At 34.4% G+C, this 57,671-nt stretch carries 56 protein-coding genes and 5 tRNA genes (1 of these 61 running past the window's edge); 26 read left to right on the top strand and 35 right to left on the bottom strand.

The annotated features are described in order from the left end of the window. From rpoB to ABY285_RS03515, 21 genes are all read right to left on the bottom strand, one after another. Positions 1 to 2,174: the 5' portion of a DNA-directed RNA polymerase subunit beta gene (gene rpoB / locus ABY285_RS03615; protein ID WP_372767108.1), read on the bottom strand. The gene continues 1,642 nt to the left of window position 1, outside the view; the window shows 2,174 of its 3,816 coding nt (coding positions 1-2,174); its start codon is at positions 2,172 to 2,174; the stop codon falls past the left edge of the window. 122 nt (positions 2,175 to 2,296) lie between these two features. Continuing rightward, positions 2,297 to 2,671, bottom strand: coding sequence for a 50S ribosomal protein L7/L12 (rplL, locus tag ABY285_RS03610; RefSeq protein WP_372767106.1), 375 nt, complete (start codon positions 2,669 to 2,671; stop codon positions 2,297 to 2,299). Positions 2,672 to 2,717: 46 nt separating this feature from the next. Further along, positions 2,718 to 3,233, bottom strand: a complete 516-nt coding sequence (gene rplJ / locus ABY285_RS03605; protein WP_372767104.1) for a 50S ribosomal protein L10 — start codon at positions 3,231 to 3,233, stop codon at positions 2,718 to 2,720. 22 nt (positions 3,234 to 3,255) lie between these two features. Further along, on the bottom strand, positions 3,256 to 3,945 hold the full coding sequence (gene rplA / locus ABY285_RS03600; RefSeq protein WP_372767102.1) for a 50S ribosomal protein L1: 690 nt from the start codon (positions 3,943 to 3,945) through the stop codon (positions 3,256 to 3,258). 13 nt (positions 3,946 to 3,958) lie between these two features. Further along, a complete protein-coding gene (rplK, locus tag ABY285_RS03595; protein ID WP_372767100.1) occupies positions 3,959 to 4,402 on the bottom strand; it encodes a 50S ribosomal protein L11 in 444 nt (147 codons plus the stop codon). Positions 4,403 to 4,476: 74 nt separating this feature from the next. Next, positions 4,477 to 5,028, bottom strand: a complete 552-nt coding sequence (gene nusG, locus ABY285_RS03590) for a transcription termination/antitermination protein NusG (protein ID WP_372767098.1) — start codon at positions 5,026 to 5,028, stop codon at positions 4,477 to 4,479. A 14-nt stretch (positions 5,029 to 5,042) separates the two neighbouring features. Continuing rightward, positions 5,043 to 5,231 carry a preprotein translocase subunit SecE gene (gene secE / locus ABY285_RS03585; protein ID WP_372767096.1) on the bottom strand — a complete coding sequence of 63 codons (189 nt, stop codon included), beginning with the start codon at positions 5,229 to 5,231 and terminating at the stop codon, positions 5,043 to 5,045. A 14-nt stretch (positions 5,232 to 5,245) separates the two neighbouring features. Further along, a tRNA-Trp gene (locus ABY285_RS03580) sits at positions 5,246 to 5,318 on the bottom strand. A 62-nt stretch (positions 5,319 to 5,380) separates the two neighbouring features. Continuing rightward, positions 5,381 to 6,568: an elongation factor Tu gene (gene tuf, locus ABY285_RS03575; protein WP_372767094.1), complete on the bottom strand. Its 1,188-nt coding sequence runs from the start codon at positions 6,566 to 6,568 to the stop codon at positions 5,381 to 5,383. Between the two features lie 64 nt (positions 6,569 to 6,632). Beyond that, positions 6,633 to 6,704: transfer RNA gene (locus ABY285_RS03570), tRNA-Thr, on the bottom strand. 10 nt (positions 6,705 to 6,714) lie between these two features. Further along, a tRNA-Gly gene (locus ABY285_RS03565) sits at positions 6,715 to 6,787 on the bottom strand. A 50-nt stretch (positions 6,788 to 6,837) separates the two neighbouring features. Continuing rightward, positions 6,838 to 6,918: transfer RNA gene (locus ABY285_RS03560), tRNA-Tyr, on the bottom strand. A gap of 128 nt (positions 6,919 to 7,046) precedes the next feature. After that, a tRNA-Thr gene (locus tag ABY285_RS03555) sits at positions 7,047 to 7,120 on the bottom strand. 97 nt (positions 7,121 to 7,217) lie between these two features. Continuing rightward, positions 7,218 to 7,517 (bottom strand): ribosome hibernation-promoting factor, HPF/YfiA family, encoded by a 300-nt coding sequence (gene hpf / locus ABY285_RS03550; protein ID WP_372767092.1) that lies wholly within the window; start codon positions 7,515 to 7,517, stop codon positions 7,218 to 7,220. 6 nt (positions 7,518 to 7,523) lie between these two features. Continuing rightward, a complete protein-coding gene (locus ABY285_RS03545) occupies positions 7,524 to 8,411 on the bottom strand; it encodes a tyrosine-type recombinase/integrase (protein WP_372767090.1) in 888 nt (295 codons plus the stop codon). 74 nt (positions 8,412 to 8,485) lie between these two features. Then, positions 8,486 to 8,683, bottom strand: a complete 198-nt coding sequence (rpsU, locus tag ABY285_RS03540) for a 30S ribosomal protein S21 (protein WP_372767088.1) — start codon at positions 8,681 to 8,683, stop codon at positions 8,486 to 8,488. A gap of 106 nt (positions 8,684 to 8,789) precedes the next feature. Further along, on the bottom strand, positions 8,790 to 9,956 hold the full coding sequence (locus ABY285_RS03535; RefSeq protein ID WP_372767086.1) for an acyl-CoA dehydrogenase family protein: 1,167 nt from the start codon (positions 9,954 to 9,956) through the stop codon (positions 8,790 to 8,792). Positions 9,957 to 9,986: 30 nt separating this feature from the next. After that, on the bottom strand, positions 9,987 to 10,859 hold the full coding sequence (locus ABY285_RS03530) for a ComEA family DNA-binding protein (protein ID WP_372767084.1): 873 nt from the start codon (positions 10,857 to 10,859) through the stop codon (positions 9,987 to 9,989). A gap of 8 nt (positions 10,860 to 10,867) precedes the next feature. After that, a complete protein-coding gene (locus tag ABY285_RS03525; RefSeq protein ID WP_372767082.1) occupies positions 10,868 to 12,946 on the bottom strand; it encodes an amino acid carrier protein in 2,079 nt (692 codons plus the stop codon). A gap of 120 nt (positions 12,947 to 13,066) precedes the next feature. Further along, complete coding sequence (locus tag ABY285_RS03520; protein ID WP_372767080.1) at positions 13,067 to 14,062, bottom strand: TrkA family potassium uptake protein; 996 nt, start codon at positions 14,060 to 14,062, stop codon at positions 13,067 to 13,069. 6 nt (positions 14,063 to 14,068) lie between these two features. Beyond that, entirely contained in the window at positions 14,069 to 14,296 is a 228-nt protein-coding gene (locus tag ABY285_RS03515) for a PspC domain-containing protein (RefSeq protein ID WP_372767078.1), read from the bottom strand. 105 nt (positions 14,297 to 14,401) lie between these two features. Here ABY285_RS03515 and uvrA point away from each other — a divergent pair, with 105 nt between their 5' ends. From uvrA to ABY285_RS03470, 9 genes are all read left to right on the top strand, one after another. Further along, positions 14,402 to 17,227 carry an excinuclease ABC subunit UvrA gene (gene uvrA, locus ABY285_RS03510; RefSeq protein ID WP_372767076.1) on the top strand — a complete coding sequence of 942 codons (2,826 nt, stop codon included), beginning with the start codon at positions 14,402 to 14,404 and terminating at the stop codon, positions 17,225 to 17,227. Positions 17,228 to 17,289: 62 nt separating this feature from the next. Continuing rightward, positions 17,290 to 17,997 carry a TIGR00730 family Rossman fold protein gene (locus ABY285_RS03505; protein ID WP_372767074.1) on the top strand — a complete coding sequence of 236 codons (708 nt, stop codon included), beginning with the start codon at positions 17,290 to 17,292 and terminating at the stop codon, positions 17,995 to 17,997. A 54-nt stretch (positions 17,998 to 18,051) separates the two neighbouring features. Beyond that, complete coding sequence (locus ABY285_RS03500; protein WP_372767072.1) at positions 18,052 to 20,817, top strand: aminopeptidase; 2,766 nt, start codon at positions 18,052 to 18,054, stop codon at positions 20,815 to 20,817. A gap of 157 nt (positions 20,818 to 20,974) precedes the next feature. Further along, positions 20,975 to 23,425, top strand: a complete 2,451-nt coding sequence (locus ABY285_RS03495) for a thiamine pyrophosphate-dependent enzyme (protein ID WP_372767070.1) — start codon at positions 20,975 to 20,977, stop codon at positions 23,423 to 23,425. 189 nt (positions 23,426 to 23,614) lie between these two features. Next, complete coding sequence (locus ABY285_RS03490; protein ID WP_372767068.1) at positions 23,615 to 23,845, top strand: ferredoxin family protein; 231 nt, start codon at positions 23,615 to 23,617, stop codon at positions 23,843 to 23,845. Positions 23,846 to 23,865: 20 nt separating this feature from the next. Further along, complete coding sequence (locus tag ABY285_RS03485; RefSeq protein WP_372767066.1) at positions 23,866 to 24,990, top strand: 3-methyl-2-oxobutanoate dehydrogenase subunit VorB; 1,125 nt, start codon at positions 23,866 to 23,868, stop codon at positions 24,988 to 24,990. Next, on the top strand, positions 24,944 to 25,720 hold the full coding sequence (locus tag ABY285_RS03480) for a thiamine pyrophosphate-dependent enzyme (protein WP_372767064.1): 777 nt from the start codon (positions 24,944 to 24,946) through the stop codon (positions 25,718 to 25,720). Before ABY285_RS03485 ends, ABY285_RS03480 begins: the two co-directional genes overlap by 47 nt. A 3-nt stretch (positions 25,721 to 25,723) precedes the next feature. Further along, entirely contained in the window at positions 25,724 to 26,293 is a 570-nt protein-coding gene (locus ABY285_RS03475; RefSeq protein ID WP_372767062.1) for a 2-oxoacid:acceptor oxidoreductase family protein, read from the top strand. Positions 26,294 to 26,364: 71 nt separating this feature from the next. Continuing rightward, complete coding sequence (locus ABY285_RS03470; RefSeq protein ID WP_372767060.1) at positions 26,365 to 27,264, top strand: TIGR01777 family oxidoreductase; 900 nt, start codon at positions 26,365 to 26,367, stop codon at positions 27,262 to 27,264. Here the strand turns inward: ABY285_RS03470 and ABY285_RS03465 are convergent. Both ABY285_RS03465 and dnaK read right to left on the bottom strand, forming a co-directional pair. Next, the gene (locus ABY285_RS03465; protein WP_372767058.1) at positions 27,257 to 28,207 is read right to left on the bottom strand and encodes an NAD(P)H-dependent flavin oxidoreductase; all 951 of its coding nucleotides are present in this window, start codon (positions 28,205 to 28,207) and stop codon (positions 27,257 to 27,259) included. The two genes, ABY285_RS03470 and ABY285_RS03465, sit on opposite strands and share 8 nt — an antisense overlap. A gap of 109 nt (positions 28,208 to 28,316) precedes the next feature. After that, positions 28,317 to 30,221, bottom strand: coding sequence for a molecular chaperone DnaK (gene dnaK / locus ABY285_RS03460; RefSeq protein ID WP_372767056.1), 1,905 nt, complete (start codon positions 30,219 to 30,221; stop codon positions 28,317 to 28,319). Between the two features lie 219 nt (positions 30,222 to 30,440). On the opposite strand from dnaK, the gene ABY285_RS03455 reads away from it, so the two are divergent. Then, positions 30,441 to 31,865 carry an L-serine ammonia-lyase gene (locus ABY285_RS03455; protein WP_372767053.1) on the top strand — a complete coding sequence of 475 codons (1,425 nt, stop codon included), beginning with the start codon at positions 30,441 to 30,443 and terminating at the stop codon, positions 31,863 to 31,865. A gap of 77 nt (positions 31,866 to 31,942) precedes the next feature. Continuing rightward, entirely contained in the window at positions 31,943 to 32,281 is a 339-nt protein-coding gene (locus ABY285_RS03450) for a DUF2853 family protein (RefSeq protein WP_372767051.1), read from the top strand. 91 nt (positions 32,282 to 32,372) lie between these two features. Here the strand turns inward: ABY285_RS03450 and ABY285_RS03445 are convergent, their stop codons facing one another. The 8 genes from ABY285_RS03445 to ABY285_RS03410 all read right to left on the bottom strand — a co-directional run bounded on the left by ABY285_RS03445 (position 32,373) and on the right by ABY285_RS03410 (position 39,499). Then, positions 32,373 to 32,669: a hypothetical protein gene (locus ABY285_RS03445; protein WP_372767049.1), complete on the bottom strand. Its 297-nt coding sequence runs from the start codon at positions 32,667 to 32,669 to the stop codon at positions 32,373 to 32,375. A 9-nt stretch (positions 32,670 to 32,678) separates the two neighbouring features. Next, positions 32,679 to 33,653: a deoxyhypusine synthase family protein gene (locus tag ABY285_RS03440; protein WP_372767047.1), complete on the bottom strand. Its 975-nt coding sequence runs from the start codon at positions 33,651 to 33,653 to the stop codon at positions 32,679 to 32,681. Further along, entirely contained in the window at positions 33,646 to 34,581 is a 936-nt protein-coding gene (gene speB, locus ABY285_RS03435) for an agmatinase (RefSeq protein ID WP_372767045.1), read from the bottom strand. The genes ABY285_RS03440 and speB overlap by 8 nt, the downstream gene beginning before the upstream one ends. Next, on the bottom strand, positions 34,574 to 35,971 hold the full coding sequence (locus ABY285_RS03430) for an arginine decarboxylase (protein ID WP_372767043.1): 1,398 nt from the start codon (positions 35,969 to 35,971) through the stop codon (positions 34,574 to 34,576). Before ABY285_RS03430 ends, speB begins: the two co-directional genes overlap by 8 nt. A gap of 322 nt (positions 35,972 to 36,293) precedes the next feature. After that, a complete protein-coding gene (gene yaaA / locus ABY285_RS03425; protein WP_372767041.1) occupies positions 36,294 to 37,052 on the bottom strand; it encodes a peroxide stress protein YaaA in 759 nt (252 codons plus the stop codon). Between the two features lie 194 nt (positions 37,053 to 37,246). Then, positions 37,247 to 37,876, bottom strand: coding sequence for a CatA-like O-acetyltransferase (locus ABY285_RS03420; RefSeq protein WP_372767039.1), 630 nt, complete (start codon positions 37,874 to 37,876; stop codon positions 37,247 to 37,249). Between the two features lies 1 nt (position 37,877). Continuing rightward, entirely contained in the window at positions 37,878 to 38,906 is a 1,029-nt protein-coding gene (locus ABY285_RS03415; protein WP_372767037.1) for an RluA family pseudouridine synthase, read from the bottom strand. Further along, entirely contained in the window at positions 38,903 to 39,499 is a 597-nt protein-coding gene (locus ABY285_RS03410) for a PASTA domain-containing protein (protein ID WP_372767035.1), read from the bottom strand. The genes ABY285_RS03415 and ABY285_RS03410 overlap by 4 nt, the downstream gene beginning before the upstream one ends. Before the next feature lie 251 nt (positions 39,500 to 39,750). Between ABY285_RS03410 and ABY285_RS03405 the strand changes: the two genes are divergently transcribed. The 3 genes from ABY285_RS03405 to ABY285_RS03395 all read left to right on the top strand — a co-directional run bounded on the left by ABY285_RS03405 (position 39,751) and on the right by ABY285_RS03395 (position 43,031). Continuing rightward, positions 39,751 to 40,734 (top strand): D-alanine--D-alanine ligase, encoded by a 984-nt coding sequence (locus ABY285_RS03405; RefSeq protein ID WP_372767033.1) that lies wholly within the window; start codon positions 39,751 to 39,753, stop codon positions 40,732 to 40,734. A gap of 84 nt (positions 40,735 to 40,818) precedes the next feature. Next, the gene (gene coaD / locus ABY285_RS03400; protein WP_372767031.1) at positions 40,819 to 41,277 is read left to right on the top strand and encodes a pantetheine-phosphate adenylyltransferase; all 459 of its coding nucleotides are present in this window, start codon (positions 40,819 to 40,821) and stop codon (positions 41,275 to 41,277) included. A gap of 2 nt (positions 41,278 to 41,279) precedes the next feature. Next, positions 41,280 to 43,031, top strand: coding sequence for a M14 family zinc carboxypeptidase (locus ABY285_RS03395; protein WP_372767029.1), 1,752 nt, complete (start codon positions 41,280 to 41,282; stop codon positions 43,029 to 43,031). On the opposite strand, the gene ABY285_RS03390 is transcribed toward ABY285_RS03395, so the two are convergent. Beyond that, positions 43,028 to 43,525 (bottom strand): arsinothricin resistance N-acetyltransferase ArsN1 family B, encoded by a 498-nt coding sequence (locus tag ABY285_RS03390; protein ID WP_372767027.1) that lies wholly within the window; start codon positions 43,523 to 43,525, stop codon positions 43,028 to 43,030. The two genes, ABY285_RS03395 and ABY285_RS03390, sit on opposite strands and share 4 nt — an antisense overlap. A 74-nt stretch (positions 43,526 to 43,599) precedes the next feature. Next, positions 43,600 to 44,079 (bottom strand): hypothetical protein, encoded by a 480-nt coding sequence (locus ABY285_RS03385; RefSeq protein WP_372767025.1) that lies wholly within the window; start codon positions 44,077 to 44,079, stop codon positions 43,600 to 43,602. Between the two features lie 143 nt (positions 44,080 to 44,222). Here ABY285_RS03385 and ABY285_RS03380 point away from each other — a divergent pair, with 143 nt between their 5' ends. From ABY285_RS03380 to ABY285_RS03355, 6 genes are all read left to right on the top strand, one after another. Next, positions 44,223 to 46,526, top strand: a complete 2,304-nt coding sequence (locus ABY285_RS03380; RefSeq protein ID WP_372767023.1) for a DNA topoisomerase 3 — start codon at positions 44,223 to 44,225, stop codon at positions 46,524 to 46,526. Further along, a complete protein-coding gene (locus ABY285_RS03375; protein ID WP_372767021.1) occupies positions 46,513 to 47,109 on the top strand; it encodes a pseudouridine synthase in 597 nt (198 codons plus the stop codon). Before ABY285_RS03380 ends, ABY285_RS03375 begins: the two co-directional genes overlap by 14 nt. 146 nt (positions 47,110 to 47,255) lie before the next feature. Beyond that, positions 47,256 to 47,714, top strand: coding sequence for a (2Fe-2S)-binding protein (locus tag ABY285_RS03370; protein ID WP_372767019.1), 459 nt, complete (start codon positions 47,256 to 47,258; stop codon positions 47,712 to 47,714). 2 nt (positions 47,715 to 47,716) lie between these two features. Continuing rightward, complete coding sequence (locus ABY285_RS03365; RefSeq protein ID WP_372767017.1) at positions 47,717 to 49,906, top strand: molybdopterin cofactor-binding domain-containing protein; 2,190 nt, start codon at positions 47,717 to 47,719, stop codon at positions 49,904 to 49,906. Between the two features lie 136 nt (positions 49,907 to 50,042). Beyond that, positions 50,043 to 50,804 (top strand): xanthine dehydrogenase accessory protein XdhC, encoded by a 762-nt coding sequence (xdhC, locus tag ABY285_RS03360; RefSeq protein ID WP_372767015.1) that lies wholly within the window; start codon positions 50,043 to 50,045, stop codon positions 50,802 to 50,804. Next, positions 50,794 to 51,429 (top strand): NTP transferase domain-containing protein, encoded by a 636-nt coding sequence (locus ABY285_RS03355; RefSeq protein ID WP_372767013.1) that lies wholly within the window; start codon positions 50,794 to 50,796, stop codon positions 51,427 to 51,429. The genes xdhC and ABY285_RS03355 overlap by 11 nt, the downstream gene beginning before the upstream one ends. A 27-nt stretch (positions 51,430 to 51,456) precedes the next feature. Here the strand turns inward: ABY285_RS03355 and ABY285_RS03350 are convergent, their stop codons facing one another. Further along, the gene (locus ABY285_RS03350) at positions 51,457 to 52,038 is read right to left on the bottom strand and encodes an NUDIX hydrolase (protein WP_372767011.1); all 582 of its coding nucleotides are present in this window, start codon (positions 52,036 to 52,038) and stop codon (positions 51,457 to 51,459) included. 7 nt (positions 52,039 to 52,045) lie between these two features. Here ABY285_RS03350 and pyrE point away from each other — a divergent pair, with 7 nt between their 5' ends. Both pyrE and ABY285_RS03340 read left to right on the top strand, forming a co-directional pair. After that, positions 52,046 to 52,687 (top strand): orotate phosphoribosyltransferase, encoded by a 642-nt coding sequence (gene pyrE / locus ABY285_RS03345; RefSeq protein WP_372767009.1) that lies wholly within the window; start codon positions 52,046 to 52,048, stop codon positions 52,685 to 52,687. A 10-nt stretch (positions 52,688 to 52,697) separates the two neighbouring features. Next, positions 52,698 to 53,087 (top strand): SRPBCC family protein, encoded by a 390-nt coding sequence (locus ABY285_RS03340; protein WP_372767007.1) that lies wholly within the window; start codon positions 52,698 to 52,700, stop codon positions 53,085 to 53,087. Between the two features lie 15 nt (positions 53,088 to 53,102). Here ABY285_RS03340 and ABY285_RS03335 read toward each other — a convergent pair whose 3' ends face one another. Further along, positions 53,103 to 53,840, bottom strand: a complete 738-nt coding sequence (locus tag ABY285_RS03335; RefSeq protein WP_372767005.1) for a biotin--[acetyl-CoA-carboxylase] ligase — start codon at positions 53,838 to 53,840, stop codon at positions 53,103 to 53,105. An 86-nt stretch (positions 53,841 to 53,926) separates the two neighbouring features. Between ABY285_RS03335 and rsfS the strand changes: the two genes are divergently transcribed. The 4 genes from rsfS to ABY285_RS03315 all read left to right on the top strand — a co-directional run. Further along, positions 53,927 to 54,289 (top strand): ribosome silencing factor, encoded by a 363-nt coding sequence (gene rsfS / locus ABY285_RS03330; RefSeq protein WP_372767003.1) that lies wholly within the window; start codon positions 53,927 to 53,929, stop codon positions 54,287 to 54,289. A gap of 37 nt (positions 54,290 to 54,326) precedes the next feature. Next, positions 54,327 to 56,330 (top strand): ATP-dependent zinc metalloprotease FtsH, encoded by a 2,004-nt coding sequence (ftsH, locus tag ABY285_RS03325; protein ID WP_372767001.1) that lies wholly within the window; start codon positions 54,327 to 54,329, stop codon positions 56,328 to 56,330. Between the two features lie 43 nt (positions 56,331 to 56,373). Continuing rightward, positions 56,374 to 56,961 (top strand): hypothetical protein, encoded by a 588-nt coding sequence (locus ABY285_RS03320; protein WP_372767000.1) that lies wholly within the window; start codon positions 56,374 to 56,376, stop codon positions 56,959 to 56,961. Positions 56,962 to 56,964: 3 nt separating this feature from the next. Further along, positions 56,965 to 57,671, top strand: a 707-nt coding sequence (locus ABY285_RS03315) for a phosphatidate cytidylyltransferase (protein ID WP_372766998.1), incomplete at its 3' end; no start/stop codon positions are given.

Here is a 57,671-nt window from a genome sequence, read left to right as displayed (position 1 = left end):
GTTTTTCTAAACTTGATTAGATTGTATGTTTTACTGTCGCTTTCGAAGCTAACCATGCGCTCTTCATCAGTTTTATCATATTTAATTTTAATGGTGTTGGCATCAACATATTCAACAGTACCTTCTCCTTCAGCATTGATTAAAATACGTGAATCTTTTGCAACTCTTCTCTCCAAACCTGTACCAACAATTGGTGCTTCAGGTCTGATTAAAGGAACCGCCTGACGCATCATATTCGATCCCATTAAGGCACGGTTTGCATCATCATGCTCCAAAAATGGAATTAAAGAAGCTGAGATTGAGGCAATTTGATTAGGAGCAACATCCATAAAGTTTACCGCTTTCGGCTCAACTACAGGATAATCTGCTTCTTCACGAACAATTATTTTGTCGTTCACAAAATTACCTTCATTATCTAAAGGAAGATTTGATTGAGCAAACTTCATTCCCTCTTCTTCTTCAGCACTTAAATAAGCTGGTTCATCATTAATATTAACCTGACCATTAGTTACCTTTCTGTAAGGAGTCTCAATAAATCCTAGATTATTCACTTTTGCAAAAACCGCCAAAGATGAAATTAACCCAATATTTGGTCCCTCTGGAGTTTCAATTGGACATAAACGGCCATAGTGTGTAAAGTGAACGTCACGAACCTCAAATCCTGCTCTTTCTCTGGATAAACCTCCAGGTCCTAGCGCTGATAATCTTCGTTTATGCGTAATCTCAGCCAATGGATTGGTCTGATCCATAAATTGAGACAATTGGTTTGTCCCAAAAAACGAATTGATTACAGATGACAACGTTTTTGCGTTTATCAAATCAATTGGCGTAAAAACCTCATTATCACGCACATTCATACGTTCGCGAATGGTTCTTGCCATACGAGAAAGGCCAACGCCAAACTGGCTAGCCAATTGCTCGCCAACAGTACGCACACGACGGTTTGATAAATGGTCAATATCATCAACTTCTGCTTTTGAATTGACTAATTTTATCAAGTTTTTGATAATGGTAATAATATCTTCTTTAGTTAAAACTTTTGCATCAATATCAACATTCAAGTTTAACTTTTTATTCATTCTGTAACGTCCAACTTCACCTAAATTGTAGCGTTGTTCTGAGAAGAATAATTTATCAATAATACCTTTTGCAGTTTCGAAATCAGGCGGTTCAGCGTTACGCAACTGTCTGTAAATATGTTCAACAGCTTCTTTTTCAGAGTTTGTTGGATCTTTTTGTAAGGTATTGTGAATAATGGCATAATCAGCCATTTCATTATCTTCTTTATGAAGCAGGATTGTTTTTGATCCTGACTCAATAATTTCTTCTATTTGGTCTTTTTCTAAAATGGTATCTCTGTCCAATACGATTTCATTTCTTTCTATAGAAACAACCTCGCCGGTATCTTCATCAACAAAATCTTCAAACCAGGTTTTTAAAACACGTGCGGCCAGTTTTCTGCCTATATATTTTTTAAGTCCGCTTTTAGAAACTTTAATTTCTTCTGCAAGATCAAAAATTTCCAAAATATCTTTATCTCTTTCATAACCAATAGCTCTGAACAAAGTGGTTACCGGCAATTTTTTCTTTCTATCAATATAAGCATACATTACTTGATTGATATCAGTTGCAAATTCTATCCAAGAACCTTTAAAAGGAATTACCCTTGCTGAATATAATTTTGTTCCATTTGCGTGGAATGACTGCCCAAAGAATACCCCTGGTGAACGATGCAATTGAGAAACCACAACCCTTTCAGCACCATTAATTACAAAGGTACCACTGTGTGTCATGTATGGAATTGTACCAAGATAAACATCTTGTACAATTGTTTCAAAATCTTCGTGCTCAGGATCAGTACAATAGAGTTTTAAACGCGCTTTTAAAGGCACGCAATAGGTTAAACCTCTTTCGATACATTCTTGAATTGAATATCTAGGCGGATCTACAAAGTAGTCCACGAACTCTAACACAAATTGGTTGCGAGTATCACTAATTGGGAAGTTGTCGAGGAAGGTTTTATATAATCCTTCGGTACTTCTTTCGTCAGCTTTGGTTTTTAGTTGAAAAAAATCTTGAAATGATTTTACTTGAATATCTAAAAAATCAGGATATTCCATTACCAATTTAGCTGATGCGAAGTTTATTCTTTCGGTGATTTTTTTTGTTGCCAATGGACAAAAACTTTAAGTTAATAAAAACTATGAAAATATAAGAACGAATATATACACAAAGCGGTTTAGGTCTGAGGCTTTCACCCAGACCTAAACCTTAAATTGTGTTAGCTAATGAAAGCTTATTTAAGCTCAACCTCAGCTCCAGCTTCTTCTAATGCAGCTTTTAAACCTTCTGCTTCATCTTTAGAAATACCTTCTTTAATTGGTGCTGGTGCGCTATCTACAATACCTTTAGCTTCTTTAAGGCCTAAACCGGTTAATTCCTTAACCAATTTAACGACTGCTAATTTAGAGTCTCCAGCTGCTTTTAAAATTACATCGAATTCAGTTTTTACTTCTGCTTCTTCTTCACCTCCACCTGCTGCAGGACCTGCTGCCGCAACTGCTGCTGCCGGTTCAATACCGTATTCATCTTTTAATATTTTAGCCAACTCATTTACTTCTTTAACTGTTAAGTTAACAAGTTTCTCTGCGAAATCTTTTAAATCTGCCATTTCTCTTTGTTTAAATTTTATTATTTAGTTTATTTAGTGCGCGTATTTATTTTTCTGATAATGTTGTAAGAATTCCAGATAATTTATTACCTCCTGATTGCAATGCTGAAATAACATTTTTAGCAGGCGATTGTAATAAAGTAATGATATCTCCAATAACTTGTTCTTTAGATTTTATGTTAACCAAAGACTCTAATTGATTGTCACCAATATAGATTGCTTCTTCAACATAAGCTCCTTTTAACAAAGGAATAAGTGATTTTTTTCTGAAATCTTTAATTAATTTAGCCGGAGCATTACTTGATTCGGATATCATTAAAGAAGTGTTTCCTTTTAATACCGATGGTAAATCTCCGAAATCTTTATCAGATTTGTCCATTGCTTTATTAAGCAATGTGTTTTTAACAACTGCCAGTTTTATATTTGCTTTAAAACAAGCTCTGCGTAAATTTGATGTTTGTAAAGCATTTAACCCTGATATATCTGCAAAATAGATAACCTTTCCGTCAGTTAATTTGGTTGTTAAAGCTTCTATTACTTGTGATTTTTCTTCTCTCGTCATAATTACTAAGTTTTAACTTTAATTAAACTGATTTTGTGTCAATATTAACTCCAGGGCTCATTGTACTTGAAATATAAATACTTTTAATATAAGTTCCTTTAGCCGTTGTAGGCTTAAGTTTTACCAAAGTATTGATGATTTCATGTGCATTGTCAGTAATTTGTTCGGCATCAAATGATGCTTTCCCAATACCTGCGTGTACAATACCAGTTTTATCAACTCTAAAGTCAATTTTACCAGCTTTAACTTCCTTTACTGCTTTTGCAACGTCCATTGTAACTGTACCTGTTTTAGGGTTTGGCATTAAACCTCTTGGCCCTAAAACACGACCTAAGGGACCTAATTTACCCATTACACTTGGCATAGTGATAATAACATCCACATCAGTCCAACCCTCTTTAATTTTTTGAAGGTATTCATCTAATCCAACATAATCAGCGCCAGCTTCTGTAGCTTCTGCTTCTTTATCTGGAGTTACCAATGCCAATACTTTAACATCTTTTCCGGTTCCGTGCGGTAATGTAACTACGCCTCTAACCATTTGATTCGCTTTACGAGGATCTACTCCCAATCTAACAGCTATATCAATAGATGCATCGAAATTTACACTTGTAATTTCTTTTACTAAAGCGGAAGCGTCTTTTAAAGAGTATGCAAGATTTTTATCAATCTTAGCATGTGCTTCTTTTTGCTTTTTAGTTAATTTTGCCATTTTAATAACTGTTTTATTTTTTTATAGGAGCTTCTCCACTTACATTAACACCCATTGAGCGTGCTGTACCAGCCATCATAATCATAGCTGATTCGATTGTAAATGCATTTAAATCTTGCATTTTATCTTCAGCAATAACTCTTAATTGATCCCAGCTTACTGTAGCTACCTTGTTACGGTTAGGTTCAGAAGAACCCTTTTTAACTTTAGCAGCTTCCATAATTTGCATTGCCGCTGGTGGAGTTTTAACAACAAACTCAAAAGACTTGTCTTTATAAACAGTAATTGCTACTGGTAAAATCTTTCCTTGTTTGTCTTGAGTTCTTGCATTAAATTGCTTACAGAACTCCATAATATTAACTCCGGCAGCACCCAAAGCAGGTCCAACTGGTGGTGATGGGTTTGCCGCACCTCCTCTAACCTGTAATTTTACTACTTTACTAATTTCTTTTGCCATCTTTAAATCTTAAATTATATATTATACAAAAATTGGAAGCTAATGCATAATATCTCTCATTATTTCTGTAACAATTATGAAATTTTTTCAACTTGCATGTAACTTAATTCTAATGGCGTTTTTCTGCCAAAAATCTTAACCATTACTTCAAGTTTTCTTTTTTCTTCATTTATTTTTTCAATAGTGCCGTCAAAACCATTAAATGGTCCATCAATTACTTTTACCGTTTCTCCAACAGTAAAAGGAATTGCAACATTATCATTTTGAACTGATAACTCATCAACTTTGCCCAGCATTCGGTTAATTTCAGATTTTCTCATAGGTACAGGATCTCCTCCTTTAACCTCTCCTAAAAATCCGATAACTCCAGGAATTGATTTAATGATATGCGGCAGTTCACCACTTAAGTTTGCTTCAATCATTACATACCCAGGAAAATAAACACGTTCTTTGTTTATTTTTTTTCCATTACGCACTTGAATAACTTTTTCTGAGGGTACAAGAACTCTATCAACATAATCGGTCATGCCTAAACGGGCAATCTCATTTTCGATATAAGTTTTCACCTTATTCTCTTGTCCTCCAATTGCTCTAACAACATACCATTTTTTAACAGAATCTGTCATACTAATTTTACCAATTAAAATAGTTTAAAATATTCAGTTAATACTGATTGAAAAACTTTATCTACAGCAAATACCGCCAATGCAAATAATATTGTAAATATAGCAACAACAACAGTCGATTTTTGAGCTTCTTCCCAAGAAATCCAGGAGACTTTATTGCGTAACTCTTCAAATGAGTCTCTTATGTAATTGATTAAATTCATTTTTTCAAATTTTGCACGGGTGGAGAGACTCGAACTCCCGACACCTGGTTTTGGAGACCAGTGCTCTACCAACTGAGCTACACCCGTAAATACAAGGTGCCCCTCTTATAAGAAGCACCTATAATTTATCTTGTATCAGGTGTATTTTATTAATCTAATAATTCTGTTACTTGACCTGCACCAACTGTTCTACCACCTTCACGGATTGCAAAACGTAAACCAACATTTAATGCGATTTTTTGATGTAATTCTACGTGAATCGTTAAGTTATCACCTGGCATAACCATCTCAACACCTTCAGGAAGCATAATTGTACCTGTTACATCCGTTGTACGAACGTAAAACTGTGGGCGATAGTTATTATGGAATGGTGTATGACGACCACCTTCTTCTTTTTTAAGAACGTAAACCTCAGCTTTAAATTTACCATGTGGTGTAACCGATTTTGGTTTGCAAATTACCATACCTCTTTTGATATCTTCTTTTGCAATACCTCTTAATAAGATACCAACGTTATCACCTGCTTCACCTCTATCTAATATTTTACGGAACATTTCAACTCCAGTAACTGTAGAAGTTAATTTTTCAGCTCCCATACCAATAATCTCAACTGCATCACCTGTATTTGCAACACCTGTTTCTATACGACCAGTTGCAACTGTACCACGACCAGTAATTGAAAATACATCTTCAACCGGCATAAGGAAAGGTTTGTCAATATCACGTGTTGGTAATTCAATCCAAGTATCAACGGCATCCATCAATTCAATAACTTTATCCATCCATTTTGGCTCTTTGTTTAAAGCACCTAAAGCAGATCCTTGAATAACTGGAGTGTTGTCACCATCATAGTCATAGAAAGACAATAAATCTCTGATTTCCATTTCTACAAGTTCCAATAACTCTTCGTCATCAACCATATCCACTTTATTCATGAATACAACCAATCTTGGAATACCAACCTGACGACCTAATAAGATATGCTCTCTAGTCTGAGGCATTGGTCCGTCTGTTGCAGCAACAACGATGATTGCGCCGTCCATTTGTGCAGCACCAGTTACCATGTTTTTAACGTAATCGGCGTGACCTGGACAGTCAACGTGAGCATAGTGACGATTCGCTGTTGAATATTCTACGTGTGCGGTATTGATAGTGATACCTCTTTCTTTCTCCTCTGGAGCATTATCAATTTGATCAAAGTTTTTTATTTCACAAAATCCTTTTTCTGCTAATACTACAGTAATAGCAGCTGTTAAAGTTGTTTTACCGTGATCAACGTGTCCAATTGTCCCGATGTTTAAATGTGGTTTTGAACGATCAAAGGTTGCTTTTGCCATGATTATTAAATTTTAATTTTTAAATCTTAGTTATATAATAGTGTTAATTTCAATTCTAATTTTGAGCCAATGATGGGATTTGAACCCATGACCTCTTCCTTACCAAGGAAACGCTCTACCCCTGAGCTACACCGGCCAAAAAAAAGAGCGAGAGACCGGGCTCGAACCGGCGACAGTCAGCTTGGAAGGCTGAAGCTCTACCAACTGAGCTACTCTCGCAATATTTTTTTTTCATTTCCCTAATGTTTTATATTACTATAAAACATTTGTGGTGAGAGAAGGATTCGAACCTTCGAAGCTTGCGCAGCAGATTTACAGTCTGCCCTCGTTGGCCACTTGAGTATCTCACCATTTTTCAAAGATCTGGCCGATAGAGATACTTCTTCGACTGCGCTCGGAATAAAATTTCCACTTTTACACCATCTAAATCACTTCCATTTGAAGTCATTTTTCATCTGAGCATTATTTCAAATTTTTGAGCCGATAGAGGGACTCGAACCCACGACCTGCTGATTACAAATCAGCTGCTCTAGCCAGCTGAGCTACATCGGCTTTTTACTCCATAAAAGAAGCCCGCTATTTCTAACGGACTGCAAATGTATTAAAGTTTTATTTTTTAAACAAAACTTTTATGATAATTTTTAATATTTTATTTTTCACGTACTTTTTCTTTCTCTTTGGTTAACTTTCTTTTAAGAGAATCTACCGCGACCATAGTGCCTTCCTCAAATGTTTTGCATTGTTTTTTAACTACAATATCATTCCCCGGAATATTAATTTTAATATCAACCAATTTATTCTCCTTTTCACTCGTTTGTTGCACCTTTAAAAACACTTCAGAATCTACAATTTTATCATAATACTTTTCCAAACTGGCTACTTTTTTCTCAACAAAATCAATAAGCTCCCTGTCTGCATTAAAATTCACAGATTGTACAATTACTTTCATAATAAATCAGTTTTTTTGGCTCCTTGGGTGGGCCTGGTTATATACTTCCTTTAATTTCCCCAAACTACTGTGGGTATAAATTTGTGTTGACGCTAAACTAGAATGTCCAAGTAATTCTTTTACTGCGTTTAAATCAGCACCTTCATTAAGCAGGTGTGTTGCAAAAGAATGCCTTATTACATGAGGGCTTTTTTTAACTTTTGATGACACCGCACTAAAATAATTATTTATTACACGATACACAAGTGTATCATATATTTTTTTACCGCTTTTTGTTAAAAATAAATAAGGCTCCTCGTTTTCAATTTCCCCCCTGAACTCATGATATTTTTTTAATGATTCCCGCACTGATTTTAATAACGGAATATAACGTTCCTTATTCCGCTTTCCTAATACTTTAACAGTTTCATTAACATCATCTATATCGGTAATTTTAATATTGATAAGTTCATTTCTCCGCATTCCGGTTGAATAAAACAATTCAACAATTAATTTATTTCGCACTGATTCAAAATCACCTTCTTTATCTACTGCATTTAGAACGCTAAAAATTTCTTTTTCTGAAAAAGGAACCTGAACTTGTTTCAATACTTTTAAAGCCTGATGCTTCACTAAAGGATTTACCTCTATTTGTTTTATTTTCTGAAGAAATTTATAAAATGATTTTAAAGAGGAGACTTTTCTGTTTATGGAACGATTGGAAATCTTTGAATTCACCAAACTAACAATCCAATTTCTGATTTGAGCATAATTAACAGTTGCGATGCTTTCATTGCCAAATTCCTGATCGCAAAATGCTTGAAATGAATTTAAATCGTTTTGATAAGCCGTTATGGTGTGTTTCGAATATTTTTTTTCTAAGGCTAGGTAATTTAAAAATGAGGTTATGGGCATAAAAAAACCGTTAGTACACAAATTTACGAATTGTTATTTGTATTTACTAACGGTTTATGGAAATGGTTAAAAAATTAACCTTGCTCTTCTGTAGTTCTTAAATTTTGAACGTACTTGGCTTTAATGTTTTTAGCACGATTTGTTACTGAAGGTTTTATGAATTGTTTACGTGCACGCAAATTTTTCATCGTTTTTGTACGATCAAATTTTCTTTTATAACGTTTTAACGCCCTATCAATATTTTCTCCGTCTTTTATTGGTATAATTAACATAGTATAGCACCTCCTTTCAAACTGTTCTCTTTTAAATTTTTGGAATGCAAATATACATCTATTTATATTATATACTATAAATATGACAAAATAATTGTAGCTAGAATTATTTCGCTGGTTTATATTCCTTTTTATCAATAATCATTTTTGCAATAATTTCTCTCAAAATCTCTGAAGTCCCTCCTCCGATTGGGCCAAGACGACTGTCTCTTAACAATCTTGCCATGGGATAATCTTCCATATAACCATAACCGCCTAAAAACTGCAGGCATTCATAAATTACATTGTCCGCTATTTTGGTTGAAACCAATTTAGACATGCTCGCTTCTTTTACAATATACTGACCTTCATTCAATCTTTTGGCTACGGAATAATTAAATTCTTTGCACATTTCAACTTCACTGGCCAAATCGGCAATTTTATGTCGCAATGCCTGAAATTGATCTATTGATTTACCGAAAGCATGGCGTTCAGACATATATTGCATCGCGTAATCCAAAGCATATTCTGATCTTGCGTGCGCATTGATTCCCATCACCAAGCGCTCCAAGGCAAAATGATTCATAATATATTGAAAACCTTTTCCTTCGTCACCCATTAAATTTTCAGCAGGAATCACCACGTTATCAAAAGCGATTTCAGCCGTATCTGAGGCTCTCCAGCCTAACTTATCTAATTTTGTTGCCGAAATTCCCGGTGTATTTCTATCCATTATAAAAATACTGATACCTTTGTTTCTGGCTGCCAGATTTGTTTTTGCAGTAACTATTAAATAATCTGAATAAACACCGTTGGTAATAAATGTTTTTGAGCCGTTAATTACATAAGTATCACCTTTTTTAACTGCTGTTGTTCTCATTGCAGCGACATCAGAGCCCCCAATTGGTTCCGAAATGCACAAACAACCTGTTTTTTCGCCTTCAATACTTGCTGTTAAATAGTTCTTTTTTATGGCTTCGCTTCCCTCTTTTTCCAAATGAGTCATCGCTAAATAAGCATGTGCCCACATCGCTGCCGCAAAACCTCCCGAATTCACTTTTTGAAGTTCTTCTAAAAATATAACGGTATAAAAAATATCCAGACCTAAACCACCATTTTCTTCAGAAACATTTAATCCGAAATATCCCATTTCTCCAAACTTCTTCCAAATAAAGCGTTCTACAGTCCCGGTTTTTTCCCATTTATCTATGTGAGGAACTACTTCCTTCTGCAAAAAATCCTGAAAACTTTTTCTGAATGCCTGGTGTTCTTCTGTAAAATACATACTATTCATAGGGGCTGTTAGCTTAAAATATTAGTTTTATTATTTAGCATCCAAATATAACGCTATTCTGTTAAATTTATCTAGAGGAAAACCATCAATTTTTTTCAGTTCTTGTATGGACTGTATTTCAGCAACCTGATTTTTATAATTGAAGATTTTTTTGGTAAGTTCATAATCTAAATAAACAATGGACAACACTTCTTTAAAAGTAGCAGTATTGATGTTGATCTTTTGAATTTTCGGCAGGTTTGTGACTTCAAAATACTGCAAAACTTTACCAGCAATTTCTTTATCCAGCGCCCAAACTTCATATACTTGATCATTTATTGAAAATCCCTGCAATTTTGTTCTATAGTCAATTATTCTTTTTGCCAATTTCTCTCCAATGCCGTTAATCATTTTCAAATCTTCTGCAGAAACTGAGTTGATATCTTTTTTCAGGATTGATTTTTCTATCGTGATTTTTGAATAGGGTTTTTCAATGATATTCTTTGAAGTTGTCCATTCAGGAAATTTAAAATAGGGACTTATTGCAGCCAATAAACTATCGTTTACACCTGTTGTTTCCTGAAATTGTTTTGTTGAATTGATATAATTTCCTTTTGCACGAAACGCGAGCAATTTATCAATTTCATCAAGGCCCATTCCAAGTTGATGCCCCTTAAAGTCTGTTATAAAATTGGGATTGAATGGATAAATTTTCGGAATGCGGTTTTCCAGTTCCACCCTCTTTAACGAATCCATTTCATGTTGAAAAGCAACAATTTCGTTTTGAGACACCGCATTGGTTTCATCCGAAGAAAAATCTACAAAAAAGAAAATACCTTGAAGAAAAACAATAAACAACAGTAAAAAGAAAATCCCATTTCTTTGGCTTGTATTGTACCTGAAATGGGATTTTAGTGTATTCATTTTAATTTTTATCTTATTTTTTTTGTGAGGCTTTGTGCTTTATAAAGTTCTCCCGCTTTCAGTTTGCGCCAATATTCGTTCAAATCTCCTTTTACTTCACCAGACATTAAATACAATCCTATAATGTTTGGAAATGCCATAGCAAGAATCATCATATCAGAAAAGTCTAAAACAGCGCCCAAACTCACTGATGCACCTACAACAACAAATACTAAGAAGAACATTTTATAAATCATTTCAGCTTTTTTGCTTTTTCCGAATAAATAAGTCCAAGCTCGCATTCCATAATAAGACCAAGAAATCATCGTAGAAAAAGCAAACAAAAAGATTGCGACAGTCAATACATAAGGGAACCACGAAATTACGGTACCAAAAGCATCGGAAGTTAATTGAGCTCCGCCCATTCCTGATACTTCATGTTTACCAGTGAAAATTAACACCAAAGCCGTTAAAGTACAAACTACAACTGTGTCAATAAAAGGTTCTAATAAAGATACAAATCCTTCAGAAGGCGGATTGTTCGTTTTTGCCACACTGTGCGCAATTGCTGCAGAACCAACCCCAGCTTCATTAGAAAAAGCGGCTCTTTGAAAACCTACAATCAATACACCTATAATACCACCTTTTAAGGCAGACGGATTAAATGCCCCGTCATATATCGCAGCAAATGCAGGACCTATATTTTCAATATTTATAATAATTACGGCCAAACAGGCAACAACATAAATTGATGCCATAATAGGAACGATTTTTTCAGTAACCTTAGCAATACTTTGAATACCACCAACAATAACAGCAGCAACAAGCAAAGAAATAACGGTTCCAAACCAAAATCCATAACCAACCAATTCTGGAATTTGCCCCGAAACAGCCTCAAATGCCTGATTGGCTTGAAACATATTACCGCCACCAAATGAAGCGCCAACACATAACACCGCAAACACACCGGCCAAAACTTTTCCTAAAACTTTTTTGTTTTGTTTTTCCAACCCATTGCGCAAATAATTCATAGGACCACCAAAAACCCTTCCGTCAGCAGCTATATCCCGATATTTCACACCTAAAGTACACTCCACAAATTTGGAAGACATCCCTAATAATCCGGCAAGAATAATCCAGAAAGTAGCACCTGCGCCACCTAAGGAAATCGCTACCGCGACCCCGGCAATATTTCCTAAACCAACAGTTCCTGAAACCGCAGTGGCAAGTGCCTGGAAATGGGTAACCTGGCCAGGAGCGTTTGGATCATCATATTTTCCACGAGCCAAATCAATGGCATGCCTAAATCCTTTTATATTTATAAATCCCATTCGAATTGTAAAGAACAAGGCGCCAATAGACAACCATATCACAATAAATGGAATATTCTTTTTTTGAATGTCTCCATTTGGATGGAGCAAAGCTATTTTTTCATCATAATAAACAGCTGCATAATTGTGTGCTCCTTCCTCAATAACATCTCCTTTATTGGAAGAATCGTATATAGAGCCGCCTTCTTTTGCCAGGTGTTTTAAAGTCCCGTCCACAAAAGCCATTCCTATGATTTCTGAATCACCTCTAGAAATAATTGCGATGGTGTCTCCCTCCTGAACTTTAGCGCCATCTTCAACCACCCATTTTTTAATCAAAAACGATCCTTTTATCCCCGGACTCCATCCAGGAATAGGAATAGTCTTTTTTTCAACATAGATATTTGGATCATAAATTCCAACTGCGGAAAATGGATCCCAAAATAACACCATAGCAATGGCGTTTACAACTGGGGTAAAAGTACCGTTAAACCGCTCGGAAATATTTTCCATAGGAACGGTATATTCTTTAGTGACCGTTTTTCCTGAAGCATCCGTTATCAGAACACTATAAGGCAAGCCTTCTACCAATCCGAAAGCTTTATTGGAAGCTAAAGGGGCGCTTTGATTGCTCCACTTGTAAGTATATGGAGGTGTACCGCCAAAAACATTAACGTCTATAATTCCGTCGTTAATTAATTTGGACGGATTTACAACATTTTCATTTACAGTAAAATCTTGGGAAAAAGCCACTGCAGAAAACAGCAGAAGGATTGGTATAATAAATTTTGAATTCATAGTTTATAAGTTGGTTAGAATATCTTGCTAAAAAGCCTCCAAGATGCTAAAAAATTTAGCTTGCCACAAATTTTTAGTGCGAAACTTATTTATTTTTTGTTAAGTACCTAATAATGAACGTTATAATATTTCTCTTAATTTTCTAATTTGATTGGGGCGGCCAAGCACAATTAGATTGGAATTTAATGTTAGTTCTGTTTCTGATTCCGGATTTACAATGTATTGATTAGTTGCAGTTTTAAAACCTATTATTGAACAGCCCGTTCTTCTGCGTAAATCCAAATCTCTTATGGTTTTGTTTAAAAATTCTGGCGGCAGGTCATTTACCGAAATTTCTTCTAAATTTGTCGAACCTTCATCAAGCATTGTTAACCTGTCAACAAATTCAACTAAATCGGGAGTTACTACCAATGATGCCATATGCATACCTCCTATTTTATCGGGCATTATAATGTTGTTTGCCCCTGCAATTTTTAATTTATTTATAGATGATTCATTTGAAGCCCTGCTTATAATAATCATGTTTTTATTCAACTGTCTTGCAGAAAGCACAACAAACAAATTATCGGCATCAGAAGACAAAGCTGTAATTAAACTCTTGGCATTATGCACTGCTGCTTTCTTTATTGACTCATCTTCTGTTGCATCGCCTTCAACATAAAGTATATTGTCGCGCTCCAGTTCTTCAATTAAAGCTTTGTCCTTTTCAATAACTACGCAAGGCATTTTAAAACTCTTTAACTTTATAACTGCCTGTTTACCATTACGGCCATAACCACAAACAATGGCGTGATTTTCTAGTTTTTGAATCTTTTTTCGCACCCTTTTTTCATTTAATTGTTGAAGAAATTTTTCGCTGATCAAATATTCAGATAAAACGGTAACTGAATATACATAAAACACGATACTTATAATTATTAAAAATATCGTAAAAATCTTTTCTGTCTCATTTAATTCGTGAAGTGTGCCATAGCCTACGGTTGACATGGTTATTACGGTCATATATAATGAATCTACAAAAGTTTCATTAGAAATAATCATAAAACCGGAAACTCCTATTAAAACAACAATAATTAACAGCGTAATTGAAATGTATAATTTTGTTTTAAATATCATAAGTTGTCATAGATCAAAAACAGATTTTCGTTTGGTGTAAACCATATCTTTCAGTCGCAATAAAAAAGCAAGTGTCAAGTATATTCCGAAGGAAAAACCCAAGGTAACAAATGAAATATAAATAAAAAATAAACGCACATTGGATACGTCAATTCCTAATTTATCGGCAAATCTTGAGGACACCGCAAATCCATGTTTTTCAAAAAAATGACGCAAAGAAACTATCCAACCCACAAACTATAAATTTTGATGCAATATACTAATTTTCAAAATAAAGATGTAACTGTATGCCAAAATTGTAGTGACATTTTTTTAACTTTGCAACTTTCCGGAAAACCAATGACAAAACAGATAGAATATATTGAAGTTTTGGGAGCGCGAGTCCATAATTTAAAAAATGTTGATGTTCGTATTCCCAGAGAAAAATTGGTTGTAATTACCGGTTTAAGCGGCAGCGGGAAATCGTCATTGGCGTTTGACACTATTTATGCTGAAGGCCAGCGCAGATATATTGAAACTTTTTCGGCGTATGCTAGGCAATTTTTAGGAGGTTTGGAACGACCTGATGTTGATAAAATTGACGGACTTTCTCCTGTTATTTCCATTGAACAAAAAACAACTAATAAAAGCCCGCGCTCCACAGTGGGAACCATCACGGAAATTTATGATTTTTTGCGCTTGCTTTATGCCCGGGCAGCAGATGCTTATTCGTATAACACCAATGAGAAAATGGTAAGTTATGCTGATGCGCAAATAAAAGAACTTATCTTAAAGGAATTTGACCAAAAAAAAATAGTGATTTTGGCACCCGTCGTTAAATCGAGAAAAGGGCATTACAGAGAACTTTTTGAACAAATTTCAAAACAGGGATTTGTGCGTGTCAGAGTTGACGGTGAACTTATGGAGATTACGAAAGGAATGCGCCTCGACCGTTACAAAACCCACGATATTGAAATTGTAATAGACCGGTTAACGGTAAATCAATCTTCTGAAAAAAGAGTGGAAGAAAGCATCACAACAGCCTTATATTCGGGCGACAATGTTGTGATGATTCTAGAGCACGAAACAAACAATCCGCGTTACTTCAGCAGCGATTTAATGTGTCCGACCACAGGAATCTCATACCCAAACCCTGAGCCAAATTCGTTCTCTTTCAATTCTCCAAAAGGCGCTTGTGAAACTTGTAACGGATTGGGAAAACTAGATAAAGTCAACATCAAAAAAATAATTCCAAACCCTTCGATTTCAATTAAAAATGGTGGCATCAAACCCATTGGGGAACAAAAAAACAGCTGGATTTTCAAACAGCTTCAGTTAATTGCCAACCGCTATAATTTTCAATTAAATGATCCTATATCAAAAATCCCAAGTGAAGCCTTAGAAATTATTTTATATGGAGGCAGCGAAAAATTTGATATTGTTTCAAAAACCGCAGGAATTACACGCAATTACGAAATTGATTTTGAAGGAATCATTCATTTTATTGAAAATCAACACAATACAAGTGATTCAGCTTCCATCAAACGTTGGGCAAAAGAATTTATGGACGAGATTAATTGTGAAACCTGCGATGGGAAACGACTTAAAAAAGAAGCATTATTCTTTAAGGTCAATGACAAAAACATCTCGGAACTGGCGCAACTCGACATTAACGAACTTTCTAATTGGTTTTCAAGTATTGAAGAAAAATTAACTGAAAAACAGGTAAAAATCGCTTCAGAAATACTAAAAGAAATTAGGACCAGAATTCAGTTTTTATTGAATGTTGGTTTGGATTATCTAGCCCTCGACAGAAGCTCAAAATCACTGTCTGGCGGTGAAGCACAACGAATTAGACTTGCAACACAAATTGGTTCTCAATTGGTTGGCGTGCTTTATATTTTGGATGAGCCGAGCATTGGCCTGCACCAACGTGATAATCAAAAATTGATTAACTCGCTGTTAAATTTAAGAGATATTGGAAACTCTGTAATTGTTGTGGAACACGATAAAGAAATGATTCAGAATGCCGATTTTGTGCTGGATATTGGTCCAGGCGCGGGCATTCATGGGGGAGAAATTGTAAGCGAAGGAACTTTTGAAGAATTAAAACAACATCATACCTTAACTGCCGATTATTTAAATGGTACAAAATCTATTGAGGTTCCTAAAAAAAGAAGAACAGGAAACGGACATAAAATCATATTAAAAGGTGCTTCAGGCAATAATTTAAAAAATATCACGGTTGAATTTCCCTTAGGAACATTTATTTGTGTTACAGGGGTTTCAGGCAGCGGAAAATCGACTTTAATTAACGAAACTTTATACCCTATTTTAAACGAACACATTTACAACGGAGTAAAAAAACCAATGCCTTACAAAAGTATTGCAGGTTTGGAGCATATAGACAAAGTAATTGCGATAAATCAATCGCCAATCGGAAGAACACCACGTTCAAATCCGGCCACTTACACCGGTGTTTTTAGCGAAATCAGAGATTTGTTTTCCAAAACAAGCGAGGCTTCAATAAGGGGTTACAAACCTGGCCGATTTTCATTTAACGTTAAAGATGGTAGATGCGAAACTTGTCAAGGCGGCGGTGTTCGCGTGATAGAAATGAACTTTTTGCCCGATGTTCAAGTGGAATGCGAAACTTGTCAGGGAAAACGCTTCAACAGAGAAACTCTGGAAATCAGATACAAAGGGAAATCAATTTCCGACGTATTAAATATGACCATTGAAGAAGCGACTTCCTTTTTTGAGCTCATTCCTAAAATTCATCGAAAACTAAAAACAATTCATGATGTTGGGTTGAGTTATATTAAACTAGGACAGCAATCTACAACACTCTCCGGAGGCGAAGCACAACGGATAAAATTAGCGTCTGAATTGGCAAAAAAAGACACAGGAAACACTTTTTATATTTTAGACGAACCTACCACCGGACTTCATTTTGAAGATATTCGCGTACTTATGGAAGTTTTGAATAAATTGACAAATAAAGGCAATACAATTCTCGTTATAGAACATAATTTAGATGTCGTAAAACTTGCAGATCATGTTATAGATATCGGAATGGAAGGCGGCAAAAAAGGAGGAAATTTAATTTGTTTCGGTACTCCTGAAGCAGTAAGTGAACATAAAAAAAGCTATACAGCCAAATTCTTAAAAAAAGAATTAAATTAGCCCGTATATTTTTACAGAAAATCCTTAATTTTAGAAATTAAAAAAGAAATTAGAACCTAATTATGACAAATGACGACAGACAAATAAGGGATAAATTCAAACAAAAAACCTGGAATGAAATTAAAACCAACGACTCCTGGGCCATATTTAAAATTATGGCAGAGTTTGTTGAGGGTTTTGAGCGCCTTGGTAAAATTGGACCTTGCGTAACTATTTTTGGATCAGCACGTGTAAAACCAGATCATAAATATTACATACTTGCCGAAAATATTGCTTATAAATTAACCACTCATGGTTATGGAGTTGTTACCGGAGGTGGTCCCGGAATTATGGAAGCCGGAAATAAAGGTGCGCAACGTGGCAAAGGCATCTCTGTTGGTTTAAATATTGAATTACCAATGGAGCAACATAACAATCCATATATTGATTCCGACAAAAGTTTAGATTTTGATTACTTTTTTGTTCGTAAAGTCATGTTTGTAAAATACTCACAGGGATTTGTGGTTATGCCCGGAGGTTTTGGAACCATGGATGAGCTTTTTGAGGCAATTACATTAATTCAAACAAAAAAAATTGGTAAATTTCCCATTATATTGGTTGGAACAAAATATTGGTCTGGACTTGTTGATTGGATTAAAAACACGCTGGTGAATGAAGGAAGCATTCACTTGGATGATCTTGATTTAATTTCTATTGTTGATACTGAAGATGAAGTTTTGGATGTAATTAATACCTTTTATAAAAAATACAGTTTAAGCCCTAATTTCTAAGAAGGCCCTTTGAAAAAATATATTTTTTTAACGCTTATATCTAGTATTATTTGTTTGAATAACACGTATTCCCAAACAAACAGCACCAGTATACTTGCCGTTTTAAATACGCAGACAAATGAACTTAAAATACAGCAGGAGATTGTTTTTCACAACAAGTCAGACAGTATTTTAAGTTCGGTTTATTTCCATAATTGGGCAAATGCCTATAAAGATAAAAATACCCCGTTAGCCAATCGTTTTATAGAAAACTACTCAAACTCATTTCATTTTACCTCGGAAAAAAACAGAGGAAACTCCAAAATTAATAGCGTTTATGTTAATTATGACCTTGTTATATGGGAAATTAATGATAAAAATCCGGATATCTTAAAAATTAACCTGAAAGAAGCCTTAATTCCAAAAGATTCCATAAAAATAATTGCAACGTATTCGGTAAAAATACCCAATGATAAGTTTACAGATTATGGAGCGAATAGAACCGGTTATAATTTACGTTACTGGTACTTAATTCCGGCTATTTTTAATGATAAATGGCAGATTTACAACAATCTGGATATGGATGATTTGTATGTTGATTTTACAAATTATTTAATAAACATAAGGGTTCCGAAAGATTTTGTGGTAAATAGCGATTTAATAATTTCTGTCGATTCTCTAACCAATTTCACCAGTTATAAATTAACTGGAAAAAAAAGACAGGATATTGCATTAAACATCACAAAAGAAAATGATTTCACGGAGTATAGATCTAGTCCTGTTGCCGTAGTAACCAATATGGATTCTAAAAAATTAGATCCTAATCTCAAAACCGAAATCATCAATAGAGAGCTCTCTTTTATTCAATCTTATTTGGGGGCATATCCGCACAAAAAACTTTTTATAAATAAAATTGAATATGAAAAAAACCCAGTATATGGGTTTAACCAATTGCCTTCCTACTTAAAACCCTTCAGTGATTCTTTTGAATTTGACATTCAACTGTTCAAAATTCTAAGCAGAAAATATATAGACAACGTTTTTTTGTTTAATCAAAGAGAAGATGCTTGGCTTGCCGATGGTTTACAAACCTATTTAACGATTAAATATGTTGAAAAATATTATCCCGAAGTTAAAGCCATTGGTGATATTTCAAAACTTTTTGGCATTAGAAGCTTTAATCTGTCCAAAATTAGTTTTAACGAGAAATACCCTTTTGTTTACCAATTTGCCGCCAGAAAAAATCTGGATCAACCATTAACGACCCGCGCCGATTCCCTGTCAAATTTCAATAGAAAAATTGTAAATAAATATAAGGCTGGCTTAGGAATTCAATATTTAGAAAATTATTTAGGAGAGGCCAAAATCTCAGAAGCTATTCTCAGTTTTTCAAAAAAATATACCGGAAAAAATACAAATAGCGATTTCTTTTTAAATTTAATTGATACACCTAAGGATATTGACTGGTTTAAAACAGCTTATTTGAATACCAGTAAAAAAATAGATTATACCATTAAAAAAATAGTCAAAAAAAATGATTCCCTTGAAGTCAGTATTTTAAATAAACGGGGATTTACGGCACCTATTCAACTGTATGGCATTAAAAATAAAGAAATCAGATTTAAAAAATGGATTGATGGCATAGATTCATTAACAACAATTACCATTCCTGCCAATGGTTTTGACAGGCTTTCATTAAATCATGAATTCCATGTGCCCGAATATAATTTAAGAAACAATTGGAAAAATATTGACAAAAAATTATTTAACAGACCGTTGCAGTTAAAGTTTATGAAGGATATAGAAGACCCTTATTACAATCAGTTTTTTTATACGCCTGAAGCCAGATACAATTTTTATGACGGTTTGATTTTAGGATTGAGCATTTCAAACAAAACATTATTAAAAAAGAGTTTTCTTTATAAAGTGACCCCTTCATATGGAACAAAAAGCAATTCGTTTTCCGGTAGTTTTTCGATGCTTTATGAATACCTGCCTGAAAACAAAAAAATTAATAAATTTTTGGCTGGAATTTCGGGTAGCAGTTTTCAGTATGCAAAAGAACTTTCTTACACCACTTTAACTCCGTTTGCCCTTCTCGAATTTAAACGAAAAAGCCTAAGAGATGTGAGTAGCAGTGCCATTTTAACATCTTTTACTTTGGTAGATAGGGAAAAGTCACCAACACAGGTACAACATATTGAAACCAACAAATACAATGTATTCAATTTAAGCTACGGATATTCAAAGCCCAATATTATAGAAGATATTAGATTTTCGGGTGGGCTTCAGGTTGCTGATAAATTCAGCAAACTTTCGGCAACGGCACATTACAGAATATTGACAGACACCAATAGACAATTTGATTTCAGAGTTTTTGCAGGAGCATTTTTGTCCAATAAAACCGAAACGGATTTCTTTAGTTTTGCCCTTGACAGGCCAAGGGATTATTTATTTCAGTATGAATATTTGGGAAGATCGGAAACTACAGGTATTCTAAGCCAGCAAGTAATCATAAATGAAGGTGGTTTTAAATCAAAACTTCCAGTAGCTTATGCAAATCAATGGCTTACAACCATAAACTCAAGCGTTGGATTATGGCGTTGGATTGAATTATATAATGATGTTGGTTTTGTGAAAAACAAAAAAGAAAAAGTTTATTTCGCCTACGAAAATGGGGTTAGACTAAACTTCATACAAGATATATTAGAAGTGTATTTTCCTTTTTATTCCAATTTAGGTTGGGAATTGTCACAACCCCATTACAGCACCAAAATTAGATTTGTATTGGTAATAAACCCTAAGAAAATCTATAATTTCGCGAAAAGAGGTTTCTATTGATTTTAAATTCAACTGAATAAAAATATAGGTTTAAAATTTCAAATTTTAACCTACTTCATTTTTTTTGATTATTTTTAAACTTATATTCATTTTTTAAATCCAATTTTAAATACCTTTTAAAATTGTAACTTTGCACCTACTAAAAAAAATCAAAAACATGCAGGTAAAATCTACATCCACAAACCAAGAACAATTATCTTTTAATCAGTTTAAAAAAGAAGTCCTGCACGATTACCAAATTGCGGTGACAAGTAGAGAGTGCAGTTACTTGGGCCGTAGAGAAGTTTTAACCGGAAAGGCAAAATTTGGTATTTTTGGAGATGGCAAAGAAGTGCCGCAATTGGCTATGGCGAAAGCTTTCAAAAAAGGTGATTTTAGATCGGGTTATTATCGTGATCAAACTTTTATGATGGCGATTGGTGAATTAACGCCACGACAATTTTTTGCAGGTTTGTATGCACATGCCGATATTAATGCTGAGCCAATGTCGGGCGGAAGACAAATGGGCGGTCATTTCGCAACCCATAGTTTGGATGAAAATGGCCATTTTAAAAACTTAACAGAACAATACAATTCAACCGGAGATATTTCACCAACAGCAGGCCAAATGCCCAGAATGCTTGGAATTGCACAGGCTTCAAAAATATTTCGAAACATTCCTGAATTAAAAAAGCCGAAATTTTCAAACAACGGAAATGAAGTTTCTTGGGGAACCATTGGAAACGCAAGCACTTCCGAAGGCTTGTTTTTTGAAACCATAAATGCAGCCGGCGTATTACAGGTTCCTATGATTATTAGTGTTTGGGATGATGATTATGGTATTTCGGTTCCTGCAAAATATCAAACCACCAAAGAAAGTATTTCTGAGATATTAAAAGGATTTCAACGGAATGAAACTGAAGATGGATTTGAAATTTTTGTGGTTAAAGGCTGGGATTATCCCCAGTTGATTTCGGTATACAATAAAGCGGCAAAAATAGCGCGTGAAGAACATGTTCCTGTACTAATTCACGTAAAAGATTTAACACAGCCGCAAGGCCATTCAACTTCCGGTTCGCACGAACGTTATAAATCTAAAGAGCGTTTAATTTGGGAAAAACAAAATGACTGTTTGGCCAAAATGCGTGATTGGATTATTGAATTCGAATTAAAAGACAGCAACAATAACTTGCTGCGTTTTATTGATGACGAAGAAGAATTAATAAAAATAGAAAAAGAGGCAAAAAAAGAGGTCAATCAAGCCAGGAGAGATGCTTGGAATGCTTTTTTAAACCCGGTTAGGGAAGAAAAAATTAAGGTAATTCAATTGCTCGTGAACCTTTCCGAAAAAAGCCATAACAAATCTTTTATCGTTAAATTAAAAAACGATTTGTCCGCCATAATTGACACTTCAAGAAAAGATCTTTTAGTTGCTGCGAGAAAATCCATTGTGTATGTAAGAGATGAAAAATCTGCTGAAAAAACACAACTTCAAAATTGGATTACCCATTATTTAAAAACAGAACAACAAAACTACAGTTCCTTTTTATACAGCCAAAGTGACAAAAAAGCAAGCCATGTAAAAGAAGTTTTACCAACTTATGATGCAAACGCAGAGCTGGTTGACGGAAGAATAATTATAAAAGACAATTTTGACATTCTGTTTTCAAAGTATAACGATTTATTCATTTTTGGTGAAGATGCAGGAAATATTGGCGATGTGAATCAGGGTCTTGTAGGTCTTCAGGAAAAATATGGGAAACTTCATGTTGCCGATACAGGAATTAGAGAAGCAACTATAATAGGCCAAGGAATTGGAATGGCGCTTAGAGGATTGCGACCAATTGCTGAAATTCAATATTTGGATTATTTATTATATGCTGTACAAATACTTAGCGATGATCTGGCAACGCTGCATTACAGGACCGTAGGCAAACAAAAAGCCCCGTTAATTGTTAGAACCCGTGGTCACCGTTTGGAAGGGATCTGGCATTCTGGATCACCTATGGGCGCTATTGTGCATTTATTAAGAGGAATGAATATTTTGGTTCCGAGAAATATGACAAAAGCTGCCGGATTTTACAATACTTTATTGGAGTGTGATGAGCCTGCTTTAATTGTTGAAAATTTAAACGGATACCGACTTAAGGAAAAATTCCCTAACAATTTAGGAGAATTTAAAACACCCATTGGCATTGTCGAAACCATTAGAACCGGTACTGATGTTACTGTAGTTTCTTATGGCTCAACATTAAAACTAGTAGAAGATGTGGTCAATAGTTTAAAACAGGTTGATATTGATATCGAAATAATTGATGTTCAAAGTCTGCTGCCTTTTGACAACAATAAAGATGTTGTTAAAAGTATCAAAAAAACAAACAGGTTAATTATTATTGATGAAGATGTTCCCGGAGGCGCTTCGGCCTATTTATTAAATGAAATTTTGGAAAAACAAAATGCCTATGCCTATTTAGACAGCAAACCGGTTACTTTAACTGCCAAACCACACAGAGCAGCTTATGGAACTGATGGCGATTATTTTTCAAAACCCAATGAAGAAGATATTTTTGAAGCAATTTATAGTATTATGAATGAGGCAAATCCAACAAAATATAAACCATTGTATTAATGTAACACAAATTACATTTTAAAATTTATCAATAAAAACACCCTCTTGGGTGTTTTTATTTTTAGCAAATCATTTAAAAGTATCGGAAAACTTTTCGTATTGATATTTATCATTCTTTTTACAATAAATAACCCATATCTTTGAGAATACTAAAATTACAGTAGAATAATCATATATAAATTTATTGATATGGCAAAAGTAAAAGGAGCTATAGTTGTTGATACGCAAACCTGCAAGGGCTGCGAAGTTTGTATTCCTGTTTGTCCGGAAGATGTGATTGGCATGTCAACAAACATAAACAGAAAAGGCTATCACTATGCTTATATGAAAAACCCTGAAGCTTGCACAGGCTGCACAAACTGTGGAATTGTATGTCCAGACAGAGCAATCTCCGTATACAGAGTAAAAGTTTCAGCATAACCATTAAAACATTTCAAAGAATGTCAGAATTAAAATTAATGAAAGGTAACGAAGCCTTGGCTGAAGCTGCAATTAGGGCTGGAGTTGATGGTTATTTCGGTTATCCTATAACACCACAAACAGAAATTATTGAATATTTAATGACCGAACGTCCCGAAAAAAGAACGGGGATGGTTGTTTTACAAGCTGAAAGCGAAATAGCAGCAATAAACATGGTTTACGGCGCTGCAAGTACCGGTAAAAAAGCAATGACTTCATCATCAAGTCCTGGGATTTCTCTTAAACTTGAAGGAATCTCCTATTTAGCAGGTGCAGAATTGCCTGCAGTAATTGTCAATGTTGTTCGCGGCGGACCAGGATTGGGAACTATTCAACCTTCTCAGGCCGACTATTTTCAATCGGTAAAAGGCGGCGGACATGGAGATTACAAACTCTATGTTTTAGCACCGGCATCGGTTCAGGAAATGTCGGATTTTGTAGAAGACGCCTTTGATATTGCTTTTAAATATCGCGCCCCTGTTTTAATTCTTTCCGATGGATTAATTGGCCAAATGATGGAAAAGGTAATTCTTAAACCACAAAAACAAAGAATGACCGATAAGGAGCTGATCGAAAAATATGGCGATTGGGCAGTAACCGGAAGAAAAGGAAGAGAACGTAATATTATTACGTCTCTCGATTTACAATCGGAAAAAATGGAAGCCAGAGTTCATAGGTTAATGAAAAAATATGAACAAATGGAAAAAGAGGATTTGCGTTTTGAAAAAATAAACTGTGATGACGCGGAATATTTAATTGTTGCATATGGGTCAAGTGCAAGAATTTCACAAAAAGCGGTAGAATTGGGAAGAGCAAAAGGAATAAAAGTGGGTCTATTACGACCAATAACCTTATTTCCTTATCCTAAACAAGCCCTATTTGAATTGGCCGATCAGGTAAAAGGAATTTTAAGCGTTGAATTAAATGCCGGTCAGATGGTAGAAGATGTAAGGCTTTCTGTTGAACATAAAGTACCTGTTGAACATTTTGGCAGAACCGGAGGAATTATTCACACTCCAGAAGAAATTTTAGAAGCTTTAGAACAAAAAATTATTAAACATGGAAGTATTAAACATCATAAAACCAGAGAATCAAGTATTCTGTAAATCAAAATTAATGACCGACAACGCCCTGTCTTATTGTCCGGGTTGTGGTCATGGCACTGCGCACAATTTAACTATGGAAGTCATTGATGAAATGGGAATTTCAGAAGAAACCATTGGTGTTGCACCAGTTGGCTGCTCTGTTTTGGCCTATGATTTTATGAATATAGATATGACACAAGCTGCCCATGGACGCGCACCAGCAGTAGCAACAGCTATTTCAAGACTTTGGCCTGAAAAATATGTGTTCACTTACCAGGGCGACGGTGATTTGGCCGCTATCGGAACTGCAGAAACCATTCACGCATGCAACAGAGGAGAAAATATTGTCATTATTTTTGTAAATAACGGTATTTATGGAATGACAGGCGGGCAAATGGCACCAACAACTTTAGCAGGAATGAAATCTTCCACATCACCTTATGGAAGAGACATTGAAACAATGGGTTCACCACTAAAAATAACAGAGTTAATCGCCAATCTTCCCGGTGTTTATTACGTAACCCGTCACGCTGTTCATACGCACAAACACGCGCGTAAAGCTAAAAAAGCGATTCAAAAAGCATTTGAAAACACTCGGCTGAACAAAGGAATTTCCTTTATTGAAATCGTGTCAAACTGCAACTCCGGTTGGAAAATGGGACCAAATGAATCAAATATTTGGATGGAAGAAAATATGTTCCCATACTTTCCGCTAGGTGATATAAAAGTAGATGGTATCTTAAAAAAATAAAAAATGACAGAAGAAATTATTATCGCAGGTTTTGGTGGACAAGGAGTGCTGTCAATGGGGAAAATATTAGCCTATTCTGGCATCATGCAAGATCAGGAAGTGAGCTGGATGCCTTCTTACGGACCGGAAATGCGCGGTGGAACTGCAAATGTTACCGTTATTTTAAGTGATGAAAAAATTAGTTCTCCATACTTAAAAATAGTGGATACCGCCATTATTTTGAATCAGCAGTCCATGGATAAATTTGAGGAATCCGTAAAACCTGGAGGCATTTTAATTTATGATCCCAATGGAATTACTGCACATCCCACAAGAACAGATATCAAAATTTTCCAAATTGAAGGCACAAAACTGGCTTCAGAAATGGGAAATAAGAAAATTTTTAATATGATTATTTTGGGTGGCTATCTAAAAGTAAAACCCATTGTAAAATTAGAAAATGTGATTGAAGGCCTAAAAAAATCAATCTCTGAACGTTACCATAACCTAATTCCGTTAAATTTGGAAGCCATCACCATGGGAATGAAAAATATTGTTCCTTATAAAGTTAAGGAGCACATGTTTCAAAATTAGTTTTTAATTGTTCTTTATTTCAAAATTCGGTTATTTTTTGTTTCTTTATACCACCAATAACCGAATTTTTTATGGCTTCAATTTTAGTGACCGGCGGAACCGGATTAATAGGAAAAAAAGTTTGCGAATTACTTAGAAACAAAGGCCATATAGTTGCCGTATTAAGCAGAAACCAAAACATAAAACCCAATACATATTATTGGAATCCAGATACGCGTTACATAGATGCAAAAGCCATTATTGAAGCAGATTATATTATTCATTTGGCAGGCGCAGGCATTGCTGATGAACGCTGGACTGCAGAAAGAAAGCGGGTTTTAATAAACAGCCGGGTTGAAACCGCCAATCTTATATTTGAAAAAGTGAAAGAATTAAATCCCAACTTAAAAGGATTTATTGCAGCTTCCGGAATTGGCTATTACGGTGCGACAACTTCAGAAAAAATTTATAATGAGAATCACGCTCCCGGAGAAGATTTCATCAGTGATATTTGTAAAGTTTGGGAAAAAGCTTCAACCCAATTTAATGCACTAAACATAAAAACCGTCATTTTTAGAACTGGCGTAGTATTTTCAAGTAATGGCGGTGCTTTAGAGAAATTAAGCAAGCCCATAAAATTTGGTGTTGGCGCTGCACTTGGAAACGGCAAACAATATATTCCCTGGATTCATGAAGATGACTTAAGCAATATGTACGTTGAAGCCATTGAAAATAATGAATTAAATGGAATTTATAATGCCGTGGCTCCAGAGCACATCACCAATAAATCACTCACCAAAAATATTGCAAAAAAACTTAAAAAACCATTATGGCTACCCAATATTCCAGCTTTCTTTTTAAAACTAATTTTGGGAGAAATGGCCTTAATAATATTGGAAGGGAGCCGTATTTCATCAGAAAAAATAGCGTCAACAGGATTTAAATTTAAGTTTCCAACCATAGAAACAGCCTTGAAAGATTTAATCAATTAACCAAATTGTCAATGATTTTTCTTACCGATAAAATTTCTTTGGTATGCTCAATACTTGGTCCGGCCACCCAAACTGTTTTATAAGTTACCTTTGTTGCGGCATTTTCGGTTGCTTTCATTCCTATTGAAAACCGAATCATTTTAACCCACTTTTTAAACTTTTTATTTTTATTTAATACCGTTTCAATCCATGTTTGCTTTGTCCCTGTTTTTTGTACATAAGGCGTGTTAATTACGGTACAAGGCGTTCCGGAAATTCGCTCGGTCATCACAATATCTTCGGCACCATAATCCACACAAGCTTGTTTATATTCTTGTGTTACCCCTGCCTCTAAAGAAGCAATAAAAGGACTTCCTACGGATACACCTTCGGCGCCATAACTTGTCATTTTGTCAATGTCAGCTTTGCAGCCTACGCCTCCGGCAGAAATTACAGGAATCTTGCAATTGGCAACCAATAACTTTATCAACGCTTCAGGAGACGAATTTCCCCTATGGCCACCTGCTTCATTATTTACAGCAATAATGGCATCAGCACCTAAACTTTCTACTTTTTGTGCAAAGTTTAAATCCGTTACATCACAAAAAACCTTAATATTATTTTTATGAGCCATTTTAATGGTTGCTTCCGGATTCCCAAGCGATGTTATAATAAAATCTGCACCTTCGTTGCAAATAACTTCTAACTGACCTTTATATTTTATGTTCGATTTGTTTACAATCAAATTAAAACCGAATGATCCACCTTCCGTTTTTGCTGCTTTCAGTTCCTTTATAGCTGATTTTAAATCGTTGAGTGTTCTGTAATTTAATGCAGGAATACAACCTGCAATGCCGCCTTTCATCCCTTCAACAACCATAGATGTATTGGAAACTAAAAACATGGGTGCTTGAATAATGGGGTGTTTTATGTTTAAAAGCTGCGTTAATTTAGTTGAATTCATAATTATAATTTGACCAAATATACTAAATATTATGCACGCATAACAATAACTATTTAAACAAAAAACGCTTCCAAAATTGGAAGCGTTTTTTTCTTTATTTCAACAAAGATTAATCTTCTTTTACTTCTTCAAAGTCAACATCTTCTACATGGTCTCCCTCACCTTTAGGTTGTCCATTTCCTGTATCACCTGCAGGAGCACCTTGTGTTTCTTGTTCGGCTTTGTACATTTCTTCGCTGGCAACTTTCCAAGCTTCATTAATTTTTTCCATTGCAGCATCAATTTGTGCAATATCTTTTGTTTCATGAGCTTTTTTCAATTCAGCAAGTGCAGCTTCGATTGGGCCTTTTTTATCATCCGACAATTTTTCTCCAAATTCTTTTAATTGTTTTTCAGTTTGGAAAATCATCGAATCTGCCGCATTGATTTTTTCAGCAGTTTCTTTTGCTTTTTTATCTAAATCAGCATTTGCTTCCGCATCGGCTTTCATTTTTTTGATTTCATCCTCAGTCAATCCAGAAGAAGCTTCAATTCTGATATCCTGTGTTTTTCCTGTGGCTTTATCGCCGGCAGTTACGTGAATAATACCATTGGCATCAATATCAAAAGTTACTTCAATTTGAGGTGTTCCTCTTTGTGCCGGCGGAATGCCATCCAAATGGAAACGTCCAATTGTTTTATTATCGGCTGCCATTGCGCGTTCACCCTGCAACACGTGAATTTCTACAGATGGCTGATTGTCTGCCGCTGTTGAAAATACTTGTGATTTTTTAGTTGGAATGGTCGTGTTTGCCTCAATTAATTTGGTCATCACATTTCCCATAGTTTCAATACCCAGTGAAAGCGGCGTAACGTCTAACAACAATACATCTTTCACATCACCAGATAATACACCTCCTTGAATAGCGGCACCAATAGCAACGACTTCATCAGGATTCACCCCTTTTGACGGTGATTTTCCGAAGAATTTTTCTACAGCTTCAACAACAGCAGGAATACGGGTTGATCCACCAACCAAAATAATTTCATTAATATCACCTACTTTTAAACCGGCACCTTTAAGCGCAGTTTTACAAGGTTCAATAGTTCTTTTGATTAAATCATCGATTAATTGTTCAAATTTAGCTTTGGTTAAACTGCGAACCAAATGTTTTGGACCACTTGCAGTGGCAGTTACATAAGGTAAATTAATTTCAGTTGTTGCAGATGATGACAATTCAATTTTGGCTTTTTCAGAAGCTTCTTTTAAACGTTGCAATGCCATTGGATCTTTACGTAAATCAATACCTTCTTCAGCATTAAACTCTGCTGCCAACCAATCTATAATTTTTTGGTCAACATCATCCCCACCTAAATGGGTATCTCCATCAGTTGACAATACTTCAAATACGCCATCTCCCAATTCTAATATGGAAACGTCATGCGTTCCTCCACCAAAGTCAAAAACAACAATTTTTTGATCGATTCCTTTTTTATCTAAACCATAAGCCAATGCCGCAGCAGTAGGCTCGTTGATAATACGGCTAACTTTCAATCCGGCAATTTCTCCAGCTTCTTTAGTGGCCTGACGTTGTGCGTCATTAAAATATGCAGGCACTGTTACAACTGCTTCCGTTACTTCTGTACCTAAATAATCTTCAGCAGTTTTCTTCATTTTTTGAAGAATCATTGCTGAAATTTCTTGAGGCGTATACAATCTTCCGTCGATATCTACACGAGGGGTGTCATTATCTCCTTTTACGACTTTATACGGTACGCGCTCTGCTTCCATTTTAGATTCAGAATATTTGTTCCCCATAAAACGTTTAATCGAATAAACTGTTTTTAAAGGATTTGTAACAGCCTGACGTTTAGCAGGATCACCCACTTTTCTTTCTCCTCCTTCAATAAATGCTACAATAGAAGGTGTTGTTCTTTTCCCTTCTGCATTAGGAATTACAACGGGTTCGTTTCCTTCCATTACGGCGACACACGAGTTGGTTGTTCCTAAATCTATTCCTATAATTTTACCCATAACGATATATATTTAATTTTATGATTTTATATTTTTAAACTCAGAATTACATTATTCAATGATTATGCCATTACAAAAATTATGTCAACTTGTCATAATTATCACAAATGACTTCCTTTATTTGTCACTGAACCCGCTTTGTGTAGCATAAATTTCATAAAAATGATAGGGATATATCGCAATATTATATATTTACATACTTTTTAATAAACGGTAAAAATGGAGTGTATTTCGATTTTTGATATGTTAAAGATAGGAATCGGTCCTTCAAGTTCACATACTTTGGGTCCATGGCGGGCTGCTGAAAGATGGATTAATCATCTTAAAAAAGAAAATAATTTCACCAAAGTTACGTCAATAAAGGTCGATTTATATGGTTCTCTTTCATTAACCGGCAAAGGCCATGCTTCTGATTTGGCCATACTTTTGGGCTTGTCAGGAAAGGACCCGGAACATATTCCTACTGAAGCAATTATTCCTGTAACAAAAACAATTCAAACCGATAAAAAAATAAATTTTGGAGGAACAAATTTAATTGCATTTGACGCAACTGCAGACATAATTTTTAACAGAGAGTTTTTGCCATTTCATGCAAACGGAATAAAATTTACTGCGTATGAAAAAAGTGTGGAAATTTCTTCAGATACCTATTACTCCATTGGTGGCGGATTTGTCGTGAGAGAAGAATTGATCCACGCCAAAGAAAACATTAAAATTCATAAAACCTTTCCCTATCCAATACAAATAGCCAAAGAATTGGCGCTTTATTGTAATCAGGAAAATTTAAAAATATCAGAAATTGTTTTGGAAAATGAAAGATCGTTAAAAAGCGATGAGGAAATTGACCATCAAATTAATAGAATTTGGAATACCATGCTTGAGTGCATGTATATTGGTTGCCATACATCCGGAACGCTTCCTGGCGGATTGAATGTAAGACGCCGAGCCTATGACATTCATCAAAAATTACATATTGATTTCACCTACAACTCTCCTGCTGAATGGTTACAATCCATAAGAAAAACTGAAATTAAGTTTAGGGAAATTTTAAAATGGGTAAGTTGTTTGGCCTTAAGCGTAAACGAAGTAAATGCATCGTTAGGAAGGGTTGTAACCGCGCCAACAAATGGAAGCGCAGGCGTGATTCCTGCTGTTTTAATGTATTATATGGTTATTGAAAATCACCAGGCGAATTTTGAACATGTGAAACAATTTTTATTGGTCGCCGGAGAAATTGGCAGCATCTTTAAAAAAGGCGCAACCATTTCAGCAGCTATGGGAGGCTGCCAAGCAGAAATTGGCGTATCATCGGCCATGGCGGCAGGTGCATTAACAGAATTGCTTGGCGGAAGCCCGGAACAAGTTTTAATGGCCAGTGAAATTGCGATGGAACATCATTTAGGACTAACCTGTGATCCCATTGGCGGCTTGGTGCAAATTCCTTGCATTGAACGCAATGCCATGGGCGCCATAAAAGCCATCCATGCAGCTGAGTTGGCATTGGAATCTGATGCTTTAAATGCCAAAGTACCGCTGGATAAAGTTATTGCAACTATGTGGGAAACAGCAAAAGACATGAATTCAAAATACAAAGAAACTTCAGAAGGCGGTTTGGCCGTAAGTGTTAATATTTCAGATTGTTAGCGAAAATTTATTTTTTATCAATATTATTTTTTAACTTTAAGTAGAGAATTCTATTTTTAATTTAAATAATTGTAATCATGAGTAAATTCGATGAAAAAATTGCACTTTATCAAAGTGAAATGAAGAAATTGGGTCTTAAATTTGATGCCGATTTATTGACAAAAGTAACTAAAGGCTTAGGGCCTTCAATTTACAAAGCTGATGCTGAAACTGTATCAGGTTCCGATAAAAAGGAACTTGAGACTTTAAAAAAGAACTTTTTGATGAAAAAATTAGGATTGACTGACAGTCCGAAATTAGACCATGCAGTTGAATCTGTAATTGAAAAGGTAGGAAAATCAAACAGAAATAAATACAGAGCTATTGTTTATTATGAATTGGTAAAAGAATTGGGCCAAGAGTCTAAGTACAATTAGTATTTATATATAAATAAGAAACCCGCAATTTGCGGGTTTCTTATTATCCTTTTTTTGATTATTCAATATTGAAGTATTTTAATGAATTGGATTAATCTTCCTCCCCGTCACTTTCCTCATCTGCGATATCTTCAATATCACTGTCATATACATCCTCAAAATTATCCTCATCAGCATCATAGTCCTCCATGGTTTCTTCCAGTTTCAGACTTATTTTAACAAGATATATCGTATCCTCAAAACTTACCTCCACTGCCCTAACCGTTTCACCTTTAGCGTTTTTAAAGGTAATGATGTCTTTATACCCATATCCGGTTGGAAATTTTTCAACCAATAAGTCTAATATCTCACTTGTTAATTTACTATAATCTACTATTACTCTTTTCATAAACTTCAATTACATATTTAATAAATAGGCAAAAATTAACGGCACAACAATAGTTGCGTCAGATTCTATTATAAATTTCGGTGTATTAATGTCTAATTTTCCCCAGGTTATTTTCTCATTTGGAACCGCGCCGGAATATGATCCATAACTTGTGGTAGAATCTGAAACCTGACAAAAATAACTCCAAAATGGCGTGTCGGTACGTTCTAAATCTTGGTATAACATTGGTACCACACAAATTGGGAAATCACCTGCAATTCCACCACCTATTTGGAAGAATCCAATACCGGTTTTAGAATTTTCAGTATACCAATCGGCTAAGAAAGTCATATATTCAATTCCAGATTTCATTGTACTTGCTTTAAGTTCCCCTTTTAACACGTAGGAAGCGAAAATATTTCCCATAGTACTGTCTTCCCAGCCCGGAACCACCATTGGCAAATTGGCTTCAGCAGCAGCAATCATCCAACTATTTTTTGGGTCAATTTCATAATATTGTTTCAACACTCCTGAAAGCACCAATTTGTACATAAATTCATGCGGGAAAAATCTTTCTCCTTTATCTTCGGCATCTTTCCAAATTTTGAAAATATGTTTTTGCAATCTTCTAAAAGCTTCTTCTTCAGGAATACAGGTATCAGTAACCCTGTTCAATCCACTTTCCATTAAATCCCACTCATCCTGAGGAGTTAAATCCCTATAATTTGGCACTCTTTTGTAATGGGAATGAGCCACCAAATTCATAACATCTTCTTCCAAATTCGCACCAGTACAGGAAATTATTTGAACTTTGTCCTGTCTGATCATTTCAGAAAATATTTTTCCTATTTCAGCGGTACTCATTGCTCCTGCCAAAGAAACCAACATTTTTGAGCCGGCAGCTAACTGATCTTCATAAGCTTTAGCTGCATCAACCAGTGCTGCGGAATTAAAGTGCAAGTAATACTTTTCAATAAATTGTGAAATTTCTCCTTTATTAGTCATAATCCTCGTCTTCAAATTTTGTTGATTTATTATTTGGTTCTTTAAAACCAGATTCATTTTCGTAATCGTCTAATTCCAAGTTATTAAACTTATAACTCAACATTTTATAATACAATTTTGCGGCAAGAAAATCTGATGATTTGTCTTTTTCATTCGGACACAATTCAGCGATATCAAATCCGACCACATTCTTTTGTTTGAATATTTTTTTCAAAAAATCCAATGTTTCGTACCAAAGTAATCCTCCTGGTTCAGGCGTACCCGTTGCAGGCAAGATTGAAGGGTCAAAGGCATCCAAATCAAAAGTTATAAATACATTTTTAGTCATTAAGTCAATGGCATTTTCCATCCAATAATCATCTATGGCCATTTCATGAGCAAAAAACACTTTATCTTCATCCATTACCGTTTTTTCAATTGCATCCATACTTCTAATACCCACTTGAATTAAATTGGTATTTTGACTTGCTTCGTATGCCGTACAGGCATGATTGCAGGCTGATCCGTTATATTCCTTTCTTAAATCGGCATGAGCGTCAATTTGAACCACCGTTAAATCATTGAAACATTCATTAAAAGCTCTTATAGTTCCAATAGAAATAGCGTGTTCACCACCTATAATGGTAACAAATTTATTTTTTCTGATAAAAGTTTTGGTAACTGCATGAACCGCAGCAACCATTTTTTCAGGAGAAGAATTCTCAGTAACGGCATCAGCCAAATGAATTCCATTTTTATAAACTTCAGAATCGGTTTCAATATCGTAAAGTTCCATATTGTCTGAAGCATTTAAAAATGCTTCAGGCCCTTTATCGGCTCCTTTTTGCCAAGTACTTGTTCCATCATACGGAACAGGAATCAAAACTATTTTTGAAGTTTCAATTTTGGCATATTGTTCAGATATCCCTGCGTAAGTTCTTTTATTCATAACCTAATATTTTTAAAAAATCGCTTGCTGTTTGTTTTTCTTTAAACACTTTAAATTCTAGTTTTCCTTCGTTATTTTTTGATATAATAATATGTTTCGGCTGTGGAATTAAACAATGCTGTAAACCTCCGTAACCTCCTATTGATTCCTGATATGCGCCTGTATTAAAAAAACCTAAATACAGTGGTTTTTCTTCTTTATAAATCGGTAAATAAATGGCATTTATATGCTGTTCCGAATTGTAATAATCATCACTGTCACAAGTTAAACCTCCTAACAACACCCGTTCATAAACATCGTTCCAGCGGTTTAAAGGCAATAAAATAAATCGCTTATTTATCGCCCAACTGTCTGGCAATGTGGTTATAAACGAAGAGTTTATCATATTCCATCTTTCTCTGTCGTTTTGCTTTTTTTGGTATAAAACCTTGTAAATAGCTCCTCCACTCTCTCCTACCGTATAACTACCAAATTCAGTAAATAAATGTGGCACTTGTACCTCTGCATCATCACAGGCTTCCTTTATTTGACTGATAATTTCACCAATCATATATTCATAATCGTAATTAAAAGCCAAGGAATTTTTTATTGGAAATCCACCACCAATGTTTAAGCTGTCCAAACTTGGACAAATTCTTTTCAAATTGATGTAGACCTTTAAACATTTGCTTAATTCATTCCAATAATAGGCATTGTCTTTAATACCCGTATTGATAAAGAAATGCAGCATTTTTAGGTTCACCTTATGATTGTCTTTTACTTCACGCCTATAAAAATCAACAATATTTTTATATCCAATTCCCAATCGAGAGGTGTAAAATTCAAACTTTGGTTCTTCTTCAGAAGCAATTCTGATACCTATGTTTATTTTCTTTTTGGTTCCTTCAGTAAGTAACCCTATTTCTTCATAATTATCAATAATTGGAATACAATTTTTATGACCGTTATTGATTAACCTTTGAATATTTGTAATGTAATCATCTCTCTTGAAGCCATTACATAAAATAAAAGTTTTATCCGTTATTTTACCGTCTTTTTTTAAATTCTCAACAATATCAATATCAACTGCAGAAGACGTTTCAATATGAATATCATTTTTTAATGCTTCATCCAGCACATGTTTAAAATGAGAGCTTTTAGTGCAATAACAATAATGATATTTAGCTTTATATTTATGCGTCTTCATGGATTTATGAAACCATTCTTTCGCTTGTTGAATATTCTCGCTAATTTTTGGTAAGTAGGTGAATTTTAAGGGTGTTCCAAATTCTTCAACCAACTGCATCGTGTCAATATCATGAAAATGTAAGTTTTTATCGGAGTCAACCTCAAATTCTTCTTGGGGAAAATCGAATGTTTGGCTTATTAAATCGATGTATTTTGTGTTCATTTAGTATTTTAATTTTACAATTAATAGGGTAGTCATTTTTCGACTAATATTAAGTTCAAAAAAGGTTTGTTATATTTATACTCTTAATACTAAATAATTTTTTTTAAACCTAACAACTTTCAATGGGCTGAACAACATTAAAATGTGTTTAAAAGAAGTCATTAAAATGCTTAATTCTTCGTTATATTTTTCAATAATTTTGTGTTTTAAAGACTTGAAAACATTAGCGTTAGATGATAAAAAACTAATTTTCTTTATGGCCTTTAAAAACGTTGGCGCAAACTTATATAAAAAATCAATACAAATTAAAAAAAATCTAAATTTATCGCGTAAAAACCAACTCATTTTCTGAGGATAAGTTTGCGTCAAAAGCATAGCGATCATAATTAAAATTTTTCAAACCCTCTATAGTTTCAATATGGTGATCAATGATGAAACGAACCATTAAACCCCTCGCTTTTTTGGCAAAAAAAGCAATTATTTTTAATTTTCCATCCTTAAAATCTTTAAAAACGGGCGTAATTATTGGAACTTTCAATAACGCTGGTTTTACAACTTTAAAATACTCTTGGCTAGCTAAGTTAACAAATAATTCATTTTCAGCAAGTTCCATATTTAATTTCTCAGTAATCGTATCACCCCAAAACTGGTATAAATTCTCCTTTTTATCAATCTTTAATTTAGTCCCCATCTCCAAACGATAAGGCTGCATCAAATCTAAGGGTTTTAGCAAACCATATTGTCCTGACAAGATTCTTAATTTATTTTGGAGTTGATCCAATTTATCAAGCGGCAAGGAATAAGCATCCAGGCCCAAATAAACATCTCCTTTAAAAGCAAATATTGCCTGGCGTGAATTTTTTAGCGTAAAAGGCAATTCCCATTCCTGACTTCGTTGCCAATTTAATTCACCTAAATTTGGGGAAATACTCATTAATTCAGAAAGTTGTTTTGGTGATTTCTTTTTTAAAACAGTATTTATTTTTGCGGATTCTTCTAAGAAAATTCCTTGGGTAAATTGCTTTGTGGAAATTGGAGTCTCATAATCCAATGATTTAGCTGGTGATATAACGATTTTCATTAATTATTTTTTATCTTTTTTTAGTTGAAATTCATCCAACCATACAATTTTATAATTGAATTTTAAAAACAATTGATTAAAATTAAAAATTAATTAATAAATATTCGCGTTTTTCAAAATTATTATTGAAATAATCTGCATTTTGCAATCTTGTAACTAAGATTAGGATTCGTATTTATTCAAATTCTTCGTTGTTAAATCAGCTCATCTATAAATTGCTGTATTTTTTTGTAGAGCAATCCAACGTGATAACCATCCATTAATGCGTGGTGAACTTCCACCGAAAAAGGGATTTTTTGAATTTCATTTTCTGTAAATAATTTACCGAAAACCAATTTTGGAATTCCTTGCAAGCCTTCATTTCCCTTTCTTGCATGCTTAAATCCGGTAAAAGAAACCCAGGGAATTGTTGAGCAATGAATAATGCCCAGATTATTATCCTGAACATTAAATACGATTCCATTTTTATGATTTTCGAGCACTATTTTACCCTTAATATCAAATTCAGACATCGTTTTCTGAAACTCGAAATCGCAAAATGAAAAAGTTAGGTCATCATTTAAAACAGTGGCGCCAATATTTACGTTATCAAATAAGTAAATTTTATCGTTTTTAAATCGCAATTTAAATTCGGTAATATCATTTGCTGATTTTAAAGCAACATATAAACAAGCCAACGAAAACGACAAATGATGTTGTTTGCAATACTTGTAAAGATTAGCGACTTCTAAATTGGCAGTAATATTAAAAAAAGGATCTGCATACGTTTTAAAAAATTGGTATTGCGCTTTTCTGTTCCAGTTTTCAACATCAAATTCTTTCATTTCAATCTTTTTGATTTATGGTATAGCTTCTCCATTTCTCTAAACACAATTGCATGTCTTGAGGCATTTCAGAATTGAACTGCATAAATTCTTTCGTAATTGGATGCTGAAAACCCAGCGTTTTTGCATGAAGCGCCTGTCTTGGCAATACTTTAAAGCAATTTTCTACAAATTGTTTGTATTTGGTAAACGTTGTTCCTTTCAAGATAATATTTCCCCCATAACGTTCATCGTTAAAAAGTGTGTGTCCAATATGTTTCACATGTGCTCTAATTTGATGCGTTCTGCCAGTTTCCAATTTACATTGAATTAAGGTAACATAACTAAAACGCTCCAATACTTTATAATGTGTAATTGCAGGTTTTCCAAATTCACCGGTAGGAAAAACATCCATTTGTAAGCGATTTTTTAAACTTCTTCCTATATGTCCTTCAATAACCCCTTCTTCTTCGGCTATATTCCCCCAAACTAAAGCATAATATAAACGTTCTGTTGTTCTGTCAAAAAATTGTTTAGACAAATGAGCCATCGCAAATTCGGTTTTTGCCACCACCAACAAACCGCTGGTATCTTTATCAATTCTATGAACCAAGCCCGGACGTTCGTTAGAATTCGTAGGTAAATTTTCAATATGAAAAATCAATCCGTTCACCAAAGTGCCGCTGTAATTTCCATGTCCTGGATGCACAACCATTCCTGCAGGTTTATTTACCACCATAACCTCATCATCTTCAAATAAAATATCCAAAGGAATGTCTTCGGCAACCAATAAGTTTTCGTGAGGCGGATGGGCTAAAACAACACGAACAACATCTTTTGCCTTTACTTTGTAGTTTGATTTTACAGGAATGTCATTCACTAATATATTTCCTGCTTTTGCTGCCTGCTGAATTTTATTTCGAGTAGAGTATTCTATAAAATTCATTAAATATTTATCCACCCGCAATGGCTCCTGACCTTCGCTGGCAACATATCTGTAATGTTCGTAAAATTCTTCTTTTCCTAATTCGTCTATGTCTTCTATTTTCATTCTATATTCTCTTGTTCAGAATTATCTATTTGCTGATCGCCACCATCTCCATCTCCTAATTTTAGGATAAGCTCTGAATCTTGTGGAATTTTATCACCCGTTTTTAATTCCTTTCCATTATATATTAGACCTCTCACGACATCTTTCGCAATATCATTAACATAAATTTCCTCTGCGCTTATTCTGAAACCTATGGCTGTTAATTGTGAAGTAGCCTGTCTTTTTGTTTTGCCGTAAAAATCGGGTATTTCAACGTCTTTATATCCTGAGGGATTCAATGTTAAATATATTTTCCTGTTTTCTTTCACAAAATCTCCAGCTTCCGGACTTTGCTCAATGACTGATTTCTTCGGATAATTCGCATTATAACTGGCAGAGTCTATAACCTCCCAGTTCAAATCCAGCTCATCCAGCGTATTTTCAACTTTGGTTAAACTCATTTTCTCCAAGTTGGGAACTTCAATTTTTTGATTGTGATTGGTGGATATATTTAACCACATCACCATCACAAAAACCAATGCAAATAATACTGCAAAAGCAATTAGCAACTGCTTAACAAATACTTTAGATTTTATAAATTGAATTAAACTCATATTCCCGTTTTTTTTGATATTGTGCAAAGATACTTTTTTATTGTTTAATTGTTTAATGGACTTATTACCTAATTAATCAATTTTCTTTTCAACTTTCAACTTTCAAACTTTCAACTTTAAGCTTTTAATATGTAAGTTTGTATTTCAACTTAGTAAACATAAAATGAAACGAGCATAACAAATTTTGATACACAAAGGAATGATTATTGGCGAACAGCAGCTGTTACTGCTAAAAAATAAAATTTAAACAGATGAAAAAAAATATTGCCATAATTATGGGCGGATACTCCTCGGAAGTTGAAATCTCTTTAAAAAGTGGCCAAGTTGTCTATCAAAATATCTCAAAAGAAAAATACAACACCTACAAAGTTCATATTCTTAAAGATAAATGGGTGCTTGTTGACGATCTTGAAAATGAATTTCCCATAAACAAACACGATTTTTCTACTAAAATTAATGGCGAAAAAATTAATTTCGACTGTGTTTTTAACGCCATTCACGGGCATCCAGGCGAAGACGGAACTATTTTGGCATATTTTGAATTGATTGGGCTTAAACACACATCAGCGCCATTTTACCAAATGGCCTTAGCCTTTAACAAAAGAGATTGTCTAAGTGTGGTGAAACAATACGGCATAAAAACTGCAAAATCTTACTTCCTTAATAAAGGTGATAATATTAAAGTGGAAGAAATAATTGCCAAAGTGGGTTTGCCTTGTTTTGTAAAACCCAACAATGCAGGTTCCAGTTTTGGAATTTCCAAAGCAAAAACAACTTCGGAAATGATTCCTGCAATAGAAAAAGCTTTTAAAGAAGACTCCCAGATTTTAATAGAAGAATTTTTAGACGGACCTGAAATAACCATTGGCGTTATAGAGTACAAAGGAAAAATTAAAGTGCTGCCCATGACAGAAATTGTATCAGAAAACGAGTTTTTTGATTACGACGCAAAGTATTTGGGAAAATCCCAGGAAATTACGCCTGCCAGAATCTCCCCTGAAATTCATAAAAAATTGGAGAAAACAGCTTCTCATGTCTATCAAATTCTAAACATGAGTGGGTTTTCACGTTCCGAATATATTTTGGTAAATGGCGAGCCTTATTTCCTGGAATTGAATACGGTACCTGGGTTAACATCTGCTAGTTTAATTCCCCAACAAGCGGAAGCTGCGGGCATTACTTTAGAGGAAATTTTTCACAACGCCATTGAAATGGCTTTAAACAAAAACTCATGAAACGAGCATTACAAATTTTGACACATAAAGGAATTATTATTGGCGAACAGCATCTGTTGCCGCTAAAAAATAAAATTTAAACAGATGAAAAAAGCAATTTTTCCAGGATCCTTTGATCCAATTACATTAGGTCACGTTGATATTATTAACAGGGCTTTGCCCCTATTTAGTGAAATTATAATTGCTGTTGGCGTAAATACCGATAAAACCTACCTGTTTTCTCTTGAAGACCGCATCAATTTTATCAAAAAACATTATGCCAATGAACCTAAAATAAAGGTTGAAACGTATTCTGGCTTAACCATCGATTTCTGTAAAAAATTAAACATACATTTTATTCTAAGAGGCTTGCGAAATCCGGCTGATTTTGAATTTGAAAAAGCAATTGCCCAAACCAACAGAAAATTATCAACTGTTGAAACGGTTTTTTTATTAACCTCGGCCGACACTTCCTTTATAAGCTCAAGCATTGTGCGCGATGTTTTAAAAAATGGCGGAGATATTTCTTGCTTGGTTCCGGAGAGTGTTTCAAAAAAATTATGAGAATGGACTTTAAAAAATTACTTTTTTTAGGGTTATTCACGTTATTTTCTTGTACAATTTCAGCGCAAAAAACACTGAAAGATTTTACGACTACATTTGAAAAATCAAAGGGCGCAGAAACTTCCACTTACCAAGAAACCATCACCTTTTACAAAGAATTGGCCGCTGCTTATCCCGAAATTTCTATGTTGGAATTTGGCGAAACAGACAGCGGATTCCCCTTGTATCTGCTTGTTTTTAATACTTCAAAAGAATTCGACTTTAATAATATTCACCTCCGTAAAAAAAATATTATTTTAATCAACAACGCCATTCATCCAGGAGAATCTGATGGTGTTGATGCTTCTATGATGTTGTTGAGAGATCTGGTTCAGGATAAAAACAGGATTCCGCGATTAAAAAATATGATAATCGCTATTATCCCAATTTACAATATTGGCGGTGCTTTAAACAGAAGCAGTCACTCACGTGCAAACCAAAACGGTCCGAAGGAATATGGATTTCGAGGAAATGCCCAAAATTTTGATTTAAATCGGGATTTTATCAAAGCCGACACAAAAAACGCCAAAGCATTTGCAAAAATTTTTCATTTGATCAAACCTGATATTTTTATTGACACCCATGTAAGCAATGGCGCCGATTATCAATACGGAATTACGCATTTATTTACCCAACACAATAATTTAGGAAATGACTTAGGTGATTTTATTGAAAATGAAATGAGACCCAATATAGAAGCTTCATTGCTAAAAAAAGATATTATCATTACACCTTATGTGAATGTTTGGAGAACAACGCCTGAAACCGGTTTCAGCCAGTTTTTCGACAGTCCGAGATATTCGACAGGTTACACCACTTTATTCAACACCCTGGGAATGATGGTGGAAACCCATATGTTAAAACCCTACAAGCAACGTGTTGAAGAAACCTACAGTTTATTAGAATCTGTGATTGATTTTACCATTGAAAAAGGTGCAGAAATTAAAGAACTTCGCAACAATGCTGTTGCAAATATTTTAGCAAAAAAAACCTATCCCATTTCTTTTGAACTTGATAAAAACAACTATTCAACACTGCAATTCGAGGGCTACGACGGAAGTTATATTGACAGTAAAGTAACCAATGGCAAACGTTTGTTTTATGACAGAACAAAACCCTACATAAAACCTGTAAAATATTTCAATAATTATATCCCTTCAAATGAAATTCAAATTCCGAAAGGCTATATTTTAAAACAAGGATGGTGGAAAGTTGTGGAACGGTTAGAAGATAACAATATTGAATATATTTCTTTTAAAAAGGACACAATGTTAACTGTTGAAGAACAACATATTAAAGATTTCAAAACAAATACAAAACCTTTTGAAGGACATTATCCACATTTTAATACCACCGTTTCAGCTGAAACCAAAAATGTGTTATTTAATAAGGGAGATATTTATATTCCTGTCCAACAAAATGGTGTTCGTTATATTATAGAAACCTTAGAAGCTGAAGCAACGGATTCCTTCTTTAACTGGAATTTTTTCGATACCGTATTAGCGCAAAAAGAACACTTTTCATCCTATGTTTTTGAAGATATTGCAGAAAAGTTGTTACAAGAAAATCCGACTTTAAGAAGTCTACTGAATCAAAAAATGAAAGCAGATAAAGATTTTGCAGAAAACCCAGAAGCACAGTTGGATTTTGTGTACAAAAATTCTCCTTATTATGAAGATGCACATTTAAAACTACCCATTTATAAAGTGTTTTAAATGCTGTTTTTATTAATTAGCAACTCCCAATAACCAACATCTATCCATTTTTTAAACTTGTAGCCCACTTCTTTAAATTGCGCTATTTTTTCAAATCCGAATTTCTCATGTAAAGCGACACTCGCTTCATTAGGAAGTGATATTCCTCCAATTACCGCATGAAAACCCAAATCTCTTATCTGCATTAACAATTCTTTGTAAAGCAGAGATCCTATTCCCTTTTTTCTTGCCTCCTTTTTCAGATAAACAGTGCTTTCTATTGTGTATTTATAAGCTGATCGGGGTTTCCATACACTTGCATAAGCATAACCTATAATTTCCTTACCTTTTTCATAAACAAGCCAAGGAAATTTTGAATGGGCAGCTTGAATTCTTTCGCCCATTTCTTCATTACTTACAGGTATTTCTTCAAAAGTTACGCAAGAATTAAGAATATAATAATTGTATATTTCAGCGATTTCCTGTGCATCTTCCAATTTTACTGTTCTAATCATTTGCAGTAAATAACAGCTATTAATTGATATTTGTTAGTCAGAAAAACATTTTTCTTCTGACTAAATGCTAAATACTACTCAGGCCACTCAATGGTGTCATCATCAATAAAAAAAGGCGTCCATTGAATTTCGTCCAAAACACCGTCATTTATCCAAAAATTAATTGATTTATCTTCAGCTTCAATCACTTTTTGATCTTCGTCGTCATCCTCGGAACAATCCTCAAGGTTCCATTCTCCTAAATTCATTTCATCCAAATGTGCAATGAGCTTTTCCTCAGTCAGCCCAATTAAATTTTTCCCTTCCAATTCATAAAAATCATCATTCACAGAAATCATAATTAATTTCCAGTCTTCCTCTTCATCAAAACTGAGCGATATCAATAAATCGTCATATTGCCAGGATTCCGTCAAATCTTTTTCAGAATCCGAATGAGAATATTTATCAATAAATGAAGGTTTACCAAGCATTGCTTTCACTTCATCTCTTGTCATTCCAAACTTAAGAGAACCCAATCCGTAACCTGGCTTTATTTCTTTTAGTACTTTTTTCATTATTTTCAGATTTAGATTATCACAACAAATATAATAGTTTATTGCCTATAATTTATGGATAAAAAATAATAAAATCATTCCATTTTTAACAGCGGCAATTCATTCAAAAATGAGTATTTTGCACATCTCAAAAAAACCTATAAATGAAAGTATGTATTGCCGAAAAACCAAGTGTTGCGCGTGAAATTGCTGCCGTTTTAGGCGCAAACACCAAACACGACGGTTATTTTGAAGGAAATGGGTATGCGGTTACCTTCACCTTCGGACATTTATGTACTTTGTTTGAACCCAACGATTACAAACCGCATTGGAAAAGCTGGGATTTGAACAATTTACCCATGCTTCCGGAAAAGTTTGAAACCAAGGTTAATGACAATCAAGGAATTAAAAAACAATTCAACATTGTTAAAAGTCTGTTTGATAAAGCCAGTTTAATTATCAATTGCGGTGATGCCGGGCAAGAAGGAGAATTAATTCAACGCTGGGTAATTCAGCAGGCAAATTACAAAGGAGAAGTAAAACGCTTATGGATTTCCTCATTAACCACGGAAGCCATCAAAGAAGGATTTCAAAATCTAAAACCTTCAGAAAACTACGACAATTTATATTATGCCGGCTATTCAAGAGCGATTGGCGATTGGTTGCTTGGAATGAATGCCACAAGATTATACACCCTAAAACACGGCGGAAACAAACAAGTTTTATCTGTTGGAAGAGTGCAAACGCCAACTTTGGCCATGGTGGTGAACCGATTTAAGGAAATAGAAAATTTTGTTCCGCAACATTATTGGGAACTGCAAACACTTTACAGGGAAACACTTTTTAATTGTGAAGAAGGGCGCTTTCAGAAAAAGGAAGACGGGGAATTGCTTGCAAATAAAGTAAAAGAAAGCGATTTTGAAATTGTTTCCATCACAAAGAAAAAAGGAAAAGAAAAAGCACCTAAACTATTTGATTTAACTGGATTACAGGTTTATTGTAACAATAAATTCGATTTTTCAGCCGATGAAACGCTGAAAATTGTTCAAAAATTATATGAACAAAAAGTAGTGACGTATCCAAGAGTCGACACCACATTTTTACCTGATGATGTGTATCCGAAGGTACCCGGAATATTAAAAAACTTAATTGCTTACCAAGCTTTAACTTCACCTTTATTAGGAAAAAAAATAAAAAAATCGCCTTTGGTTTTTAATACCAAAAAGGTAACCGATCATCATGCCATTATTCCAACTGGCGTTCAAATTAATTTGCCCTACAGCCAACAACAGGTTTACGATATTATCACGAGGCGATTTATTGCAGTGTTTTATGATGATTGTACCGTCTCAAACACAGCTGTTATTGGCGTTGCGGCTAAGGTCACTTTTAAAACAACCGGAAAGGAAATCCTGGAAAAAGGATGGCGCATTGTTTTTGAATCTGCCAATGTTCAAGAAAAAAGGGAAGCAGATATCCTGCCAAATTTCACTAAAGGAGAAAAAGGTCCGCACGAACCTTCATTTTTAGAGAAAACAACAAAGCCGCCTAACTTATTCTCTGAAGCCACATTGCTTAGGGCCATGGAAACTGCCGGTAAACAAATTGACGACGATGAATTGCGAGAATTAATGAAAGAAAATGGCATTGGACGCCCTTCAACCAGAGCAAATATTATTGAAACGCTGTTTAAACGAAAATATATTATTCGCAATAAAAAACAGTTGTTGCCAACTCAAACAGGAATTCAACTGATTGATATCATCCAAAGTGAACAGTTAAAATCGGCCGAATTAACTGGCCAATGGGAGAAAAAATTGAAGGAAATTGAAAAAGGAACCTTCAATGCGGGAACTTTCATTAAAAATATGAAAAAAATGGTAGACAATTTAGTGTACGAAGTTCGTTCCGAAAAAATAACGGCGAATATTTACCACGCCGAAACTGCCAAACCTGCCGTTAAAAAAAATAACATGACTTCCACCGGAATTTCTTCTGAAAAATGTCCGAAATGTAAAAAAGGAAAAATTCTAAAAGGGAAATCCGCTTATGGTTGCAGTGAATATAATAACGGCTGTGATTTTAGGCTGCCTTTCAGTTTTCTAGACAAAAAAATATCGGAAAAGCAATATATTCGCTTATTGCAAAAACAGTGCACCGTCAATTTAAAAGGTTTTAAAACAGAAACGGGCGAAACTGAGGGTTTAATTCGATTTGACGAACAATTTAATTTGGTTTTGGAAGAAAAGAATACTTCGACTACGCTCAGTAACCAAAATGTTCCTGATAAAATTAGTTGTCCCAAATGTCAAAAAGGCACCATCTTAAAAGGAAAAACAGCTTACGGTTGCAGCGACTATAAAGACGGTTGCGATTTCCTTTTTAGTTTTGAGGACATCAGAAAAAAAGCTGCCGGACAAACGCTTTCCGCAGCATTGGTTTATGCTATTTTAAATGGAAAATCCTAACGAAAATAAACGGCATCAGCATTTTATTATTTATAAACCTTATGGTTATTTAAGTCAGTTTGCGAATAATGACATCAGCAAGCATAAGAAAAAATTATTGGGCGAATTTTACGTATTTCCTGAAAAAATAATGGCTATTGGCCGGTTAGATGAAAAGTCGGAAGGTTTATTATTGCTTACCACCGATGGAAATATGAGTGAATTGGTTAGAAGCAGCAAGATAGAAAAAGAATATTTTGCAGAAGTTGACGGCGACATTACTGATGAAGCCCTTGAAAAGCTAAAAATTGGTGTTGAAATTGGATTTGGCGGAATCAAATATACCACAAAACCTTGCCAGGTTTTTAAATTAAACGAGATTCCAAATTTGCCCGAAAGAGCTAAAAAAATAAGAGATGAAAGGCACGGGCCAACAAATTGGATTTCTATCACTTTAAGAGAAGGGAAATTTAGGCAAGTTCGAAAAATGACTGCCGCTGTGGGTTTTCCAACCCTAAGATTGGTAAGAGTTCGCGTTGGGACAATTCACATAAACGATATGAAAGCTGGTGACGTGAAAGAAATTTTGGATTTTGAATTTTAGATTTTAGATTATTGGCATATTGGCTAATTCCCTTTTCTACTTTCAAACTTTTGACTTTTTTGGTCTATTTGATCTTCTCTATTTTCTTTTTGACTTTAATAAAAATTTCATAACTTGTTATTCTTAAACGAAAACCAAATTTCACGATGATTACACTTCAAATTAACGGAGAAAAACACAACATTGATGTTGCTCCTGAAATGCCTTTGCTTTGGGCAATTAGAGATATCGTTGGACTTACAGGAACAAAATATGGCTGCGGAATTGGCGTATGTGGTTCATGTAAAGTATTACTGGATAATTCCCCTGTGCAGTCTTGTATGATTCCCGTATCGGCCGCAGAAGGCAAAAATGTAGTGACTATAGAAGGTGTCTCAGAAAATTTGAAGTTGCTGCAAGATTCTTGGGCAGCGCTAAATGTTCCTCAATGCGGATTTTGCCAACCAGGTCAACTTATTGCGGCGACTGCATTGCTCGACAAAAATAATGACCCAACCGATGAAGAAATTAACGAAGCCATGATCGGAAATATTTGCCGTTGCGGCACTTACCAACGCATAAAAAGTGCCATTCACCGAACTGTTGAACTTAAAAAACAAGGATAGCCATGAATCCAATTAGAAATATAAGTCGTAGAACTTTCGTAAAAAGTATTGGTTTGGCATCAGGAGGATTGATTTTAGCCTGCAATACTTCCATCTTTTCAGATAAAGAAAAAGGGAAAAATAAAGATTTAGTCAATTTCAACCCAAATTTATTTATTCAGTTAAATGATGACGGAAGCTTAATTTTAATCGCTTCGCGTTCAGAAATGGGGAATGGCGTCAGAACTTCTTTAACATCGGTTATTGCAGATGAAATGGATGCAGACTGGACTAAAGTTACTGTACAACAGGCAGTTGGTGACGTAAAATATGGTGATCAAAATACCGATGGCTCAAGAAGTGTTCGATATTTATATGAACCGATGAGAAAAATGGGCGCTATGGCAAGAGCTATGTTAATCACAGCTGCAGCGCAAAAATGGCAAGTTCCTGAATCTGAATGTTCGACCGAAAACCATTTTGTAATACACTCAAGCGGCAAAAAAATTACCTATGGTGATTTGGTTGAAATAGCTAAAACATTGGAAGTTCCAACTGAGATAACTTATAAAAATCCAAAGGATTTCAAATATATCGGTAAAAAATTAAGAAGTGTTGATGTAGAAGAATATGCAAACGGAAGTGCTGTTTTTGGATTGGATAAGCGGTTGCCAAATATGAAATTTGCGGCAATACAACGTTGCCCTGTAACCTTCGGAACCGTAAAATCTTTTGATAAAACCGACGCTTTAAAAATTCCTGGAGTTATTGATATTATTGAAATTCCAAGAATTGAAAAACCTTTTGGAACGCTAGGTGGTATAGCTGTCATTGCCTCAAATACCTGGGCGGCCTTTAAAGGAAAAGAAGCCTTAAAAATTGAATGGAATTATGGCGATAATGTGACATACGATTCAGCAAACTATATGGCACAAATTACTGAAAATGTTCACAAACAGGGGAAAGTCGGAAAAGATGTGGGCAATGTTAACAAGGCTTTTAAAAATGCTGCAAAAATTGTTGAAAGCACGTTTCAATTGCCTCATTTAGCACATGCACCAATGGAAGTTCCAAATGCTGTGGCTTGGGTTCAAGGTGATTCCTGCGAAGTTTGGGCGCCAACACAAGATCCGCAATCTGCCAGAAAAGAAGTCAGTGATTATTTAGAAACTCCCGAGGATAAAGTTACCATCAATGTGACTTTTTTAGGCGGTGGATTTGGACGGAAATCCAAACCCGATTATGTGGTTGAAGCTGTTGTGATTTCAAAAGCAATCAACGCGCCTGTTCAAGTTGTTTGGACCAGAGAAGATGATATCAATCATGGTTATTACCATACCGTAAGTTCACAATACCTGAAAGCGTCGCTCGACAGCGCCGGCAATGTCAGTGGCTGGTTGCATCGATTTGCGCTTCCTTCAATTGCTTCCACATTTTCACCCGGTGTGGATTATCCGGCCGGATTTGAAATTGCAAGCGCTGCCAATGTTCCGTTTGACATAAAAAACATGAAAGTTGAAGTGGGACAATCTCCTGCACACGTCAGAATTGGATGGCTGCGTTCAGTCATTAATATTCCTCACGGATTTTCACAAAATGTGTTTGCAGATGAATTGGCGATTGCAGCTGGAAAAGATCCGCTGGAATTTAGGTTGAATCTAATTGGAAACGATCGCATTGAAGAAACAGAAAATGAAATAAAATACAATACTGCACGACTTAAAAATGTGTTAAAAATAGCCGCAAAAAATGCGGAATGGGGAAAACAACTTCCCGAAGGTCACGCTTACGGATTATCGGTTCATTACAGTTTTTATTCCTATGTGGCTTCTGTTGTTGAAGTTTCTTTGATTGACAATAAGTTGAAAGTCCACAATGTTTATACCGTTATTGATTGCGGAACCGTCGTAAATCGCGATACCGTTAAAGCGCAAATGGAAGGCGCTGCAATTTTTGGAATGTCATTGGCATATTACGGAAAAATTACCGCTAAAAATGGCGCTATTGAACAAAGTAATTTTCACGATTATAAAATGATACGAATAAATGAAATTCCGACTGTTCATGTGGAAATCGTGGAAAGCAGCGAAAATCCAACCGGGGTTGGTGAACCTGGTGTTCCTGTGATTGCTCCGGCTATTGTAAATGCAATTTATAAATTAACCGGAAAAAGATATTACAATTTGCCGTTATCGGATTACGGTCTGGTTTGATTTTAGTAGAAAGTTGCTAGGATAAAATTTGGAAATTTGAAAATTAGTCAATGAAATAATTGAAAAATTCAACAATTACACAATTCAACGATTCAACAAATAAGCGATTCAACAAATAAACAACTCAACAATTTTAATGAACAATTGGATTGAATTATTACATGAGTTTAAAAGAAAAAAACAGCCTGTAGCATTAGTTACCGTTACAAAAATTTTAGGATCTGCGCCCTGTAAAGTAGCTTCAAAAATGATTGTCACCAAGCAAAAAGAAATCTTTGGAACCATTGGCGGCGGCAAATTGGAATTTAAAGTGATTGATGAAGCTGTTGTTTCCATTTATGAAAATAAAATAATAGAATTATCCTATACTTTAGGCCCGGAATTTGAGCAATGCTGCGGTGGAAAAGTGGAATTAATTATTGAACCTATGAATCAATCTCCCGAATTATATCTTTTTGGCGCCGGACATATTGGTATTGAATTGTGCAATGTTTTAAAAAACACGCCCTTTAATATTACTTTGTTAGATGTTCGCGAAAACTGGAAAAGCACTATTGAAATCGACAAATCCATTACGTTTAGCGACATTGATTTTAATTTTTACAAACAATTTATAAACTGGGGTCCAAATTGTTACATAGCCATCATGACACACGACCATAAATTGGATTTTGAAATAACCGCGTTGGCCCTGCATTCCGAAACAAAATACATAGGACTTATTGGCAGTAAAACGAAAAAAAACAAATTCAATAATCTGCTAAAAAAAGAACTGAATTTTGAACTTGGAATTTCTCCCGTTCACTGTCCGATTGGTCTGGACATCGGCGGCTTCACGCCTAAAGAAATTGCCATCAGCATTGCTTCGGAATTATTGAAAAAATACTATGGAAAATGACCCTGTTTTTGTTTTGCTCGCTGGCGGAAAATCGGAACGAATGGGTGTGGATAAAGGTTTGCTTAAATACAAACTCACTTTTTGGATTTTAGAGCAATTAAACCGCATTTCAACTACAAAAATAAAAAAGGTTTATCTCGGTTTGGGCTACAATTACGAGCACTATTTTGATGCAATTCCTTGGTTAAAGGACGCATTGACAAATAATATTGATTATCAAGGATTAAAAGTAAAAACCATTGTAAATCCGACTCCTGAATTGGGTTCATTTTCTACACTTCAAACAGTATTGAAAAATATAAAATTCAATGGTGATGTGCTTGTAATACCAATAGATGTTCCACTTTTAAATTCAGAAGAACTAAACAACATCCTTTCAGTAAAAAATAACATTGTAATTCCGAATTTTGAAGGCAAAAATGGGCATCCCATAAAAATGGCTGCAAATTTTTGGCAAAAACTAATTTCGTTGGATGTTTCTAAGGAAAATTCTCGTCTCGATTTACAAATCAAAAAATTAAATTCAGAAGAAATTACAATTATAAAAGTAAATGATGCTTCAACCGTGAAAAACTTAAATGCCAAAACAGCGTGGATTTCTTATTTAAATGAAGAGAAAAATTAATTCCCTATTCGGAGGTTAGGGGGCCAATTAAAAAAGCAACTTAATATTTTCGTAAGTATTTTCTAATGCTTTATCGATTTCTGCCTCATTTTTAAAAACCACCTGTTCAATTCCTTCTTTAATTTGGGGCGTTAATTTACCTGAATAATCAGTACTCATTAAAAACCAATAGGTGGTTTTTAAAATGGTGTTTCCTTTCTCTTTATAAATATGATAGGTAGTTCCTAAAGGTTTTAAGATTTGAAGATTTGTAATGCCGCATTCTTCTTCTACTTCCCGAATAGCGCATTCTGAAATAGATTCTCCCTTTTCCAATTTTCCTTTAGGCAAATCCCATTTATTAAAACGGTAAATAAAAAGCACTTCACTATTGGAATTTAAAACCTTTCCTCCTGCCGCTTTTTGACTTATAAAATAAGATTTAAACTGCTGCCAACTTGCTGATAAATTTTCACATAACAAGAAGATACCTTCTAACCTATTCTGAAAAATTTGAGCAACAATTTCATCAACTTGGATGCTTTCAAAATTGACCGCGTTAAAATTTGTTGTATTTTTCTTATTATCTGTTAAAATTATTGGACAGTCATTCACAAAAACTTTATACATTTGCGTTATGATTTTAAACAAAGATACTGCAAAAAAAACAGCTGCGCTTTTGCTGCAGATAAAAGCAATTAAATTACAGCCAAACGAGCCATTTACCTGGGCTTCAGGATGGAAATCACCTATATACTGCGACAACAGAACCGCACTTTCTTTTCCAGAAATACGGACTTACATAAAAGAAAATTTAGTTAAAATTATTGAACAAGAATACGGAAAACCAGATGTTATTGCAGGAGTTGCGACCGGCGCCATCGCCATAGGAATTTTAGTGGCCCAGCAATTAAACGTCCCTTTCGTTTATGTAAGACCTGAACCTAAAAGCCATGGTAGAAAAAACCAGGTTGAGGGGTATTTGGAAAAAAATAAAAATATAGTAGTTATTGAAGATTTAATCAGTACGGGAAAAAGCAGTTTGAATGCCGTTAAAGCATTACAGGAAGAAGGGGCAAACGTAAAAGGAATGGTGGCCATTTTCTCATATGGCTTTGATATTGCACGAGAAAATTTTAAAGAGGCCAACGTTAAATTACATACTTTAAGCAATTACGATTATTTGTTGGAGCAATCTCTCGACAATAATTATATCACAGAAAAAGAATTAGAAACGCTTAAACAATGGAGAGAAGATCCGAGTGATTGGAAACAATAAATTATAAATTATGAACTTAGAAAGTAAAAAATCAGCAGTAAAGAAATCTCAAAAAGAATTATTTGAATTTTTAACCAACCTGAGAAATTTTGAACAATTGATGCCTAAAAATATTGACAAATTTGAAGTTGACGGAGATTCCTTTCTTTTCAGCTTAAAAGGAATGCCTGAAATTAGGCTTGTCATTAAAGAAAAAAATGAATTTGATAAAGTTATATTAAGTGCAGCAAGCAGTAAATTAAATTTTTCATTAACAACCTTGATTCAACCTATTTCAGAAAACACATGTGACTTGCAATTGCTGTTTGCAGGAGATTTTAATCCAATGATGGCGATGATGGTAAAAGGTCCGTTGCAAAAATTTATTGATACGTTGGCTGAAAATTCAGAGAAATTATAAATATTAAATTCAATTTTAAGAACCTGCAAATTTAATTTCCTTGAAATTAAATTTGCAGGTTTTTTCATTTTCCAATTCAACAACTAATTTCCCGTCTTCAAAAACATCGATGACTTTTCCTAAAAAAACAGTTCCGTTTTTATCTTCAAACATTGATGGCTTTTCAAACCTGTAAAGTGATTTTAAATATAATTTTTTTAATGGTTGAAATTCCTTTCTATCTATATAACCCATGAAGTTTTCAATTGAAATTACAATCGATTCTAATAATGAATCGGTATCAAAGTAATTTCCTGTAACCTTTTTTAAGGAGGTAACATTTCCAATAATTAAAGGGAATTTTTCCTGGTTCACATTAAGTCCAATGCCAATTACAGATTGCTTAATAGTATTGCCACTAACAATATTTTCGATTAAAATTCCAGCAAGTTTGTCTTTCTCTGCCAAAATGTCGTTTGGCCATTTAATAAATAATGGTGTTGCAATATGTGTTCGAATAGCTGTGAATAATCCTAAGGAAACTGCCATACTCAAATAAAATTGATGCTCAATCTCTAACGAAGAAAGTCTAATCAATAGGCTAAATGTCAGGTTTTTACATTTTTCAGAGTGCCATCTTGCACCCATTTGTCCCCTGCCGGCAGATTGATATTTTGCAGACACCACCGTATAACTTTCCACCTCATTTTCAACAGCAAGCTTCTTCAAGTAATAATTTGTAGATTCAATGGCATCAAGTTTGATAATATTCATTTAGTATAGATTATTTTAGCAAAGTTACTTTAAGCACATTATGTTATAAAAAAATAATAACTTTGCACAAAACTAAAAAAAATTTAATGGCAAAAAAAAATAATAACGCAGACGACTTAATTGTAGCAATTTTGAAAGCGATAGATGATGTAAAAGGGGTAAACGTTCAAATTTTAGATTTGAGGGAAATTGATAATACAGTTTGTGATTATTTTATTACTTGTACAGGAACTTCAAATACCCATGTAAATGCTATTTCCGGCATTATACAAAAACAAGTAAGCAAATCAGCAAAAGAAAAACCTTGGCACGTTGAAGGCGAAGGTATCGCAGAGTGGATTTTACTGGATTACGTAAACATTGTAGTTCATGTTTTTCAGAAACATATTCGTGAATATTATGATATTGAACGTTTATGGGGTGATGCAAAAATCACAAAAATAGCTTGAACAAATTAATTTTTTACAAATAATTGAAAAAATATAAATGACTCAGAATACTAAAAATACGCCCAATAATAAAGGCCTAAAACCACCTAAATTTAATTTTTATTGGGTTTATGGAGGCATTTTCGTTCTATTTCTTATTTATCAATTTTTTACTGCAGGAGATTTATCCTCTAAAAATTTGAGCCAAAATGAATTTAAAACAATCCTTGTAGACAATGATATTTCCAGGATAGACATTGTAAACAAAAATGTGGCCAATATTTATATTAAAAAAGAGGCTCAAGACAAGGAAAAGCATAAGAAAAATAAAACTTCATTATATGCCGGTGATTCTCCAATGTATTCTTACTCCTTTGGTGATTTACAGAATTTTGAAAAAGAATTGAGCGAGGAAAAAGAAGCAAAACAACTTGATTTTGATGTAAAAAACATTGAAAGAACCAATTTTTTTGAACAAATATTGATGTACTTGCCTTTCATATTTTTAATTGGTTTGTGGATCTATTTTATGAGAAGAATGTCGGGAGGCGGTTCCGGAGGAGGTGCCGGACAAATTTTTAGCATTGGAAAATCTAAAGCAAAATTATTTGACCAAGATCAAAAAGTAAAAACTTCTTTTAAAGATGTGGCCGGATTAGAAGGTGCAAAAGAGGAAATTCAAGAAATAGTAGACTTCTTAAAAAGTCCTGATAAATATACTTCACTTGGTGGAAAAATTCCGAAAGGAGCCTTATTAGTTGGCCCTCCAGGTACAGGTAAAACCTTATTGGCTAAAGCCGTTGCAGGTGAAGCGGGCGTTCCGTTTTTCTCCCTATCAGGTTCAGATTTCGTTGAAATGTTTGTAGGAGTCGGAGCTTCCCGAGTGAGAGATTTATTTAAGCAAGCACAGCAAAAAGCGCCATCCATCATTTTTATTGATGAAATTGATGCTGTTGGAAGATCCCGTGGAAAAAACAATGTTACGGGAGGAAACGACGAAAGAGAAAATACTTTAAACCAATTATTGACCGAAATGGATGGTTTTGGAACCGATACCAACGTGATTGTAATTGCGGCGACCAATCGCGCAGATGTATTAGATAAAGCATTACTAAGAGCCGGACGATTTGACCGTCAAATTTATGTAGACTTGCCAAATTTAACAGAGCGCGAAGCTATTTTTAAAGTTCATATTAAGCCTTTGAAACTTCACAAAGATGTTGATATCAAATTTTTGTCACAACAAACACCTGGATTTTCAGGAGCTGATATTGCAAATTTATGTAATGAAGCGGCTTTAATTGCTGCCAGAAAAAGCAAAAAAGCGGTTCATCATCAAGATTTTCTTGATGCAGTTGATAGAATTGTTGGCGGACTTGAAAAGAAAAATAAGCTTATTTCACCAAGAGAAAAGAAAACAATCGCTTTTCATGAAGCTGGCCACGCAACTGCCAGTTGGATGTTAGAGCACGCCGCACCACTTGTGAAAGTGACTATCGTGCCGAGAGGACAATCTTTGGGAGCTGCCTGGTATTTGCCCGAAGAACGTCAAATTGTACAAACCGAACAGATGTTGGATGAAATGTGCGCAACACTTGCTGGTAGGGCTGCAGAAAAATTAATGTTCGACAGAATTTCTACGGGCGCCTTAAACGACCTTGAAAAAGTGACCAGACAAGCAAGGGCAATGGTTTCTATTTATGGTTTGAACGATAAAATTGGGAATATAACCTATTACGATTCCTCCGGACAATCCGATTACAATTTTACCAAACCTTACAGTGAAGATACCGCTCAAATTATTGATAAAGAAATTTCAAAATTAATTGAAGAACAGTATCAAAGAGCTATTCAAATATTGAGTGAAAACAAAGATAAGTTAACTACTTTGGCTGAACTGTTATTGGAAAAAGAAGTTATCTTCAAAAAAGATTTAGAAATTATTTTTGGGAAAAGAGCTTTTGAAAATGAGTATGCGGAATTGGTAACTGAAGTCGTGGATAAAGAAAAAGAAGTTACAGATGAAACAAAAAATGAAAATTCATTAGAAACAGAAGAGTAAATTGTAAACTTTTTTATAATTTTGGATTTATTCAATATAAATAATGAGCTTTTTCAAAAAATTATTTAATACCCCAAAACAAAAAGAAACTTTGGAGGATTCTTCAGAGTTTAAAGACTTGCCAATTGATCAGATTTTTGTAAAAAAATTCATCAAAAATAAAGGCAAGTTTTTGTATTGTACCTCTTTAGAAGAAGTGACTGTGAATTTATCCAAAATAATTCAGGAAAATTCTTGGAAAACTATAAGTTGTAACGATTACGATTTGCTTAAACTTTTGAAAGGAATTAAAGTTGAAACTGCAGAAAAAATTAATATAACATTGCCTTTTTTTTTAAGTTGTGAACACCTCATTGCAGAAAATGGCAGTATTTTATTTTCTTCAAATCAACTTAAAGAGCATAAAATTGCTGAATTATCTGAAAATTTTATTGTTTATGCTACCACCAGCCAACTCGTAAATACAAAAGGGGAAAGTTTAACGGGAATTAAATCACGCTATAAGGGGAATATCCCCAGCAATATTAGTGCAATTAACAATTTCAATATTGATGCCATTGAAGAAGACTTTATGAGTTATGGCAATACTAATTCAAAAAACTTATATTTGCTTTTATTTGAAGATCTATAATCTATGAAACTAATTTATAAGCGTACTTTATCAGGTCTTGTTTTTGTGAGTGTTTTAATATTTTGCATTCTATTCAGTAAAATAACATTTATTTTAATTTTTTTTATTTCCATGCTGTTTTGTTTGTATGAGTTTAAAAAAATGATTCAGTTAAAAAGTATTTTTCCCTATATTATTGGAACGCTTTTATTTATTTTCGGAAATATTCTTAATGTAGATGATGTGCCGGCTAGAATTATATTTGAGTATGTGGGCGTGGGATTATTTTTAACTATTTTCATCACTTTCGCTTCTATTTTATTTGCAAAAAAGGAAGAAGTTGTCAGTCATTTAGGCAAAATTTTTCTTACTGTCATTTATATCGTGGTGCCCTTTACCTTAATAGTGCAAATACCATTTTTAAATGGTTCATTTAATTATGTAAACACCACAATTTTAGGGGTGTTTATTTTAATTTGGACGAATGATACTTTTGCCTTTTTAGTAGGAAAAAACACAGGAAAACATAAATTATTGGAACGAATTTCACCAAATAAAACGATAGAAGGTTTTATTGGCGGAATGGTTTTTACTTTTTTAGTGAGTTTTATTTTAGCCAGTCAATTTACATCACTTTACCTTAAACAATGGCTTGTAATTGCAGGAATTGTAAGTGTCTTTGGCGTATTGGGAGACTTAATAGAATCTATGTTTAAAAGACAAGCCGGGGT

The sequence above is a fragment of the Lutibacter sp. genome, assembly GCF_041555395.1.
Taxonomy (GTDB): Bacteria; Bacteroidota; Bacteroidia; order Flavobacteriales; family Flavobacteriaceae; genus Lutibacter.
Note: the sequence above shows the minus strand (reverse complement) of the source record. Positions and strands in the feature narration are given on the sequence as shown.

What these genes read in the sequence shown, in the direction of transcription:
- rpsU (WP_372767088.1), bottom strand. Translation starts at nt 8,683, where the DNA reads ATGTTAATTATACCAATAAAAGACGGAGAAAATATTGATAGGGCGTTA.
- ABY285_RS03440 (WP_372767047.1), bottom strand. Translation starts at nt 33,653, where the DNA reads ATGACTAATAAAGGAGAAATTTCACAATTTATTGAAAAGTATTACTTG.
- nusG (WP_372767098.1), bottom strand. Translation starts at nt 5,028, where the DNA reads ATGACAGATTCTGTTAAAAAATGGTATGTTGTTAGAGCAATTGGAGGA.
- ABY285_RS03520 (WP_372767080.1), bottom strand. Translation starts at nt 14,062, where the DNA reads ATGATATTTAAAACAAAATTATACATTTCAATTACGCTGTTAATTATT.
- ABY285_RS03420 (WP_372767039.1), bottom strand. Translation starts at nt 37,876, where the DNA reads ATGAAAGAATTTGATGTTGAAAACTGGAACAGAAAAGCGCAATACCAA.
- ABY285_RS03410 (WP_372767035.1), bottom strand. Translation starts at nt 39,499, where the DNA reads ATGAGTTTAATTCAATTTATAAAATCTAAAGTATTTGTTAAGCAGTTG.
- ABY285_RS03385 (WP_372767025.1), bottom strand. Translation starts at nt 44,079, where the DNA reads ATGAAAAAAGTACTAAAAGAAATAAAGCCAGGTTACGGATTGGGTTCT.
- ABY285_RS03395 (WP_372767029.1), top strand. Translation starts at nt 41,280, where the DNA reads ATGGACTTTAAAAAATTACTTTTTTTAGGGTTATTCACGTTATTTTCT.
- ABY285_RS03340 (WP_372767007.1), top strand. Translation starts at nt 52,698, where the DNA reads ATGAACTTAGAAAGTAAAAAATCAGCAGTAAAGAAATCTCAAAAAGAA.
- ABY285_RS03445 (WP_372767049.1), bottom strand. Translation starts at nt 32,669, where the DNA reads ATGAAAAGAGTAATAGTAGATTATAGTAAATTAACAAGTGAGATATTA.
- ABY285_RS03480 (WP_372767064.1), top strand. Translation starts at nt 24,944, where the DNA reads ATGGAAGTATTAAACATCATAAAACCAGAGAATCAAGTATTCTGTAAA.
- ftsH (WP_372767001.1), top strand. Translation starts at nt 54,327, where the DNA reads ATGACTCAGAATACTAAAAATACGCCCAATAATAAAGGCCTAAAACCA.
- ABY285_RS03415 (WP_372767037.1), bottom strand. Translation starts at nt 38,906, where the DNA reads ATGAAAATAGAAGACATAGACGAATTAGGAAAAGAAGAATTTTACGAA.
- ABY285_RS03505 (WP_372767074.1), top strand. Translation starts at nt 17,290, where the DNA reads ATGACAAATGACGACAGACAAATAAGGGATAAATTCAAACAAAAAACC.
- ABY285_RS03390 (WP_372767027.1), bottom strand. Translation starts at nt 43,525, where the DNA reads ATGATTAGAACAGTAAAATTGGAAGATGCACAGGAAATCGCTGAAATA.
- ABY285_RS03475 (WP_372767062.1), top strand. Translation starts at nt 25,724, where the DNA reads ATGACAGAAGAAATTATTATCGCAGGTTTTGGTGGACAAGGAGTGCTG.
- ABY285_RS03320 (WP_372767000.1), top strand. Translation starts at nt 56,374, where the DNA reads ATGAGCTTTTTCAAAAAATTATTTAATACCCCAAAACAAAAAGAAACT.
- ABY285_RS03450 (WP_372767051.1), top strand. Translation starts at nt 31,943, where the DNA reads ATGAGTAAATTCGATGAAAAAATTGCACTTTATCAAAGTGAAATGAAG.
- coaD (WP_372767031.1), top strand. Translation starts at nt 40,819, where the DNA reads ATGAAAAAAGCAATTTTTCCAGGATCCTTTGATCCAATTACATTAGGT.
- ABY285_RS03350 (WP_372767011.1), bottom strand. Translation starts at nt 52,038, where the DNA reads ATGTATAAAGTTTTTGTGAATGACTGTCCAATAATTTTAACAGATAAT.
- ABY285_RS03430 (WP_372767043.1), bottom strand. Translation starts at nt 35,971, where the DNA reads ATGAACACAAAATACATCGATTTAATAAGCCAAACATTCGATTTTCCC.
- ABY285_RS03380 (WP_372767023.1), top strand. Translation starts at nt 44,223, where the DNA reads ATGAAAGTATGTATTGCCGAAAAACCAAGTGTTGCGCGTGAAATTGCT.
- rplA (WP_372767102.1), bottom strand. Translation starts at nt 3,945, where the DNA reads ATGGCAAAATTAACTAAAAAGCAAAAAGAAGCACATGCTAAGATTGAT.
- rplJ (WP_372767104.1), bottom strand. Translation starts at nt 3,233, where the DNA reads ATGACGAGAGAAGAAAAATCACAAGTAATAGAAGCTTTAACAACCAAA.
- ABY285_RS03335 (WP_372767005.1), bottom strand. Translation starts at nt 53,840, where the DNA reads ATGAATATTATCAAACTTGATGCCATTGAATCTACAAATTATTACTTG.
- tuf (WP_372767094.1), bottom strand. Translation starts at nt 6,568, where the DNA reads ATGGCAAAAGCAACCTTTGATCGTTCAAAACCACATTTAAACATCGGG.
- ABY285_RS03365 (WP_372767017.1), top strand. Translation starts at nt 47,717, where the DNA reads ATGAATCCAATTAGAAATATAAGTCGTAGAACTTTCGTAAAAAGTATT.
- yaaA (WP_372767041.1), bottom strand. Translation starts at nt 37,052, where the DNA reads ATGAAAATCGTTATATCACCAGCTAAATCATTGGATTATGAGACTCCA.
- hpf (WP_372767092.1), bottom strand. Translation starts at nt 7,517, where the DNA reads ATGAAAGTAATTGTACAATCTGTGAATTTTAATGCAGACAGGGAGCTT.
- ABY285_RS03405 (WP_372767033.1), top strand. Translation starts at nt 39,751, where the DNA reads ATGAAAAAAAATATTGCCATAATTATGGGCGGATACTCCTCGGAAGTT.
- ABY285_RS03525 (WP_372767082.1), bottom strand. Translation starts at nt 12,946, where the DNA reads ATGAATTCAAAATTTATTATACCAATCCTTCTGCTGTTTTCTGCAGTG.
- ABY285_RS03495 (WP_372767070.1), top strand. Translation starts at nt 20,975, where the DNA reads ATGCAGGTAAAATCTACATCCACAAACCAAGAACAATTATCTTTTAAT.
- ABY285_RS03490 (WP_372767068.1), top strand. Translation starts at nt 23,615, where the DNA reads ATGGCAAAAGTAAAAGGAGCTATAGTTGTTGATACGCAAACCTGCAAG.
- dnaK (WP_372767056.1), bottom strand. Translation starts at nt 30,221, where the DNA reads ATGGGTAAAATTATAGGAATAGATTTAGGAACAACCAACTCGTGTGTC.
- rplK (WP_372767100.1), bottom strand. Translation starts at nt 4,402, where the DNA reads ATGGCAAAAGAAATTAGTAAAGTAGTAAAATTACAGGTTAGAGGAGGT.
- xdhC (WP_372767015.1), top strand. Translation starts at nt 50,043, where the DNA reads ATGAACAATTGGATTGAATTATTACATGAGTTTAAAAGAAAAAAACAG.
- rsfS (WP_372767003.1), top strand. Translation starts at nt 53,927, where the DNA reads ATGGCAAAAAAAAATAATAACGCAGACGACTTAATTGTAGCAATTTTG.
- ABY285_RS03455 (WP_372767053.1), top strand. Translation starts at nt 30,441, where the DNA reads ATGGAGTGTATTTCGATTTTTGATATGTTAAAGATAGGAATCGGTCCT.
- ABY285_RS03535 (WP_372767086.1), bottom strand. Translation starts at nt 9,956, where the DNA reads ATGAATAGTATGTATTTTACAGAAGAACACCAGGCATTCAGAAAAAGT.
- ABY285_RS03470 (WP_372767060.1), top strand. Translation starts at nt 26,365, where the DNA reads ATGGCTTCAATTTTAGTGACCGGCGGAACCGGATTAATAGGAAAAAAA.
- uvrA (WP_372767076.1), top strand. Translation starts at nt 14,402, where the DNA reads ATGACAAAACAGATAGAATATATTGAAGTTTTGGGAGCGCGAGTCCAT.
- ABY285_RS03530 (WP_372767084.1), bottom strand. Translation starts at nt 10,859, where the DNA reads ATGAATACACTAAAATCCCATTTCAGGTACAATACAAGCCAAAGAAAT.
- secE (WP_372767096.1), bottom strand. Translation starts at nt 5,231, where the DNA reads ATGAATTTAATCAATTACATAAGAGACTCATTTGAAGAGTTACGCAAT.
- ABY285_RS03545 (WP_372767090.1), bottom strand. Translation starts at nt 8,411, where the DNA reads ATGCCCATAACCTCATTTTTAAATTACCTAGCCTTAGAAAAAAAATAT.
- speB (WP_372767045.1), bottom strand. Translation starts at nt 34,581, where the DNA reads ATGAATAAAAGAACTTACGCAGGGATATCTGAACAATATGCCAAAATT.
- pyrE (WP_372767009.1), top strand. Translation starts at nt 52,046, where the DNA reads ATGATTTTAAACAAAGATACTGCAAAAAAAACAGCTGCGCTTTTGCTG.
- rplL (WP_372767106.1), bottom strand. Translation starts at nt 2,671, where the DNA reads ATGGCAGATTTAAAAGATTTCGCAGAGAAACTTGTTAACTTAACAGTT.
- ABY285_RS03375 (WP_372767021.1), top strand. Translation starts at nt 46,513, where the DNA reads ATGGAAAATCCTAACGAAAATAAACGGCATCAGCATTTTATTATTTAT.
- ABY285_RS03355 (WP_372767013.1), top strand. Translation starts at nt 50,794, where the DNA reads ATGGAAAATGACCCTGTTTTTGTTTTGCTCGCTGGCGGAAAATCGGAA.
- ABY285_RS03485 (WP_372767066.1), top strand. Translation starts at nt 23,866, where the DNA reads ATGTCAGAATTAAAATTAATGAAAGGTAACGAAGCCTTGGCTGAAGCT.
- ABY285_RS03465 (WP_372767058.1), bottom strand. Translation starts at nt 28,207, where the DNA reads ATGAATTCAACTAAATTAACGCAGCTTTTAAACATAAAACACCCCATT.
- ABY285_RS03370 (WP_372767019.1), top strand. Translation starts at nt 47,256, where the DNA reads ATGATTACACTTCAAATTAACGGAGAAAAACACAACATTGATGTTGCT.